General features: G+C 60.7%; 48 protein-coding genes and 1 tRNA gene (1 of these 49 running past the window's edge). 43 read left to right on the forward strand and 6 right to left on the reverse strand.

Annotated features, from left to right (window positions below):
* Window positions 1-1,371, forward strand: a 1,371-nt coding sequence (gene pafA, locus ACTFPK_RS00005; RefSeq protein WP_274734046.1) for a Pup--protein ligase, incomplete at its 5' end; no start/stop codon positions are given.
* Window positions 1,368-2,252: an FKBP-type peptidyl-prolyl cis-trans isomerase gene (locus tag ACTFPK_RS00010; protein ID WP_274736534.1), complete on the forward strand. Its 885-nt coding sequence runs from the start codon at window positions 1,368-1,370 to the stop codon at window positions 2,250-2,252. The genes pafA and ACTFPK_RS00010, both read left to right, overlap by 4 nt.
* On the opposite strand, the gene ACTFPK_RS00015 is transcribed toward ACTFPK_RS00010, so the two are convergent.
* Entirely contained in the window at window positions 2,249-2,842 is a 594-nt protein-coding gene (locus ACTFPK_RS00015) for a hypothetical protein (protein ID WP_274734411.1), read from the reverse strand. The two genes, ACTFPK_RS00010 and ACTFPK_RS00015, sit on opposite strands and share 4 nt — an antisense overlap.
* Before the next feature lie 98 nt (window positions 2,843-2,940).
* On the opposite strand from ACTFPK_RS00015, the gene ACTFPK_RS00020 reads away from it, so the two are divergent.
* The 12 genes from ACTFPK_RS00020 to ACTFPK_RS00075 all read left to right on the forward strand — a co-directional run bounded on the left by ACTFPK_RS00020 (window position 2,941) and on the right by ACTFPK_RS00075 (window position 18,825).
* A complete protein-coding gene (locus tag ACTFPK_RS00020; RefSeq protein WP_274734410.1) occupies window positions 2,941-3,837 on the forward strand; it encodes a hypothetical protein in 897 nt (298 codons plus the stop codon).
* Complete coding sequence (gene lgt, locus ACTFPK_RS00025; protein WP_274734409.1) at window positions 3,834-4,856, forward strand: prolipoprotein diacylglyceryl transferase; 1,023 nt, start codon at window positions 3,834-3,836, stop codon at window positions 4,854-4,856. Before ACTFPK_RS00020 ends, lgt begins: the two co-directional genes overlap by 4 nt.
* 130 nt (window positions 4,857-4,986) lie before the next feature.
* Window positions 4,987-6,417 carry a pyruvate kinase gene (gene pyk, locus ACTFPK_RS00030; RefSeq protein WP_126134945.1) on the forward strand — a complete coding sequence of 477 codons (1,431 nt, stop codon included), beginning with the start codon at window positions 4,987-4,989 and terminating at the stop codon, window positions 6,415-6,417.
* Between the two features lie 219 nt (window positions 6,418-6,636).
* Window positions 6,637-6,718: transfer RNA gene (locus tag ACTFPK_RS00035), tRNA-Leu, on the forward strand.
* A 211-nt stretch (window positions 6,719-6,929) separates the two neighbouring features.
* Window positions 6,930-7,547: an ANTAR domain-containing response regulator gene (locus tag ACTFPK_RS00040; protein ID WP_274734414.1), complete on the forward strand. Its 618-nt coding sequence runs from the start codon at window positions 6,930-6,932 to the stop codon at window positions 7,545-7,547.
* Between the two features lie 117 nt (window positions 7,548-7,664).
* The gene (gene polA / locus ACTFPK_RS00045; RefSeq protein ID WP_274734408.1) at window positions 7,665-10,343 is read left to right on the forward strand and encodes a DNA polymerase I; all 2,679 of its coding nucleotides are present in this window, start codon (window positions 7,665-7,667) and stop codon (window positions 10,341-10,343) included.
* A 193-nt stretch (window positions 10,344-10,536) separates the two neighbouring features.
* A complete protein-coding gene (rpsA, locus tag ACTFPK_RS00050; protein WP_126134943.1) occupies window positions 10,537-12,021 on the forward strand; it encodes a 30S ribosomal protein S1 in 1,485 nt (494 codons plus the stop codon).
* 103 nt (window positions 12,022-12,124) lie between these two features.
* Window positions 12,125-12,805 (forward strand): dephospho-CoA kinase, encoded by a 681-nt coding sequence (coaE, locus tag ACTFPK_RS00055; RefSeq protein WP_311373453.1) that lies wholly within the window; start codon window positions 12,125-12,127, stop codon window positions 12,803-12,805.
* Window positions 12,806-12,978: 173 nt separating this feature from the next.
* Entirely contained in the window at window positions 12,979-14,325 is a 1,347-nt protein-coding gene (locus ACTFPK_RS00060) for a gluconate:H+ symporter (protein WP_274734406.1), read from the forward strand.
* Window positions 14,326-14,400: 75 nt separating this feature from the next.
* A complete protein-coding gene (locus tag ACTFPK_RS00065; RefSeq protein WP_274734404.1) occupies window positions 14,401-15,276 on the forward strand; it encodes a D-hexose-6-phosphate mutarotase in 876 nt (291 codons plus the stop codon).
* A 154-nt stretch (window positions 15,277-15,430) separates the two neighbouring features.
* A complete protein-coding gene (uvrB, locus tag ACTFPK_RS00070; protein ID WP_274734403.1) occupies window positions 15,431-17,509 on the forward strand; it encodes an excinuclease ABC subunit UvrB in 2,079 nt (692 codons plus the stop codon).
* Window positions 17,510-17,769: 260 nt separating this feature from the next.
* Window positions 17,770-18,825: a TerC/Alx family metal homeostasis membrane protein gene (locus ACTFPK_RS00075; protein ID WP_284898536.1), complete on the forward strand. Its 1,056-nt coding sequence runs from the start codon at window positions 17,770-17,772 to the stop codon at window positions 18,823-18,825.
* 10 nt (window positions 18,826-18,835) lie between these two features.
* On the opposite strand, the gene ACTFPK_RS00080 is transcribed toward ACTFPK_RS00075, so the two are convergent.
* Window positions 18,836-19,858, reverse strand: coding sequence for a bile acid:sodium symporter family protein (locus ACTFPK_RS00080; protein WP_274734400.1), 1,023 nt, complete (start codon window positions 19,856-19,858; stop codon window positions 18,836-18,838).
* 72 nt (window positions 19,859-19,930) lie between these two features.
* Between ACTFPK_RS00080 and uvrA the strand changes: the two genes are divergently transcribed.
* The 9 genes from uvrA (at window position 19,931) to secG (ending at window position 31,495) form a co-directional block, all read left to right on the forward strand.
* Window positions 19,931-22,774, forward strand: coding sequence for an excinuclease ABC subunit UvrA (gene uvrA / locus ACTFPK_RS00085; RefSeq protein ID WP_274734399.1), 2,844 nt, complete (start codon window positions 19,931-19,933; stop codon window positions 22,772-22,774).
* Window positions 22,775-22,780: 6 nt separating this feature from the next.
* A complete protein-coding gene (gene uvrC, locus ACTFPK_RS00090) occupies window positions 22,781-24,778 on the forward strand; it encodes an excinuclease ABC subunit UvrC (RefSeq protein ID WP_274734398.1) in 1,998 nt (665 codons plus the stop codon).
* A gap of 29 nt (window positions 24,779-24,807) precedes the next feature.
* Window positions 24,808-25,755, forward strand: coding sequence for an RNase adapter RapZ (gene rapZ, locus ACTFPK_RS00095; protein WP_439910846.1), 948 nt, complete (start codon window positions 24,808-24,810; stop codon window positions 25,753-25,755).
* Entirely contained in the window at window positions 25,755-26,711 is a 957-nt protein-coding gene (locus ACTFPK_RS00100; RefSeq protein WP_274734396.1) for a gluconeogenesis factor YvcK family protein, read from the forward strand. The genes rapZ and ACTFPK_RS00100 overlap by 1 nt, the downstream gene beginning before the upstream one ends.
* A gap of 84 nt (window positions 26,712-26,795) precedes the next feature.
* Window positions 26,796-27,782, forward strand: coding sequence for a DNA-binding protein WhiA (gene whiA, locus ACTFPK_RS00105; RefSeq protein ID WP_274734394.1), 987 nt, complete (start codon window positions 26,796-26,798; stop codon window positions 27,780-27,782).
* A gap of 245 nt (window positions 27,783-28,027) precedes the next feature.
* The gene (gene gap / locus ACTFPK_RS00110) at window positions 28,028-29,035 is read left to right on the forward strand and encodes a type I glyceraldehyde-3-phosphate dehydrogenase (RefSeq protein ID WP_026429334.1); all 1,008 of its coding nucleotides are present in this window, start codon (window positions 28,028-28,030) and stop codon (window positions 29,033-29,035) included.
* Window positions 29,036-29,110: 75 nt separating this feature from the next.
* Complete coding sequence (locus tag ACTFPK_RS00115; RefSeq protein ID WP_274734393.1) at window positions 29,111-30,301, forward strand: phosphoglycerate kinase; 1,191 nt, start codon at window positions 29,111-29,113, stop codon at window positions 30,299-30,301.
* Window positions 30,301-31,077, forward strand: coding sequence for a triose-phosphate isomerase (gene tpiA / locus ACTFPK_RS00120; RefSeq protein WP_274734392.1), 777 nt, complete (start codon window positions 30,301-30,303; stop codon window positions 31,075-31,077). Before ACTFPK_RS00115 ends, tpiA begins: the two co-directional genes overlap by 1 nt.
* 172 nt (window positions 31,078-31,249) lie before the next feature.
* Window positions 31,250-31,495: a preprotein translocase subunit SecG gene (gene secG / locus ACTFPK_RS00125; RefSeq protein WP_026429337.1), complete on the forward strand. Its 246-nt coding sequence runs from the start codon at window positions 31,250-31,252 to the stop codon at window positions 31,493-31,495.
* Window positions 31,496-31,590: 95 nt separating this feature from the next.
* Here the strand turns inward: secG and ACTFPK_RS00130 are convergent, their stop codons facing one another.
* From ACTFPK_RS00130 to tkt, 3 genes are all read right to left on the reverse strand, one after another.
* Window positions 31,591-32,532, reverse strand: coding sequence for a glucose-6-phosphate dehydrogenase assembly protein OpcA (locus tag ACTFPK_RS00130; protein WP_274734199.1), 942 nt, complete (start codon window positions 32,530-32,532; stop codon window positions 31,591-31,593).
* A 41-nt stretch (window positions 32,533-32,573) separates the two neighbouring features.
* On the reverse strand, window positions 32,574-34,094 hold the full coding sequence (zwf, locus tag ACTFPK_RS00135; RefSeq protein WP_274734197.1) for a glucose-6-phosphate dehydrogenase: 1,521 nt from the start codon (window positions 34,092-34,094) through the stop codon (window positions 32,574-32,576).
* A 188-nt stretch (window positions 34,095-34,282) separates the two neighbouring features.
* Window positions 34,283-36,364, reverse strand: a complete 2,082-nt coding sequence (gene tkt / locus ACTFPK_RS00140; RefSeq protein WP_126134927.1) for a transketolase — start codon at window positions 36,362-36,364, stop codon at window positions 34,283-34,285.
* Between the two features lie 177 nt (window positions 36,365-36,541).
* On the opposite strand from tkt, the gene xerD reads away from it, so the two are divergent.
* The 8 genes from xerD to der all read left to right on the forward strand — a co-directional run bounded on the left by xerD (window position 36,542) and on the right by der (window position 43,868).
* Window positions 36,542-37,465 (forward strand): site-specific tyrosine recombinase XerD, encoded by a 924-nt coding sequence (gene xerD / locus ACTFPK_RS00145; RefSeq protein ID WP_394532987.1) that lies wholly within the window; start codon window positions 36,542-36,544, stop codon window positions 37,463-37,465.
* A gap of 86 nt (window positions 37,466-37,551) precedes the next feature.
* Complete coding sequence (locus ACTFPK_RS00150) at window positions 37,552-38,400, forward strand: ParA family protein (RefSeq protein ID WP_016442765.1); 849 nt, start codon at window positions 37,552-37,554, stop codon at window positions 38,398-38,400.
* 12 nt (window positions 38,401-38,412) lie between these two features.
* A complete protein-coding gene (locus tag ACTFPK_RS00155; protein WP_394532989.1) occupies window positions 38,413-39,246 on the forward strand; it encodes a segregation and condensation protein A in 834 nt (277 codons plus the stop codon).
* Window positions 39,247-39,310: 64 nt separating this feature from the next.
* Window positions 39,311-39,868 (forward strand): SMC-Scp complex subunit ScpB, encoded by a 558-nt coding sequence (scpB, locus tag ACTFPK_RS00160; protein ID WP_394532990.1) that lies wholly within the window; start codon window positions 39,311-39,313, stop codon window positions 39,866-39,868.
* Window positions 39,865-40,587 carry a pseudouridine synthase gene (locus tag ACTFPK_RS00165; protein WP_016442768.1) on the forward strand — a complete coding sequence of 241 codons (723 nt, stop codon included), beginning with the start codon at window positions 39,865-39,867 and terminating at the stop codon, window positions 40,585-40,587. The genes scpB and ACTFPK_RS00165 overlap by 4 nt, the downstream gene beginning before the upstream one ends.
* Window positions 40,587-41,690, forward strand: coding sequence for a prephenate dehydrogenase (locus ACTFPK_RS00170; RefSeq protein WP_394532991.1), 1,104 nt, complete (start codon window positions 40,587-40,589; stop codon window positions 41,688-41,690). Before ACTFPK_RS00165 ends, ACTFPK_RS00170 begins: the two co-directional genes overlap by 1 nt.
* Entirely contained in the window at window positions 41,683-42,402 is a 720-nt protein-coding gene (cmk, locus tag ACTFPK_RS00175; protein WP_394532992.1) for a (d)CMP kinase, read from the forward strand. Before ACTFPK_RS00170 ends, cmk begins: the two co-directional genes overlap by 8 nt.
* Window positions 42,399-43,868 (forward strand): ribosome biogenesis GTPase Der, encoded by a 1,470-nt coding sequence (gene der / locus ACTFPK_RS00180; RefSeq protein ID WP_439910847.1) that lies wholly within the window; start codon window positions 42,399-42,401, stop codon window positions 43,866-43,868. The genes cmk and der overlap by 4 nt, the downstream gene beginning before the upstream one ends.
* Window positions 43,869-43,974: 106 nt before the next feature.
* Here the strand turns inward: der and ACTFPK_RS00185 are convergent, their stop codons facing one another.
* Window positions 43,975-44,775: an IclR family transcriptional regulator gene (locus ACTFPK_RS00185; RefSeq protein ID WP_016442772.1), complete on the reverse strand. Its 801-nt coding sequence runs from the start codon at window positions 44,773-44,775 to the stop codon at window positions 43,975-43,977.
* A 411-nt stretch (window positions 44,776-45,186) separates the two neighbouring features.
* On the opposite strand from ACTFPK_RS00185, the gene ACTFPK_RS00190 reads away from it, so the two are divergent.
* The 12 genes from ACTFPK_RS00190 to ACTFPK_RS00245 all read left to right on the forward strand — a co-directional run.
* Entirely contained in the window at window positions 45,187-46,785 is a 1,599-nt protein-coding gene (locus tag ACTFPK_RS00190) for a mannitol dehydrogenase family protein (protein ID WP_039898995.1), read from the forward strand.
* Window positions 46,785-47,867 (forward strand): mannonate dehydratase, encoded by a 1,083-nt coding sequence (uxuA, locus tag ACTFPK_RS00195; protein WP_016442774.1) that lies wholly within the window; start codon window positions 46,785-46,787, stop codon window positions 47,865-47,867. Before ACTFPK_RS00190 ends, uxuA begins: the two co-directional genes overlap by 1 nt.
* Window positions 47,867-48,514: a bifunctional 4-hydroxy-2-oxoglutarate aldolase/2-dehydro-3-deoxy-phosphogluconate aldolase gene (locus ACTFPK_RS00200; protein WP_016442775.1), complete on the forward strand. Its 648-nt coding sequence runs from the start codon at window positions 47,867-47,869 to the stop codon at window positions 48,512-48,514. Before uxuA ends, ACTFPK_RS00200 begins: the two co-directional genes overlap by 1 nt.
* Window positions 48,511-49,617, forward strand: a complete 1,107-nt coding sequence (locus tag ACTFPK_RS00205; protein ID WP_394532994.1) for a sugar kinase — start codon at window positions 48,511-48,513, stop codon at window positions 49,615-49,617. Before ACTFPK_RS00200 ends, ACTFPK_RS00205 begins: the two co-directional genes overlap by 4 nt.
* Before the next feature lie 403 nt (window positions 49,618-50,020).
* On the forward strand, window positions 50,021-51,754 hold the full coding sequence (locus ACTFPK_RS00210) for a hypothetical protein (protein WP_274734102.1): 1,734 nt from the start codon (window positions 50,021-50,023) through the stop codon (window positions 51,752-51,754).
* Entirely contained in the window at window positions 51,754-52,770 is a 1,017-nt protein-coding gene (locus tag ACTFPK_RS00215) for an HAD-IIA family hydrolase (protein ID WP_274734100.1), read from the forward strand. The genes ACTFPK_RS00210 and ACTFPK_RS00215 overlap by 1 nt, the downstream gene beginning before the upstream one ends.
* The gene (locus tag ACTFPK_RS00220) at window positions 52,767-52,943 is read left to right on the forward strand and encodes a hypothetical protein (protein ID WP_164545944.1); all 177 of its coding nucleotides are present in this window, start codon (window positions 52,767-52,769) and stop codon (window positions 52,941-52,943) included. Before ACTFPK_RS00215 ends, ACTFPK_RS00220 begins: the two co-directional genes overlap by 4 nt.
* A 17-nt stretch (window positions 52,944-52,960) precedes the next feature.
* Window positions 52,961-53,797: a TlyA family RNA methyltransferase gene (locus ACTFPK_RS00225; RefSeq protein WP_274734098.1), complete on the forward strand. Its 837-nt coding sequence runs from the start codon at window positions 52,961-52,963 to the stop codon at window positions 53,795-53,797.
* 34 nt (window positions 53,798-53,831) lie between these two features.
* Window positions 53,832-54,677 carry an NAD kinase gene (locus ACTFPK_RS00230; protein WP_126135585.1) on the forward strand — a complete coding sequence of 282 codons (846 nt, stop codon included), beginning with the start codon at window positions 53,832-53,834 and terminating at the stop codon, window positions 54,675-54,677.
* Window positions 54,674-56,389, forward strand: coding sequence for a DNA repair protein RecN (recN, locus tag ACTFPK_RS00235; RefSeq protein ID WP_274734096.1), 1,716 nt, complete (start codon window positions 54,674-54,676; stop codon window positions 56,387-56,389). The genes ACTFPK_RS00230 and recN overlap by 4 nt, the downstream gene beginning before the upstream one ends.
* Window positions 56,390-56,394: 5 nt before the next feature.
* Window positions 56,395-57,570, forward strand: a complete 1,176-nt coding sequence (gene steA / locus ACTFPK_RS00240) for a putative cytokinetic ring protein SteA (RefSeq protein WP_274734095.1) — start codon at window positions 56,395-56,397, stop codon at window positions 57,568-57,570.
* Window positions 57,571-57,582: 12 nt separating this feature from the next.
* Window positions 57,583-57,671, forward strand: partial view of a copper transporter gene (locus tag ACTFPK_RS00245; protein WP_274734093.1) — the 5' portion only. It continues 958 nt past the right edge of the window; only the first 89 of its 1,047 coding nucleotides appear in the window; it begins with the start codon at window positions 57,583-57,585; its stop codon lies beyond the right edge, outside the window.

The raw sequence follows: 57,671 nt of genomic DNA on the forward strand, positions 1-57,671 counted from the left end.
ATGGGCATTGAGACCGAGTACGGGATCACCTGCGCGGCGCAGCGCGGTACACGCCCACCGCTGGACGCCGAAGAATCCGCACAGCGACTCTTCGCGCCGGTAGTTGCCGTGCATCGGTCCACGAACACTTTTCTAGAAAACGGGTCACGTCTCTACCTGGACGTGGGTGCACACCCGGAATATGCCACGGCCGAATGTGACAACATTGACGATCTCCTCGCGCATGACCGCGCCGGCGAACTCATTTTTGCGCGGCTCGCGAAACGCGCCAATGAAAAACTACAGGACGACGGCGTACCTGGGGCCATCCACCTCCTGAAAAACAATGTTGATTCAGAGGGGCATTCTTTCGGCTGCCACGAAAACTACATGGTGCACCGGCGCCCTGACTACCGCCAGCGCATTGCTCGGCTCATCCCCTTCTTCGTGACCAGGCAGATCGTAGCGGGAGCCGGTAGCCTGCACCGCGGGGAAGACGGGCAGGTTCGCTATGAGTTCTCCCAGCGCTCCCACCAAATGTGGGAGGCTATCTCTTCGGCGTCCACGCGGTCCCGACCCATGATCAACACCCGCGATGAACCCCACGCTGATGCGGAACTCTATCGGCGCATGCACGTCATCGTGGGGGATTCCAATATCTCCCAGGCAACAACCGGCCTCAAAGTTGCGGCCACCGAAGCTCTCCTCACCCTCGTGGAAGAAGGAGCTATCCTTCCGGACCTGGAGCTCGCCGACCCCATGCACGCCATCCGGATCACGGGCGCGGACCTATCGGGGCGGGCGAATCTGGAACTGGCCAGTGGTGGATTGACCGATCCGATTTCGGTACAGCAGCGGATGTACGAAGCCGCGCTGAACCACCTGGATCGGAAAGGATACCTGGCGGAGCTCGACCCCACCCGGCGCTATCTCCTCGAGCTGTGGGAGCGCGCCATTGACGCGGTGGAACGCCGTGATCCGAGCGCTATTGCCACCGAAATCGACTGGGCTGCCAAACTCGCCCTCCTCACCCGCTACCGGGAACGCACCGGGGCGAAACTCTGCGATACCCGCGTGGCACGCCTGGATTTGGCATATCACGATATTACCGAAGGAGGTCTGCGCGACCGGATGGAAGAATCCGGGCTTCTGCGCCGGGTTATCGCGCCCGCACGCGCCACCGCAGCGATGACGACCCCGCCGCACACCACCCGGGCCGCACTGCGGGGGCGTTTCCTGGCCGCTGCACGGCAAGCCCGGCGCGATGTGGCGGTGGACTGGTCCACCCTGCGCCTCATGGAGGCCAATGGGAATTCCAGTGCGGTCCTCAACGACCCACTCGCCACTGAAAACCCCGAGGTCGAGGCGCTTATCGAGGAGATCACCGCGTGAACTACCCCGTGCGATACCGAGCTATCTTGGCGGGCCTCGCGGTGGCCGCTACCGCGCTAGCGGGCTGTAGCGGCCACCGCGAGCCCGGCACCCCCGGAAGCGTGGATGTTACAGGTGCTTTCGGAGCTCCCGTGACCATCTCCGTGAGTGGAAATCTCCATGTTGACGGAGTGCGCCATGATGTCCTCATCCCGGGAGACGGGGTGGAACTGGCCGAAGGCAGCCCGGTCCTCGCTCGCATTACCTCCTTCGACTCGCGTACCGAAGCTCCGGTTGAAGGCTTTGCCACCGGCGGGATCACTCTCGCCACCGTGAGCCAAGCCGGAGTGGGGGAACTTGCCCCCTACATCAGCGGGCAGCGGGAAGGCAGCCGCCTGCTCATCCAGCGAGAAGAATTAGTTGCCGGAGATCCCGGTGCGATAGAAATCGTCATTGTCGATATTCTCTACACAAATGCACGCGGGGAGTCAGCGCCTCCACCGGCCACGCCGCCGGCCGGAATGCCGGGGCTAGCAAGCGGCGAAGGCGTGGCACCCGTGCTGACCGGGGGTGGCGGGCCCATTCCGGAATTCGCGGTGGTGCCGCTCGTGCTCGGGCGCGGTGAGCAGGTAGCCGCCTCGGACGAACTTGTGCTCAACTACTTCCTCGTGGATCCGAATGGGCAAACGGTTGATTCCAGCTGGACATCGGGGCCGGTGCGCGCGGCTATGGGCGATCTCATGGATGGAATGCGCAAAGGTTTAGTTGATCAGCGGGTAGGTTCGCGTGTCATGATTCTTATTCCAGCCAGCCAAGCCCGCGGAGATACCGACCTCGTTGCCATTGTTGATATTTTGGCCACGGGCCGGGCCCTCACCCAGATTCGTGCCGGGGCTGCCTAAGAGCCGCGTATCTGCACGTGTAGCTGCCCCGCATCCCAGCGCACCACCGCGTGTGCCAGGGCCGGGGCATCTCTTGTTGTGAGCAACGCACGCTCCTGGGTGGCCCACATATCCCACCAGCCACTCGGATCACCTTCGCGCTCCCGTACCCGAGCCAGCCGGAGAGAATCCTCACATTCCATCCAGATTGTTGCCGTGCATAGCGGGGCACAGGCCGCGGAAGCCGCCCCGCAACCTTCCAGCAGCAGCACCTCGGTGAACTGATCAGCCGGCACCGTTACCGGAGCATCGTAGCAGCTCATATACCAATTCCACGGTGTCACCCGCACGCTTTCCCCACTCAGAAAAGGCCCCAGAATCTCCCGGGCTACCCGCTCCACGCCACGGGCCAAGCCGTCCCATCCGGGTACGAAACGTTCCACCTCAAGAATCTCGACCGCCAGCCCGCTCTCCCGTAGTCGCGCCGCGAGGGCCCGCGATAGCTGGGTTTTCCCCGCCCCGCTGCGTCCGTCAATGGCGTAGATCCGCCTACCGTTCCCGCGAATCACCAGGGCTGCAAGGAGATCCAGGCCGTCCGCACCTTCTTTCATTGCTCCCGCCTATTCCTGCGTCATTTTTGTCATCCCGTGCGGGTACTCTATGTCATAACCGGCACGCGGAGCGAAGCTCACCGAGAGCGGGAGGCACAGTGGCATGGTTTATTGATGAGGTAGCACAGCGGGTGCGGGCCGCAGCTCGGCAGGTCCCGGACCAGGAGCGTGATGCGCTGCGGCGCGCCGTCCAGGCAGCTCCTGCACCGCGCGAGTTCTACCGTGCGCTCACGCCCAGTCCGCAGCGTCCCATCGGTGTTATCGGGGAAATCCGCAGCCTGGACGGAAACCCTGCCCCCGCCCCGGAATATATCGAAGCCTTTACGGAAGCGTTGAGCGGCGGGGGAGCGGCTGCTATCTCCGTGACCGCACCGGTTATCCCCGGAGGGCTTGGCCTGCCGGCGCTGCGCCGCGCCCGCGCCATCGGAGTGGGCCCGCTTCTCTACCGCGATGTCACTGTCTCCGCCGTGCAGCTTTTGCGGGCGCGCGCGGCGGGCGCGGATGCTGTGTCGCTTACCCCGCGCATCCTCTCCGATGTGGAACTCGAGGCACTGGTGGAACGCGCGCGATCCCTCGGCATGGAACCCTGCCTGGAAGTGGAATCCGAAAGTGACATAACTCGTGCGATTGGCTGCGCGGCGCGCGTCGTCGTCGCAGATTCGCGTTCCGTCACAGATTATCCGCAGCTTTTCGAGCAGTTGCCCTACACCTGCGTGCGGGTGGTGCGGCGCGGGGTGCGTAGTCCCCGAGATGTTTTCACCGCGGCGCGGCACGGTGCGGGGTGCGTTATCGTAGGGCGGGCCCTCCTCGAAACCGATGATCCGGTCGGGCTTGTGGCTCGCATGGCAACCGCGGGGCGGCATCCGGCCGCGCTGCTCATGGCCGAACGCATCGCGCACGTGAGCGACCATGCCGTTGACGCGACCGAATATACCGCCCAGGCACCCGGGCTCGGGCATCCGCCCCATGCCCACGCACAAGAAGGGACACGATGATACCAACAGCTATTCCGGCTCCCGAGCACTCCGAATGGGTGCTTTTCGAGACCTCCGCATTTTCCCTCTCTATCAAGTTCTACGCGATTGCTATCGTCATTGGGATTATCGTCGCGTATGCCCTGACGGAGCGGCGCTACGTTGCGAAGGGCGCGACCCGCGACGTCACGCTTTCCATCGCGCTATGGGCGGTTATTTTCGGGATTATCGGCGGGCGGCTCTACCACGTGATCACTGATTACCAGCTGTATTTCGGCCCGGGCCGTGATCCGTGGCGAGTCTTTGACCTGCGTGGCGGCGGCCTGGGCATCTGGGGTGCAGTTGCGCTGGGCGGCGTAGGTGCCTGGATCGGGTGCCGCCGCAACGGCGTCCGGCTCCTGCCTTTCGCGGATGCTCTTGCCCCGGGGCTTCTCATCGCCCAGGCCATCGGCCGCCTGGGTAACTACTTCAACCAAGAACTTTTTGGCGGCCCCACCGCACTACCGTGGGGTTTGGAAGTCGATGCCGCACACCGCCCGGCCGGTTTCCCACCCGACCAGCTCTTCCACCCCACCTTCCTCTATGAATCCCTGTGGTGCCTAGGTGGCGCCGTCGTACTCCTTCTCCTGGAAAAACGCTTCCACCTTGTGGCCGGGCAGCTTTTTGCCGCATATGTTATCGCTTACACTCTCGGCAGAGTGTGGATTGAAAACCTGCGTATCGATCCGGCGCACCTCGTTGCTGGTCTGCGTCTCAACGTTTGGACATCGCTTCTCGTTTTGCTCGGCGGGATCATCGCCCTCTTTATCCTGCGACGCGCCTACCTGCGTGATTCTTCTCGCGATCACGTGTGGTTGCGGGCCCGCCCCGAGCCGGAAACTGAGGGAACTGACATGTCGCAGAACGACGCCGCCGCTGCCGGCGCGGCCGCCGTCGTGCCCGAAAAAATGGAGACTCCCGGGGCCGCACGCGATAGTGATGCTGCCGCCGCGGCAAGCGAATCCGACGAGGGCGTGGGTAACCGCTCAGTGAACGGGTGACGCCGCTGCGCGAGCCGTGCGCTAGCGTAAAGATGAGCTCCGCTAGCGGGGCTTATAACGGTGCATATTTACCAGGACGAGTGCCTTGAGTCCCGATGGGGAAACAGGGCGCTCGGGTAAGATAGGAAACATGCGTAGAGCTAGAATTGTGTGTACGTTGGGTCCGGCTACGGATACCTACGATCAAATCCTTGAACTTGTTAAAGCCGGCATGAACGTGGCGCGTATTAACGCCTCCCACGGTTCGCATGAAGAACACGAAAAGCGCATTGATAATGTGCGCGCCGCCGCGAAGGAACTGGGTACCCCGGTTGCGGTACTCGTTGACTTGCAAGGCCCGAAGATCCGCCTCGGCCGTTTTGCCGAAGGCCCGGTCCAGCTGAACGTGGGCGATACCTTCACCATTACCACCCGCGATATCCCCGGCACGAAGGATATTTGCTCCACCACCTTCAAGGGCTTGGCGGGCGATTGCAACCCCGGTGATGTGCTCTTGATTGACGACGGCAAGGTTTCCGTGCGCGTTGTGGAAGTTGTGGACGGCACTGACGTGGTCACCCGCGTGGAGGTCCCCGGCCCTGTTTCCAATAACAAGGGTATTAATCTTCCCGGCGTGGCGGTGTCCGTTCCCGCCATGTCCGAAAAGGACGAAGAGGACCTGCGTTGGGGCCTCAACTACGGCGCGGATCTCATCGCACTTTCCTTCGTGCGTGATGCCAAGGATATTGACGATGTCCACCGCATCATGGACGAAGAGGGTATTCGCCTCCCCGTTATCGCCAAGATCGAAAAGCCGCAGGCGGTTGCCAACCTGGATGATATTGTCCAGGCCTTCGACGGCATTATGGTCGCCCGCGGTGACCTCGGCGTGGAACTGCCCCTTGAGCAGGTTCCGCTGGTGCAGAAGGAAGCCATTTCGCTGGCCCGCAAGCGCGCCAAGCCGGTCATTCTCGCCACCCAGGTTCTCGAATCCATGATCCAGAACCCGCGGCCTACCCGCGCTGAGGCCTCTGACTGCGCCAACGCCATTTTGGATGGTGCGGATGCCGTTATGCTTTCCGGGGAAACCTCGGTGGGTCTCTACCCGATCGAATGTGTGCGGACCATGGCCTCTATCGTTTCCTACACGGAGGAACACGGCCTGGAGCAGATCCCGCAGCTCTCTTCCCTGCATCGCACCCGCAACGGCGTTCTCACCCGCTCCGCGCTGGACATCGGTGAAGCGCTGGGCGTCAAGGCCGTTGTGGTCTTTACGGAAACCGGGCATACCGCCCGCCGCGTGGCCCGCAACCGTTCCCGCCTGCCCATTATCAACTTCACTCCCTCGGAGAAGGTGCGCAATCAGCTCGCCGTGCTGTGGGGTAGCGAAACCTACACGGTGGATCACTCCGCTGCCACCACGGATGAGATGGTGCAGCAGGTAGAAGACCGCCTTCTCGAACTGGGCCGCGCCCAGGTCGGTGACCGCGTGGTGATCGTGGCCGGGATGCCTTCGGGCGTAGCCGGCTCCACCAACACCCTGCGTGTTCACAAGATCGGTGAAGAAACGGGCGTTGCCTAAAACTCGCGAACTGCGCTAGGCGTGCCGGATGCGCGGCTAGCACAGGAAAGGCGAGCGGGTGCCTGCCGGCATAGGTCGGGCGGGCACCCGCTCCCATTCCAACTTTCTGCGTCACCTCATTTGAAATTTGGTGGCGGGTATGGTGAAATATTCTCTGCGTTTGCACAATCACCCGCGGTGATCCTGGTGATCCCGCTGGTAATGTCAGCACACGCGTAAGCTCCTGTGGTGGAATTGGTAGACACACTGCACTCAAAATGCAGCGCCGCAAGGCGTGAGGGTTCGAGTCCCTCCGGGAGCACCGCGGCGATAACCTTGAAGTTCGCTGGGAATCTCTGTCCCGGTGTTTGCTCTGCACCGCGCAGTCTGACAGCATGGTAAGGGGCGCGTGAATCCCGTTGCCGGTCATCATTCTCTCAAAGGTCAGAGAACACTTCAGTGTGGATGCAGGTGCAACATCGCACGCAGTACATTGGTTCAATCTATCCGGCATGCCGGTCGAAGGGGTCATGATGGCCAAGGACGCAGCGGCGCAATCCGCGGAGAACAAAGAAGCTATTCGGGTTCTTGTCGTTGAAGATGAAACTCTCATTCGCCTCGATATCGTTGAAACACTGGAAGATGCCGGGTATGAGGTTGTCGGGGAAGCTGGCGATGGCGAATCCGCTATTGAACTAGCCGGTGAACTCGAACCGGATCTTATTGTCATGGATGTGAAGATGCCGGGGATGGACGGCATTACCGCAGCGGATCGCATTCTGGAAGAACACCGCGTGGCCATCGTCATGCTCACCGCCTACTCGCAGCGTGACCTGGTGGAGCGCGCACGGGACGCCGGAGCGATGGCCTATGTGGTCAAGCCGTTCACGCCCGCTGATCTCATTCCCGCGGTAGAAATCGCGGTCTCGCGTAATCAGGAAATCGAAGCGCTCGAAAACGAAGTGTCCACCATGGCCGAGCAATTTGAAACCCGCAAGCGGGTGGATCGGGCTAAGGGCTTGCTGGAATCGCAGATGGGCCTGACCGAACCGGAAGCTTTCCGCTGGATTCAAAAGACCTCGATGGATCGGCGCCTCACTATGCGCGAAGTGGCCGATGCTGTGATTGAACAGGTAGGCGGGCGTAATTAGCCACCAGGTGCACGCATGGCGCGGCTGAGCTCGCGCTGATCATTCCATACTCGTGCAGCCAGGCGCTCACCGGATCTCCGGTGGGCGCCTGCTTGCTATCTCGCGTAGGCTAGAGGGGTGAGTGAAAAAAAATTCCTTCTTGTTGACGGCCATTCCATGGCGTTCCGCGCCTTCTATGCCCTGCGGGCAGAGAATTTCCTCACCGATCGCGGGCAGTACACCAATGCGGTTTACGGTTTCCTCTCCACCCTGCTTAAAATCATTGGTGATTACCACCCCGATTACATCGCCGTGGCCTTTGACCTGCCGGGAGGAACATTCCGCACCCGCGTCTATCCGGACTATAAGGGAGGCCGGGCCCCCACACCGGTAGAATTCGCCGGACAAATCGATGTTATTAAAAACGTTCTTGATGTCTGCGGCATTACCTGGCTTACCTATGAGGACTACGAAGCCGACGATATTATCGCCACCCTCTCGCGTCGCGCCGTAGAAGAGGGAGCGGATGTCTATATCGCCTCCGGTGACAAAGACTCTTACCAGCTCGTTGACGAGCACACCACCGTGCTCTATCCCATGCCGCGTTCGGCCATGCAGGCTCTCGACCCGGCCGGTATCGAAAAGAAAACCGGGGTGCGCCCCGAACGTTATGCTGACCTGGCTGCACTCGTGGGAGAGGGCGCCGATAATATTCCCGGAGTCCCCGGGGTCGGCCCGAAAACCGCGGCAAAATGGCTGGCCACCTACGGTGACCTCGATACTATTCTCAGCCGCGCGGATGATATCGGCGGAAAAGTTGGTACCTCTTTGCGCGAGCACCTGGATCAGGTTCGCCAGAATCGCTCCCTCAATACCCTCGTGCGTGACCTTCCTATCGGAGAGAACCTTGAGGAATTCCGCCCGCGCGGAGTGGAACGAGAAGCGTTACACGAGCTTTTTGACACTCTTGATTTTGACACTCTACGCGGGCGCGTCCTGGCAGAATTACCGGCACGTGACGGCACCACCGAAACCGATACGAGTGCCGGTTTTACCCTCACCGGCCTGGAGATCACCACATCCGGGGTACGCGAATGGCTCGCCCGGCACTCCGATGCGCCGGTGTACGGTCTTGAACTGGCGGGCCCGGCTAGTCCGGGTGCGGGGAGCGTGGAGGCACTGGCGATTGGAACGGCAACGGCCGCACTCCTGCTCGATACTCACACTATGAACGACGACGATACCGCCCAGGTGCGTGCCTGGCTGGAATCTGATGCCCCGAAGGTGGTGCACGGCGCCAAAGAAGCCTGGCATCGGGTGCGGGGGCAGGGCGTCGAATTGCGCGGCGTCGTACGTGATACCGTGCTGTGCGCCTACCTTCTCTATCCCGATCAGCGCAGTTATGACCTCGGCGATCTTGCGCTGCGGCACCTCGGCGTTGATTTGGGGGACGGGGGAGTGCTGCCCGGGCTGGACGGACAGGCCGATCCTTTGGCCGAGCGCGCCGCACTCCTCGGCCCGCTCTCCGATAAGTTGCTCGGGGAATTGAACATGCGCGGCGAGGATGGCGCTCTGCTCGACCTGGAAATGGACGTGGCTCGCACGCTCGCGCAGATGGAGGACACCGGTATTGCCGTGGATTCTCCCTACCTAGAAAAACTGCGAAAAGATTTCGATGGGCGCGTGGAAGCCGCGGCCCGGCTCGCTTATGATGCCATCGGCCACGAAGTCAATCTTTCCAGCCCCAAGCAATTACAGGGGGTGCTTTTCGAGGAACTCGGCTTGCCCACCACCCGGAAAACCAAATCTGGGTACACCACGAATGCGGAAGCGCTGGCCGATCTTGCGGTGCGCATCGCCGCGCGCGAGGACGATAAAGCCGTGGCCGGAACACAATTCCTCGGGGCGCTCCTCGAACACCGCGACGCCATTAAATTGCGGCAATCCGTCGAGGGCTTGCAGCGTAACACCCGGGCGGACGGAAAAATCCACACTACCTACCAGCAGGCGGTAGCTGCCACCGGGCGGCTTTCTTCTACCGACCCGAATCTTCAAAATATTCACGCGCGCACGGCCGAAGGTCTCCAGATCCGCTCTGCTTTTATTCCTTCCGAAGGCTATGCGGCGCTGATGACCGCGGATTACTCGCAGATCGAAATGCGGATCATGGCCTCGCTTTCCGGCGATGAAGCGCTGATCACCGCCTTTAACGAGGGCGAAGACCTGCATTCCTCGGTAGCATCCCTCGTCTTCGGGATTCCCGAAAGCGAGGTGAGTAGCGAACAACGTTCCCGTATTAAAGCGATGAGCTACGGGCTGGCCTACGGGCTTTCTGCTTACGGGCTTTCCCGTCAGCTCCATATTTCAGCCCATGATGCTCAAGAACTCATGGACGCCTACTTCGCGCGCTTTGGGAACGTACGTGATTACCTCGATTCCCTCGTGGCGAAAGCCCGCCAAGACGGCTATACCCAAACGCTGCTGGGGCGGCGGCGCTATCTTCCCGAGCTACGCTCCACGAACAGGCAGCTGCGCGAGGCCTCCGAACGCATGGCTCTTAACGCTCCCATCCAGGGCAGCGCGGCGGATATCATCAAGATCGCGATGGTGGCCGTGGTGGAAGCGCTGCGCGAGGCGGGGCTGCGCAGCCGAGTCCTCCTCCAAGTCCATGACGAACTTGTGCTGGAAGTGGCGCCCGGTGAGCACGAGGCAGCGGAGGAAATCGTGCGCCGAAAAATGGCCGGGGCAGCACAGCTGCGGGTGCCTCTCTCGGTGGGTGTGGGATACGGCCCAAATTGGCGCGAGGCCGCGCACTAGCCGCGCATTAAGTGCGCACCTAGCCGCGCACTAGATCGGGGCGCTCACACTCCGTAGCTTCAGGACCCGGATGCCTTGCATGAGCTAGGCTTTTCCGCGTAGTATGGAGAACTGGTGTGAGCACCCGCCACACTGGCCGATATCCATCGGTCCCAAGCAAATATTCACAATAGTGTCCGGAAGTTATCAGTTAATGACTAATACCACCCCCGAGTCTTCGACTCTCCCCGAGATTGCCGTCAACGATATCGGCTCCGAGGAAGAACTTATTGCCGCCGTCGATAAGACGATCAAGTACTTTAACGATGGTGACCTCGTCGAAGGAACCGTTGTCAAGGTCGACCATGACGAAGTGTTGCTCGACATTGGCTACAAAACCGAGGGTGTTATTCCCTCCAAGGAACTTTCGATCAAGCACGATGTCAACCCTGATGATGTCGTCGAAATTGGCGACCAGGTAGAAGCCCTTGTCCTCCAGAAGGAAGACAAGGAAGGCCGCCTCCTCCTCTCGAAGAAGCGCGCACAGTACGAACGCGCCTGGGCTGAAATCGAGAAGGTCAAGGAAGCTGATGGCGTCGTTACCGGCACTGTCATTGAAGTTGTCAAGGGCGGTCTGATTGTTGATATCGGGCTGCGCGGCTTCCTTCCCGCTTCGCTCGTTGAAATGCGCCGCGTGCGCGATCTGCAGCCCTACATCGGCCGCGAGCTTGAGGCGAAGATCATCGAACTCGATAAGAACCGCAATAACGTGGTTCTTTCCCGCCGCGCGTGGCTGGAAGCATCCCAGTCCCAGGCTCGTGGCGAATTCCTGCACCAGCTCCAGAAGGGCCAGGTGCGCGAAGGCTTCGTGTCCTCCATCGTCAACTTCGGTGCCTTTGTGGACCTCGGCGGTGTGGACGGCCTCGTCCACGTTTCCGAACTTTCCTGGAAGCACATTGACCACCCGTCCGAGGTTGTCGAAGTCGGCCAGCCCGTCACCGTGGAAGTTCTCGATGTTGATATGGACCGCGAGCGTGTCTCGCTTTCCCTCAAGGCCACCCAGGAAGATCCCTGGCAGTCCTTCGCTCGCACCCACGCGATCGGCCAGATCGTTCCGGGTCGCGTGACCAAGCTCGTTCCCTTCGGCGCTTTCGTGCGCGTGGAGGACGGCATCGAAGGCCTCGTCCACATCTCCGAACTGGCTTCGCGCCACATCGACACCCCGGAAGAGGTTGTCAAGGTGGGCGACGACGTCTTCGTCAAGGTCATCGATATCGATCTGGATCGCCGTCGTATTTCGCTTTCCCTCAAGCAGGCCAACGAAGGCGTGGATCCGAACTCCCAGGACTTCGATCCTTCGCTCTACGGCATGGCCGCTGATTACGACGAAAACGGCAATTACAAGTACCCCGAAGGCTTCGATCCCGAATCGAACGAATGGCTCGAAGGTTACGAAGCTCAGCGCGAGGCATGGGAGAACGAATACGCCCAGGCCCAGGCCCGTTGGGAAGCGCACAAGGCCCAGGTTGCTGCCGCGCTCGAAGCCGATGCTGCTGCCGGCGCCCAGGCTGCTGCCGCCGCAGAACCGGCCGCGGATATCCCGGCCAGCTACAGCTCCACTTCCGAACCGAGCGGCTCGCTCGACTCGGATGCGGATGAAGCTCTCGCGGCCCTGCGCGAGAAGCTGACCAACAACTAAGGCATACGCTACCGCTGGTAGCACCTAGTAACGCCGCCGGCGTGCCTCTTCGGGGGGAGCGCCGGCGGCGTTTTCTTTCCGCGGGACGCATTGTTAAGCTGGGATGGTGAAAGAATTAAGAGTTGGCGCAGCCAGCGCACAGCAGCTACGCACCTTCTCCTATCCCAGCGGGCGTGCCCTGCGGGTGGCCGTCTCCGGTGGAATCGGCGCCGGCAAATCCACGGTCACTCGCGTGCTGCGTGAGCGCGGCGCGCTTATTGCCGATGCGGACGCACTTGCCCGGGAGGTCACCGCCCCGGGTAGTTCAGTCCTCGCGCAACTCGCCACCGATTTCGGTTCGGGTATTTTAAACGACGACGGTGCCCTCAACCGCGCCGCCCTCGCCGCGCATATCTTCTCCAACCCGGCGGCCCGTCACCGGCTCGAAGTCCTCACCCATCCCGCTATCATCGCGCGGGCTCGGGAGATCCTCGCTAGCGCACACCCGGGCCAGCTGGCCGTTTACGATGTACCCCTCCTGGTAGAAACCCGCGGTGATCGCGAGGTCGATTGCGTGATGATCGTCTCCGCACCGGAAGAAAAGCGCCTGGAGCACCTGCGGGGCCGGGGAATGAGCGAAGCGGATGCACGGGCCAGGATGCACACCCAGGCTGATGATGAGGCCCGCCGGGCCCTCGCTCATATCTGGATTCATAATGCAGGAACACGTGAGGATCTGGAAAAGCTCGTTGCCGAGTGCGCGGATAGGTGGCTGGTGGCGCCGCAGGCGCCGGCGTCGTCGTAGAAAACTCAAGGTAAAAGCAAGTAAAAACGTGACCCGTTCCGTGTTTACTCTCAGCGTAAGAGGGAGTACCATTTACAAATAGTGAAATGACCGTTTCGCTATATGGTACGTCTCGTCGCCACGAAGCAACGATGCGCGGCGATGGGGCCTAAAAATTGAGAGGTTAAAAAGCTATGCCAATTGTTTGGCTGCTCGTGGGCATTGCGTTGATGCTGGTGCTCAACATCGTTTTCAAGGTGAATTCGATGCTTGCACTCTTGCTCGCCGCCGTTGTGGTGGCACTGTGCAATGGCATGGGCCCGATGGAAACCCTCAAGACCGTCACCACCGGTTTTGGTTCTACGCTGGGTTCGCTCGCCATTATCGTTGTTTTCGGTGCAGTTATCGGCCGCCTCATGGTGGACTCCGGTGCGTCTCACGTGCTGGCATCGGGGCTCATCCGCCGCTTTGGACTGCGCTTCGTGCGTATCGCGGTCATCATTATCGGTCTTATTTTCGGCCTGGCGATGTTCTACGAAGTCGCCTTCTTGATGATCGCTCCGCTCGTTATTTCCATTGCTCAAGAAGCGAAGGTTCCGTGGCTGCGCCTGGCTATTCCCGCCGTATGCGCCACCACGGTTGCTCACTCTATCTTCCCGCCGCAGCCCGGCCCGGTGGCGCTCATTGATCAGTACCACGCGGACGCCGGCATGGTTTACCTCCTCGGTATTCCCATGGCAATCCTCTGGGTGATCGTGGGCGGCGTGCTGCTTCCCAAGGTGCTCGGCAACCTCGAACGCCCGGTGCCGAAGTTCATGTCCGGCGATGCGGATGATAAGGAAGCCGCGGTCAATCCGCCGTCCTTCTTCGTTTCCCTCATCGTGCCGCTCAGCCCGGCCATCATCATGATCTCCGTGACCATCGCCAATATTTGGGTGGATAAAGAATCCCTGCTGGGCCAGTGGCTCAACTTCTTTGGTTCCTCCCCGGTTGCCATGTCCGTGGCGCTGGTGCTCGCCATGTTGCTCTTCGGTATTCAGCGTGGGCACAAGGGCGAATGGGTTATGGACAAGTTCAATAAGGCCGTGTCGATTATCGCCGGCGTTGTCATGATTATCGGTGCCGGTGGCGCCTTCAAACAGGTTGTTATTGACTCCGGCATCGGCGATTACATCGGTGGGTTCATGAGCGCGGGCGCGGTATCGCCGTACATCATGGCTTGGTTCATTACGGTTCTTATCCGTCTGGCCACCGGCCAGGGCGTGGTGTCCGCCATGACCGCCGCGTCCATTATCGGTGCGGCTGTTATCGACCCGGCCACCGGCGTCATGCAGGCGGGCGTGGATCCCACGCTGCTCGTACTCGCCACCGCCGCGGGCTCCAACTTCATGACCCACATTAATGACGCCTCCTTCTGGCTCTTCAAGGAATACTTCGACCTGTCCATCAAGGACACTCTGAAGACATGGGGCGGCCTGCTCGCCTCCGGTTCGCTGGTTTCGCTGGCGTACGTAATGTGCCTCTCGCCGTTCTTCGGCTAGAGCATGAGTAGGCGGGTGCGGGCGGCCGGTATGGTCGCCCGCATCGCACAATTACAAGAAAATCAAGGAGTACACATGACGCAGAGCATTCCCTTTGCCGAGCAAGCTATCGCCGGCGTCAGCCTCGTCACCCGTGGGGACCTGAGCGCGCTGGAGATTAACACGGATACCGTATCCGGTACCGTTTTCCCCTACGGCGCCCACGTTGCTTCCTGGAAACCGGCTGGCTTCGAGGACGTCCTCTACATGAGCGAGCTATCCGGCCTCACGCAGGGCACTCCTATCCGGGGCGGTATCCCGGTGGTAGCCCCGTGGTTCGGGCCTTCGGATAACGGCCTGCACGGCTGGGCTCGTATCCAGGACTGGACCCTCGAATCCGTGCGCGGCGATGCCACCGCGGTGGAGGCGAACTTCACCCTCGCGGGCAGTGCCCTGGGCGGTGAGCTGGCTGATTCTCTTCAGCTCAGCTACACCGTGCACCTGGGCAGTGATTTTTGGGTGCGGCTGAGCGCCACCAATACCGGCACCGAAACGATCACCCCGGAGCTGGCCCTCCACGCCTACTGGGCGGTGGATGCGCAGGCCCTTCGTATTGAAGGCATCGAGGAGGGCGGTATTGATCGCCTTGCCGATAACGCGCAGCTCCCGGCCGGCCCCTTTGAGGAACTCGCAGGCCAGACCGTTGATCGTTTCTACCCCTTCGCGGGCGATATCGTGCTCGTGGACGCGGGCGGACACCGCAAGATCACCCTGCGCTCGGAAGAATCCGATAAATCGGTGGTGTGGAACCCGGGTACGAAGGGCTCGGCCGCGAATGCGGATATGCCCGATGATGCCTGGAAGCATTTTGTGTGCGTGGAAGCAACTCGAGTGCGCGAAGGCGCCCCGCAGCTTGCCCCGGGGGAGAGCGCCACGCTCACCCTGCACGCCACCGTGGAGCACCTCGGCTAGTGTGTAGCTCAACGCCGGTTCTCGCCACGCTCAATACGTGGGATAACGACGGCGCCCAGCGGCCGGACAGCAACTCGACCATAACCTCGGGTACCTGTCCGGCCGCTGGCGTATTTCGTACCGCGAGCCGGGCGAGGCTAGTAAGCTCGCCACTATGGCTCTTGATTCTGAGATTGTGCGCAGCGATAAGCCTTTCGAGGTTATTTCCGAGTACCGCCCTTCGGGAGATCAGCCCGCCGCGATTGCCGAACTCACCCGCCGTATTAACGACGGTGAAAAAGACGTGGTGCTGCTGGGAGCCACCGGCACCGGAAAATCGGCCACCACCGCCTGGCTCATTGAACAGGTACAGCGCCCCACGCTTATTATGGAGCCGAATAAAACCTTGGCCGCGCAAATGGCAGCGGAATTCCGTGAGCTTATGCCGAATAACGCGGTGGAATACTTCGTCTCCTATTACGATTACTACCAGCCGGAAGCTTACGTTCCTCAAACCGATACCTTTATCGAAAAAGATTCTTCCATTAACGATGAGGTAGAGCGCCTGCGCCACTCAGCCACCAATTCACTCCTCACCCGGCGGGATACCGTGGTAGTGGCCTCCGTTTCCTGTATTTACGGCCTGGGTACCCCGCAGGAATATGTTGATCGTATGGTGCAACTCCACGTGGGTCAGCACCTGGATCGCGACGAGCTGCTGCGCACCTTCGTCTCCATGCAATACACCCGCAACGATATTGCCTTTACGCGCGGCACTTTCCGGGTGCGGGGCGATACCGTGGAAATCATCCCGGTGTATGAAGAATTGGCTATCCGCATTGAATTCTTCGGTGATGAGATTGACGGGATCTCGCTGCTCCACCCGCTCACCGGGAATGTTATTCAACGCACTGATACCGCGCATGTGTTCCCGGCCTCCCATTACGTGGCCGGGCCCGAGCGGATGGAACGCGCTATCCGTTCCATTGAGGAAGAACTAGCCGAACGCCTCGAATACTTGCGTGCGCATAACAAGCTCCTTGAGGCGCAGCGCCTGGAAATGCGCACCAGTTATGACATTGAGATGATGCGCAATATTGGAACAACCTCCGGTATTGAGAACTATTCGCGGCATATTGACGGGCGCGGGCCGGGTACCGCCCCCAATACGCTCCTCGATTACTTCCCCGATGATTTCCTCCTTATCCTTGATGAATCCCATGTGACGGTGCCCCAAATTGGGGCCATGTACGAGGGAGATATGTCGCGTAAACGCACCCTCGTGGAGTACGGCTTCCGACTGCCTTCCGCCATGGATAACCGCCCTCTCAAATGGGAGGAATTCCTTGATCGCATCGGCCAGACCGTGTACCTATCCGCGACACCTGGCAAATATGAACTTGAGCAAGCGGACGGCGTCGTCGAACAAATTATTCGACCCACCGGTTTGGTGGATCCGCTTATTAAAGTCAAGCCCACCGAAGGTCAGATCGATGACCTCCTCGAGGAAGTGCGGGTGCGGGCCGAACGTGATGAGCGAGTGCTCGTCACTACTCTCACGAAGAAAATGGCTGAGGATCTCACCGCGTACCTGGCGGATCGCGGGGTGCGGGTGGAGTATCTGCATTCGGATGTGGATACCCTGCGCCGCGTGGAGCTGCTGCGGGAATTGCGCCTCGGCAAATTCGATGTGCTCGTGGGTATTAACCTGCTGCGTGAGGGACTGGATCTTCCCGAAGTTTCCCTCGTGGCCATCCTCGATGCTGATAAGCAGGGCTTTTTGCGTTCGACCACCTCACTTATCCAGACCATCGGGCGCGCGGCCCGTAACGTCTCCGGGGAAGTGCATATGTACGGAGATAGCATTACCCCCAATATGCAGCAGGCTATTGATGAAACGAATCGGCGCCGGGAGAAGCAGCTTGCCTACAACCGCGAGCACGGGATCGATCCGCAACCGCTGCGCAAACGGATTGCGGACGTGACCGATATGCTCGCCCGGGAAGATGTGGATACCGAGCAGCTGCTCGCCGGCGGGTATCGCCAAGAGCCCGCGCATGCCCAGGCGCGGGCCTCGGAAGCGGAAATTGCCCGCGCGCAGGGCGGGAAAGAGCTGCGTGAGCTCATCACCGAGCTCACCGCGCAGATGCACGCGGCCGCAGAACAGCTCCAATTTGAGCTCGCGGCGCGTTACCGCGATGAAATCAAAGACCTAAAAAGCGAGTTGTGGCATTCCCAGCAGGCACAAAAGTAAAATGCCCGCGCGGGAAACGCGCCTGAGCCCCCGCACTAGCACCCGCAGGCGCCTCCGCTCGGCACGCGAGCCGCGCATGAAATGCGGCTCGGCGGTGCTTTCCATCGTGTAAAGTGTGCACTCGTGGAGGGGAGTATTCCCGTCAACCACCGATTCGTCAACACGAGACCCACCCGGGTCGTCCGGATCGGAGACCTGCCGCAGCTAGGCGCGTGGCGGGTGGGAAGAGACCTCCGGTCATTCCATCCGGAGGGTATTGCATGCTTTCATATGCCACGGGTTTGCTCCCGCTTACGAGCACACCCGAGCAGATGTCGGTCCATATGGCCGAGTGGATTCTGCTATTCGTCGTTGTTATCGGTATTTTTGCCTTTGATCTGCTATCCCACGTGCGTAAACCGCATGAACCCAGCATGAAAGAATCGGCAGGTTTCCTGCTCTTCTACATTTTCCTGGCCGTTTGCCTGGGCGGATACCTGTGGTGGCGCCACGGGGATACCTTCGGATTGCAATTCTTCAGCGTCTGGGGCGTGGAATATTCGCTCTCCGTCGATAATATCTTCGTCTTCATCATTATTATGGGTTCCTTCGCGGTGCCCCGTGCCCTCCAGCAGAAAGTGCTGTTCTGGGGCATTGTTATCGCGCTGTGCCTGCGTTTCCTCTTTATTCTGCTGGGTAAAGTCATTGTGGAATCCCTGGCCTGGTCCTTCTTCCTCTTCGGTGCATTCCTGCTGTGGACCGCGTTCTCCCAGGTCAAAGAAGGCCTCTCGAATAGCGAGCCGACGGGCGAGGAAGCCGATAATTTCTTCGTGCGCCTGGCGCGCCGTACCCTCCCGGTGGCCGAGGATTACCACGGCGATCACTACATCGTGAAGCGCGAGGGCAAACGCTATATCACCCCGCTGCTGCTATGCATTATTGCCATCGGCGGGATTGATCTTATGTTCGCCCTGGATTCCATCCCGGCTTCCTTCGGTTTCACCACCGAGCCCTTCATTATTTTCGCGGCTAATGCCTTCGCCCTCATGGGCCTGCGGCAGATGTTCTTCCTGGTGGATGGGCTGCTGGAGCGCCTCGTGTACCTGCACTTCGGCCTGGCAGCTATCCTCGCCTTCATCGGTTTCAAACTCATTTTCGAGGCGCTGCACCATTACGATATCGCCGCAGGCTTCTTCGAGTTCACGCCGCTGAGCTCACTGCTCGTTATCGTTGTCATTATCGTGGTGACGGTGGTGGCGTCCCTGCTCCGCTCGCGGTCCCTTGCGCGTAAAGAGAAGAACGACGACGACGGCGCAACTGGCAACAGCGCCCGCTAAGCACAACGCGCTAATCTGCGAGGCGCCGCGCCAGGCGGCGCGCCAGAATCGCGCACACAAAAATTTGTAACTGGTGGAAAATAACCACCGGGACGGACAACGGGGCAACCGTGGCCGGGGAAAACAGTGCCTTGGCCATCGGGAGCCCCGTTGCCAATGATTTCTTCGAACCGCACATGAGCACCACGATGCGGTCTTCCACACTCATCCGCGCCAAGCCTCCTAGCCACCAGGTCACGCATAGCATTGCTGCCAGGAGCACACAGCACAGGGCAAGGAGGCCGAGGATCGTCCAGAGCGTGACCCCGACCCAGGCGCCTTCCGCGGTGGCATTGAGCACGGAGGAGAGCACGATGAGGATAATGGAGCTGTTATCCACGGTACGCACCAGGCGCGGGTGAGCGCGGAACCACGTGCCGACCCAGGGCTGGAGGCACTGCCCAATAATAAAGGGGAGGAGCAGCTTGAGGAGCACCGAATTAATGGATCCGGCCGAAGCTCCCTCCACGTGCAGGAAAAGTAGGACGAGCAGCGGGGTGAGGAAAATTCCCGCGATATTGGAGACCGTAGCGGAGGTGACGGCAGCGGCAACATTTCCGCGGGCGATGGAGACCATCGTTACCGAGGACTGGATAGTGGAGGGGAGCAAAGCCAGGTAGAGGAAACCGAGGGCAAAAGCTGGCCCTAAGATCGGCGCAACCAGGTGGCCCAGGGCGAAACCGAGGAGCGGAAAAATCAGGTAGGTGCACAGGAACACCAGGCCCTGCAGTTTAATATTGCGCAGCCCGGCCAGTACATCCCGGGTACGCAGCCGCATCCCGTAGACCAGGAATACGCAGGCAACCGCGAGGTCCGAGACGGTTCCCAGATGCGCCCGCAGGGTACTGGGTGCCGGGATCAGCAGCCCGGCGATCATCGCCAGGATAATTCCGGCTACCAGGGGATCGGGCCGGTAGCGGAGGAGACGGGCGCCCCGGTGGATTCCCTTATGCTCTCGGTCATTCCCGCGATTGTGTGCTCGGTTAGTTGCCATGGGAACCAGCCTAGCGTGAACATTGCACCATCCGGTTATCGAACCTGTGTTCAACCGTGTAAGCTTGGCCGGGTGAGTGATGTTATCCATGTTCAGGGCGCACGGGAAAATAACCTCCGTAATATCACGGTGGATATTCCCCGCGATCAACTCGTTGTGTTTACCGGGCTCTCGGGCTCGGGTAAATCCTCCCTGGCTTTTGACACCATTTTTGCCGAGGGGCAACGCCGCTACGTGGAGTCGTTGAGCTCCTATGCCCGTATGTTCCTCGGTCAGATGGATAAACCGGATGTGGATCTTATTGAGGGCCTTTCCCCGGCGGTCTCCATCGATCAGAAATCCACCAACCGTAATCCGCGCTCCACGGTGGGCACGGTCACGGAAGTTTATGATTATCTACGTTTGCTCTACGCGCGCGCCGGGGTGCAGTACTGCCCGGAATGCGGGGCGAAAATCACCGCTCAAAGCGCCCAGCAAATCGTGGATACGCTTCTCACCTACCCGGAAGGCACCCGTTTCCAGATTCTCGCCCCGGTCGTGCGTGACCGCAAGGGCGAATACGCGGATGTTTTCACCGATCTCGCCCAGGCTGGCTACACCCGCGCTCGGGTGGATAGTGAAGATATCCGCTTGGATAACCCGCCCAGCCTCGATAAGAAGCTGCGCCACAATATCGACGTCGTCGTTGATCGCCTCGTGGTGCGCGAAGGTATCAGCAGCCGTCTCACCGATTCGGTGGAGCAGGCACTCGGGCTTTCTTCCGGGCTCATGGTGGTGGAATTCGTGGACGCGGCCGCAGGTGACGAACGCACGCGGCGTTTTTCCGAGCACCGCTCCTGCCCGAACGGGCACGCCCTCGCCCTGGAAGAAATCGAACCGCGCACCTTTTCCTTTAACGCTCCCTACGGGGCCTGCCCGGCTTGCGACGGGCTGGGATCCACCCTCGAAGTGGATCCGGATCTCGTGGTGCCACATCCGGAAAAAACCCTGCGCGAAGGCGCGATTGCTCCGTGGACCGGCCACCAGGATTTCTTCACTCGCCAGATGGAAGCCCTGGGGGAAGAACTCGGTTTCGATGTGGATACTCCCTGGCAGGATCTGCCCAAGAAGGCGCGCAAGGCCCTGCTGGAAGGGAATAATTACAAGGTCACCGTCAAGTACCGCAACCGCTGGGGGCGGGAAAAAACCTATGCCACCGGATTCGAGGGAGTCCTCGGCTACGTGAAACGTAAGCACGGGGAAACTGAATCCAGCTGGTCGAAGGAACGCTACGAAGGCTATATGCGGGAGATTGCCTGCTCGGCCTGCCACGGCGCGCGTCTCAAACCGGATGTGCTGGCCGTACGTATCGGAAACCTCAATATTTTCGAGCTGTGTTCCCTGGCCATCGATGATGCCAAAGCTTTTCTTGACTCGGTGGAACTCGATGCCCGCCAGGCCCAGATCGCCGCGCAGGTATTACGTGAAATCCAGGCGCGGATGGGTTTCCTCGTGGATGTGGGGCTGTCGTATCTCACCCTCGCGCGCGGAGCCTCCACACTTTCGGGTGGCGAAGCCCAGCGGATTCGCCTGGCCACCCAGATTGGTTCCGGGCTCGTGGGTGTGCTCTATGTTCTAGACGAACCCTCCATCGGCCTGCACCAGCGCGATAATGAAAAACTCATCGGCACTCTTGTCAAACTCCGCGATCTGGGGAATACCCTTATCGTCGTCGAACACGATGAAGAAACAATCCGCACCGCCGATTACGTTATCGATATCGGCCCGGGTGCCGGAGAATTTGGTGGGCACGTTGTCTACGCCGGGGATGTTGCGGGTCTCAGCGCATGCGAAGAATCCGTGACCGGTGCTTACCTTTCCGGAAAACGCAGTATTACGACGCCGCAGCAGCGCCGCCCCGTTGATCCGGAGCGGAAAATCACGGTGCGGGGCGCACGGGAAAATAACCTTAAAAACGTGGAGGTATCCTTCCCTCTTTCCACCTTTATCGCGGTAACCGGGGTTTCCGGTTCCGGGAAATCTACCCTCGTCAATCAGATTCTGTACCGCTCCTTGGCCAATCAGCTTAACGGTGCCCATACCGTGCCCGGGCGACACCGCGACGTCACCGGGGCCGCGGACCTGGATAAGGTTGTGCACGTGGATCAGTCGCCGATTGGGCGCACCCCGCGCTCGAATCCGGCCACCTACACCGGGGTATGGGATAAAGTGCGCCAGCTCTTCGCCCAAACCCAGGAGGCGAAGGTGCGCGGTTACGGGCCGGGCCGCTTCTCCTTTAACGTTAAAGGCGGGCGCTGCGAAGCTTGCAAGGGCGATGGCACCGTGAAAATTGAGATGAACTTCCTTCCCGACGTGTATGTTCCCTGCGAGGTCTGCCACGGTACCCGGTACAACCGGGAAACCCTGGAAGTGAAGTACCGCGGGAAGAATGTTTCCGAAGTTCTTAATATGACCATTCACGAAGCTGCGGAATTCTTTGATCCCATCACGAATATCACCCGCTATCTCACCACGTTGGAACGGGTGGGTCTCGGCTACGTACGTTTGGGGCAATCGGCTACCACGCTCTCCGGCGGGGAAGCGCAGCGCGTGAAACTCGCTTCGGAACTGCACCGGCGCTCCAGCGGCCGCACGGTTTATATCCTGGATGAGCCCACCACGGGCCTGCATTTTGAGGATATTCGCAAGCTTCTGTTGGTACTGCAATCTCTCGTGGATAAAGGCAATACCGTTATTGTTATCGAACACAATCTCGATGTCATTAAATGTGCGGATTGGGTTATTGACATGGGCCCGGAAGGTGGCGCCGGCGGGGGCACCGTCGTCGCCACCGGAACTCCGGAACAGATCGCCGCGGTGCAAGAATCCTATACCGGGCAGTTCCTCCGTCCGCTCCTGGAGGAGAAGTGGAGGTGACGAGCCGTGGCTGATCCGCGCAGCTATCGCCCGGCGCCGTCGTCTATCCCTACGGACCCGGGTGTCTACCGCTTTGTGGACGAGGAAGGGCGCATCCTGTACGTTGGGAAAGCGAAGAATCTGCGCAACCGACTCCAGAACTATTTTCAGCCGCCCGAACGCCTCATCCCGCGTATTCGCACCATGGTGCATACCGCTACCAATGTGGTGTGGGTGGTGGTGGGGAGCGAGATTGAGGCCCTCACCCTGGAATATTCCTGGATTAAGGAATTTGAACCGCCCTTCAATGTTATGTTTCGGGACAATAAGTCCTATCCCTACCTGGCGGTATCGCTGGGGGAGGAGTTTCCGCGGGCCTATATCACCCGGGAAAAACACCGCAAAGGCACCGTGTACTTCGGGCCGTATACGAAGGTGTGGGCGATCCGAAAAGTGCTCGATGCTCTGCTGCCCGTTTTTACCATGCGTTCGTGTTCCGATGCGGAATTCCGGCGGGGGCAGCGCACCGGCAAACCGTGTTTCAATACTCATATCGGGCTGTGTAACGGTGCCTGTGCCGGGCTGGTGAGTGCCGCGGAGAATCGCGCCGTCGCTGAAGAATTCGTAAAATTCATGGAATCAGATGGCAGTGATTTTATTCGTGCCCGCACCGCGGACATGAAAAAAGCGGCAGCGGTCGAAGATTTTGAACGTGCCGCGAAACTACGCGATGAAATCACGGCGATGACCACCGCCACCGAGCGTAATGTTGTGGTGTTCGATTCAAATCTTAACGCCGATATTATCGGCTTAGAATCCGATGAAATTGATGCTTCGGTCCAGATTTTTTATGTGCGGGGCGGAAGAATCCGCGGGCAGCGCGGCTGGGTAACGGAAACAGAAGGCACCGAACCAGCCGATATTATCAACGCCCTGCTCCTCCATATATACGGAAATCCCGAATACGACGCTTACCGTGGGGTAGGTACCCAGGGGGATCGCACCGTGCGGGCCGGAACCTCCGTGGATGATCGTGACCACGTGCCACCCGGGGCCATCCCGGGGGAGATCTGGGTACCGGTTTTCCCTTCGGATCGCGCGGGGCTGGAGCGCTGGCTTGCCGAACGCCGCGGCGGTCCGGTCCACCTCAAGCGCCCCCAGCGCGGGCCGAAAGCCCAGCTGGCGGATACCGTACACGCGAATGCGAAACAGGCTTTTGACCGCAATAAGCTGGCGCGCGCCGCCGATATTACGGTGCGTTCCCAAGCCCTGGAAGAGCTGCGCATCGGGCTGGATTTAGACCGCGCTCCGCTGCGCATCGAAGGCTACGATATTTCCCATACCCAGGGCCACCAGCAGGTCGGATCCATGGTGGTATTCGAGGACGGCCTCAAGAAAACCTCTGATTACCGGCATTTCATCGTGCGCGGGCCGGAGGGGCAGGGTGCTCGGGATGATACCGCCGCGATGGATGAAGTGTTGCGCCGGAGGCTGCGCCGTTTGAACGACGCCGCAGCGCACGCCGCCGATGCCGGGGGAGTGGAAGATGAGGGCGCCGCGCATACCGCCACCGCTGCCCCGCCCCGTTTTGCCTACCGCCCCGACCTCCTCGTGGTGGACGGCGGGCTTCCCCAGGTCAACGCCGCCCAGCGGGTGGTCGATGAGCTGGGTGCCGATGTGCGGGTGGTGGGCCTGGCAAAACGTCTGGAAGAAGTGTGGATCCCGGGCGAAGAATTCCCGGTTATCTTCCCGCGCACCTCACCGGCGTTGCGCCTCCTCCAGCAATTGCGCGATGAATCGCATCGCTTCGCCATTACTTTCCACCGCAAGAAACGGGGTCAGGCGATGACTCGCTCCGCGCTTGACGCCATTCCGGGGCTGGGGCCGGCTAAGCAAAAGAAACTACTGAGTGCTCTCGGCTCGGTTAAACGGATCCGGGAGGCTAGCCTCGATGAACTCACGGAAGTTGCGGGCATTGGCCCGGTGCTCGCCGCGGCGATTAAAAAAGCCCTCGGGGAGGAGTAGCTCGCGGGTCTTTGTGGCATGATGGAGATATGAGTGACACCCGCGACATTAACGATACGTCCCGTATCCCCGCCGTTGTTCCGGCAGCCGATTGTACAGCTGAGCTGGCACCGGCCGACGTTCCGGAAATCATTATTGTCACGGGAATGTCCGGGGCGGGCAGATCCCGCGCGGCTGCCACCCTGGAAGATCTGGGTTGGTACGTGGTGGATAATCTCCCGCCGCGCATGCTCAGCGCCTTGGCGGGGCTGCTCTCCGGTAATGGAAAAGTGACCCGCATGGCCGCGGTGGTGGACGTGCGCTCCCGGGAATTCTTCGCTGAGCTCCTGGAAGTTCTTGCGGATCTCACCGCGAGCGGTATTAACTATCGCATTATTTTCCTCGATGCCGATGATGCTTCCCTGGTGCGCCGCTATGAAAGCGTGCGCCGGCCCCACCCGCTCCAGGGCCACGGTCGGCTTTTCGACGGCATCACCGCGGAACGCAAACTCCTGGCGGCTCTGCGCAATCGTGCTGATTCCGTTATCGATACTTCGCGGCTGTCCGTGCACGATCTTTCCCGTAAAATTCGCCACCTCGTGGGGGAAACCTCCGGAACAGAAGCGACCCGGGTAACGGTCATGTCCTTCGGTTTCAAATACGGCCTGCCCCTGGATGCTGATAATGTGGCCGATGTGCGCTTCCTGCCCAATCCCTACTGGATTACCGAGCTGCGCCACCTGAGCGGCCACGATGAGCCCGTGGCCCATTTCGTACTGGAGCAGGAGGGTGCCGAGGCTTTCGTGCGGGAATACTCTCACCTCATCCACACCATCCTGGCCGGCTACGCCCGCGAACTCAAACCTTTCACCACGATCGCGATTGGCTGCACCGGTGGAAAACACCGGTCGGTGGCTATCGCGGAAGCGGTATCCGAGGCGCTACGCGCCGCCGGGTACTCGGTACGCACAATTCACCGTGATTTGGGGCGTGAATAATGGGCGGGCGCGGTAGTCGCGGCCCGCGAGTCGTCGCCCTCGGGGGCGGCCACGGCCTATACGCTTCGCTTTCGGCCCTGCGGCTCATCACCCAAAATATCACCGCCGTGGTTACTGTTGCGGACGACGGCGGCTCCTCGGGGCGCTTGCGTAATGAATTCAACGTGATTCCACCCGGAGATTTGCGCATGGCCCTTTCCGCGCTGTGTGACGACGGCGAATGGGGCCAGACCTGGCGCGACGTTCTCCAATACCGATTCTCTTCCGAAGGTCCCCTCAACGGGCACGCCATGGGTAATCTCCTCATTGTTTCCATGTGGGAGCAATTGGGGAGCACAGTTTCCGGTCTTGACTGGGTGGGGCAGCTGCTGCGCATTGACGGCCGCGTGCTGCCCATGTCTCCTATTCCCCTGGAGATTGAGGCACGGGTCATCGACGAGGAAGACGGCCCCCAGCTCTACCGCGGGCAGGTGGCGGTGGCAACGGCTCGCGGAAAAGTGGAACACGTCAGCCTTATTCCAGAGAATCCTCCCGCCCAACCCGAAGCGGTTGCCGCTATTGACGAGGCCGATTGGATCGTTTTTGGACCGGGATCCTGGTACACCTCTGTTATTCCCCACCTCATGGTTCCGGATTTACACGCGGCCCTCGTGCGTTCCCCGGCCCGCCGGGTTCTTGCCCTCAATCTTCGTAATGAGCGTGAAACATGGGGGATGAGCGCCGCGGACCATATTCGTTCTTTCGCTCGCCATGCCCCGGATCTGCGTATTGACGTGGTGGTGGCCGATCCGCGCAGCGTGGATGATATCGGTGAAGTCGCAGCGGAAGCCGAAGGTATCGGGGCCACGCTCATGCTGCGACAGGTTAGAATGGGCGATAATCGCGCACGTCACGATGCGCTACGTTTGGCCGCTGCCTATCGGGATGCCTTCGAAGGCGTCATAGGAGATTCCTAAACCGGGAACTCCCGCGCACGGAAGAATCCACAACCGGGATATTCCCTGCTGAGTAGCGGTCCCACCATAGAAGGAAGGGGAGTCGTGTCCGCGTTAACCCGTACGGTGAAAGATGAACTAGCCACCGTTACGCCGGCTTCGCTTTCCGCCGCCCTGGCTGAACTCACCGCGATGTTCCGGTACGGCGGGGGATTGGCCGTGCGTTCGCGTACCCTGGAACTGGTGGCCGAGGTGGGCCACCGGCCGACCGCGCAACGCCTGTGGGAGTTGGTGCGCCAGCTTTTCTCCGTGGAGCCGGAACTTCTTTCGGTTTCCTCGCAGATGCGCCAGGGGCAACGTTTCCTGGTGCGCTCTTCAGAGAACACCGAACGCATTGCGGTGAAACTCGGCCTCCTGGACGCACACGGGCGGCCGGTACGAGGGCTACCTCCCGCGGTGGTCGGTGGCTCAAAAGCCGATGCGGGAGCGGCCTGGCGCGGAGCTTTCCTCGCGCGCGGCACCCTCATGGAACCCGGGCGCAATGCTTCCCTTGAGATTATTTGCCCGCGCTTGGAGGCTGCCTATGCCCTGGGAGGGCTGGCCCGACGCCTCGATATTCCCTACCGGGTGCGCGAATCACGCGGAGCCCACCGTATCGACATCCGCGGGGGAGAAGCTATCTCCGATATGCTCACCCGGATGGGTGCCAATGATGCTGTGCTGCGCTGGGAAGAGCTACGCGTGGAACGGGAAGTACACGGCACGGTTAACCGGCTTGCTAATTTCGACGACGCAAATATGCGCCGCAGTGCCGATGCCGCTGTCATCGCGGTGATCCGGGTCAAGCGCGCTTTTGAAATTCTCGGCACGGATGTACCCGAGAATTTGCGGGCGGCCGGTGAAGCCCGCATCGCTCACCCGGAAGATTCCCTCAACTTGCTCGGGGAGCAGCTCACGCCGCGCGCCACCAAGGATGCCGTGGCCGGGCGGCTGCGTCGCTTGAATTCTATGGCGGATAAGCGGGCCAAGGAACTGGGCATTCCTGACACTATGGCCGCGGTGCGGGCGGCGGGGCACGGGGCAATGTCCTAACGCGCGGTAGCGCGTTCGCCGTCGTCGAAAAAAATAACAATCAAAAATGGGACTAAGGGCGTGTTATGCCGCTGTCGAGTTTCGCTCTGTGCCAAAGTTCGCAAGCTCCTTCCCACTGGCATTAGCCCCAGCCGAACGTGACCGGTAGAATAGTCAGTGGTTCCGAGAGAAGTTCTCGGACGGACTTCTCAAAGACAAGAAGTCGAGTTGGAAACGCGCTAGCTGGCGCGTGAGGAGGATAAAGAGTGACTGTACGCGTTGCTATTAACGGCTTCGGCCGTATTGGTCGTGCCGCTGTCCGCGCAGCCCTCGCCGAGGGTGCGGATTTCGAGATCGTCGCGGTCAATGACCTGACCGATATCAAGACTCTCGCCCACCTGCTGAAGTATGACACCGCCGGCGGCCGCCTCCCCGTGGAGATTGAAGCAACCGAAGATGGATTCGTGCTCGACGGCAAGAAGATCAAGGTTCTTGCTGAAAAGGATCCGGCCAACCTCCCGTGGAAGGAACTCGAGGTTGACATCGTTCTCGAGTGCACCGGCCGCTTCCGCACCGGTGAAGCTTGCCAGGCTCATATCGAAGCCGGCGCCAAGAAGGTTCTTATTTCCGCCCCGGCGAAGGGTGAAGATGCCACCTTCGTTATCGGCGTGAACTCCGATCAGTACGATCCGGCCAAGCACAATATTATTTCCAACGCTTCCTGCACCACGAACTGCCTCGCCCCGGTGGCGAAGGTTCTCGTGGACAAGTTCGGCGTCAAGAAGGGTCTGATGACCACGATCCACGCTTACACCGCGGATCAGAACCTGCAGGACGGCCCGCACAAGGATCTGCGTCGCGCCCGCGCGGCCGCGCAGAACATGGTCCCCACCACCACCGGTGCGGCCAAGGCCGTTGCCCTGGTTCTTCCCGAACTCAAGGGCAAGCTTGATGGTTACGCCGTGCGCGTCCCCACCATCACCGGCTCCCTGACGGACCTCACCTTCGAAGCTGAGAAGTCCGATGTCACCGTGGAAGAAATCAACGCCGCGATGAAGGAAGCCTCGGAAGGCGCCCTCAAGGGCACCCTCGCTTACACCGAGGATCCCATCGTCTCCTCGGACATCATCGGTGATCATCACCAGTCCATCTTCGATGCCGGCCTCACCAAGGTGATGGACGGCCAGGTCAAGATCGGCGCTTGGTATGACAACGAATACGGCTACGCTGCTTCCCTCGTGAAGCTTGCCAACCTCGTTGCGAGCAAGCTCTAAAGATCAAGCGATGAGCTGATGTGAAGCCCGTGCGTGCGCTAGCGCGCACGGGCTTCCCTACGCGAAAGGAAAAATATGAGGACTATTGAATCGCTCGGTGACCTCACCGGCAAGAAGGTTTTTGTTCGTTCCGATTTCAACGTTCCGCTGGACGGGGATCGCATTACCGATGACGGCCGTATCCGCGCCGCGCTGCCCACCATCAAGCGGCTTCTCGACGCCAAGGCGAAGGTTATCGTTTCCGCGCATCTGGGCCGCCCGAAGGGTGAGCCGAAACCGGAATTCTCCCTGGCTCCGGTAGCCAAGCGCCTCGGCGAACTCCTCGGCCGTGAGGTTCCCCTTGCGGAAGATACCGTAGGTCCGGATGCCAAGGCCAAGATTGACGCGCTGAATGACGGCGACATCGTGCTGCTTCAGAACGTGCGCTATGACAAGCGCGAAGACTCCAAGGTCGATGCTGACCGCGAAGCTCTCGCGAAGGAATACGCCGCGCTGGCAGATGTCTTCGTTTCCGATGGTTTCGGTGTTGTCCACCGCAAGCAGGCCTCGGTTTACGATATTGCGAAGCTGCTGCCTTCGGCTGCCGGTGAACTCGTTGCCAAGGAAATTAATTCGCTGTCCAAGGCCACCGCGGATCCGGAACGTCCCTACACCGTGGTGCTCGGCGGCTCCAAGGTTTCCGATAAGATCGGCGTGATTGAGAACCTCCTGGATAAGGCTGATGTTCTCCTCATCGGTGGCGGTATGGCCTTCACCTTCCTGCGCGCCAAGGGCTATGAGATCGGCTCCTCGCTGTGCGAAGATGACCAGATCGATAAGGCTCGCGAATACCTCGAAACCGCGTCCAATAAGGGTGTGGAGCTGCTCCTGCCGGTTGACGTTGTCGTCGCTGATAAGTTTGATAAGGACGCGGAATCCGAAATCGTTTCCGCTTCCGATATGCCCGCCAACGGCATGGGCCTGGACATCGGGCCGGAAACCGTATCCGAATACGCTGAGAAGATCGCCTCTTCGAAGACTATCGTCTGGAACGGCCCCATGGGCGTCTTCGAGTTCCCGGCCTTCGCTGAGGGCACGAAGGGCGTAGCCCAGGCCATGCAGGATGCTGAAGGCTTCACCATTGTTGGTGGCGGTGACTCCGCGGCTGCCGTGCGCATCCTCGGTTTCGACGAAGAGAAGTTCAACCATATTTCCACCGGCGGTGGCGCTTCCCTCGAATTCCTCGAGGGTAAGACCCTGCCCGGTATCGCTGTTCTGGAGGATTAATGGCACGCACCCCCCTGATGGCGGGTAACTGGAAGATGAATATGGATCATCTCGAGGCTACCCACCTTGTGCAAAAAGTCGCGTGGACCCTGGATGATGCAGGTTTCACCTACGGTGATGTAGATGTGGCGGTTTTTGCCCCCTACACCGATCTGCGGTCCATCCAGACCCTGTGCGAATCAGATGAGTTGCACATCGCCTACGGTGCCCAGGACGTCTCCGTGCATGACGAAGGCGCCTACACCGGTGAAATCTCCACCTCGATGCTCTCCAAGCTCGGGTGCAGCTACGTCATCGTGGGCCATTCGGAGCGGCGCGCTTACCATGGCGAAAGCAATGAACTCATCGGCAAGAAGGCACACAAGGTTCTGGGCGCTGGCATGACGCCTATCGTCTGCTGCGGTGAAGAACTCGAGGTGCGTAAGGAAGGCCGGCATGTCGAGTACGTCGTTTCCCAGATCGACGAACTCTTCGCCGATTTCCAGGCTGCCGATGTAGCCAAGCTTGTTATCGCCTATGAACCCATCTGGGCTATTGGCACCGGCGAAGTGGCCACCCCGGAAGACGCCCAGGAAGTCTGCGGCGCGATCCGGGCTCGCATCGAGGAAAACTTCGGTGCGGAAGCGGCTGCTGCGGTTCGCATCCAGTACGGCGGATCGGTCAAGGCTGCTAACGTCCAGGAGATCATGGCCCAGCCTGATGTTGACGGTGCCCTTGTGGGCGGCGCCAGTCTCAAGGCGGAGGAATTCGCGAAGATCGTGATGTTCCGCGGCTAAGAACGATAACGGCTAAGAGCGATCACCCAAGGAGTATCGCCCTGGCCCTCGCGTGCGGGGTGGGATTCTTCCCACCCCGCACGTTTTATTTCCCGCTGGCCGGCATCAGCAGGTACACTAACCAAGGACTCTATTACTCTCCGGGTGCACGAAGCATTCGAAAGGACTGGAAATGAAAGCTTTGCTCATTACCTGCGAAGTGCTTATGCTCATCACCAGCATCTTCCTCACGCTTTCCATCTTGCTGCATAAAGGCAAGGGTGGCGGAATCTCCGATATGTTCGGTGGTGGTATTTCCACGTCTATGCGTTCCTCCGGGGTAGCCGAACGTAACCTCAACCGCATCACCGTGGTGCTGGCCCTCATCTGGGGAATTTCTATTATCCTCATCGGCCTCATCGTCAAGGTGGGCGTCTAGAACTAGATAGTTAAGAAGCGGCGGGGCCGGTACGTGCGTATGCACGTACCGGCCCCGTTTCGCATGCCGCCTTCTAGACGCTACATCCGGGCTTTCTAGACGTCCACATCCGCGGGAGAATAATCCAGTAGGGGCAGTCCCTTGGTTAAAACATCACCGTAGGCGGTATCGGGATTGAGATCGCGCAGATCCTCAATGAGCATCGCCTCCAAGCTGCGCACTGGCAAAGCAACCTCCTGGGGAGCTCGGCCCGGGCGGAGCATGATGCCGTGGTCATTGCCCGGGGTGCGATGCAGGCTGAGAGCTGCGCCGTCGTCCAAGAATAGTTCCACGCCGGTAATCGGAGCACCCTCCTGCGGCTCTATCTCCACCGGGACATCTAGGCGCAGGCGCAGCCACGCGGCGAGTAAGAAAAGCGAGGAGCGGTGCGGGCGCCCCCAGACCTTCGCGCCGGTAACGGTTCGGCTCGGGAATTCGTCCACCATGGAGGCGATGTAATTGCGCCACAGGGTAGTGCCGGCCCAGCCCAGATCAGTATCCCCGGGAACATAATTAGCGGAAAGGTGCTGAAGGGCCAGGGCTGGGTGATCTGCGGTGCGGGTGGTGGTAATACGGCGCTGCGCGATGCGTCCGGCCGCGGTAGCCGCGGGGTTTTCCGGCATATTTTGAATCCACCACGTCACCACCGGGGTATCGGGGAGCAGCAGTGGAGTGACCAAGGTATCCACGTTCTCCGCGGCGCCCCCGTGCGCGCGCAAAATAACGATCTCGGAAGCGCCGGCTTCCGATCCGGTACGGATTTCCGCATCGAGCCGCGCGGTTTCGCCAGCCACCGGCAGCACTGCGATAATCCGGGAAGGGTGCGCGCGGGACGCTCCAGCTGCGGCCTCAAGCGCATCACGCACCCCACCCTCGGTATGCGCCACGATAATGAGCGTGAGGACCCTCCCGAGGGCTCCTACCCCAGAAGTTCCGCGCAATTGATCAAGCTGCTGGCCCACCTGGGCAGACGTGGTATCGGCAATATGGTTAATCATGAAGTTTCCTCGGATCTTTGTCAGGCACGGAACAGGTGCGGCTAGGGGCGGCGCCAGGCATGGCCGTGGGCGGCGAGCATGGCATCGGCACCGGCCGGACCCCAAGACCCAGGCGCGTACGTTTCCAGGGACTCCGGGTGGGCATCCCAATAGTTTTCCACCTGGTCGATAATCCGCCAGGACTCCTCAACTTCCCGGGTTTGCGGGAAAAGCGGCGGATCTCCCAGCAGCACGTCAAGAATGAGACGTTCATAAGCTTCCGGGGTGTACTCGGTAAAAGCGTGACCGTAGGCGAAGTCCATAGTGACGTCGCGCAGCCGCATTTCCGAGCCGGGCACCTTGGAACCAAATTTAAAGGTGATGCCTTCATTGGGTTGCACCCGGATAACCAGGGTGTTTTGCCCTAGCCCGGCCACATCTGGGAAGGGGAGGAAAGGCGGATTACGGAAGACCACCGCAATTTCTGACACGCGCCGCCCGAGTCGCTTACCGGTTCTCAGGTAGAAAGGCACTCCCGACCAGCGCCGCGTCTCAATTCCCAGGGCGATTGCCCCGTAAGTATCGGTCACGGAGTCGGCTGGGATACCGTTCTCTTCCCGGTAACCGCGCACCCACTGGCCGCCCTGCCATCCGCTCGAATACTGTGCCCGCACCGACGCTTCGGCCGGGCTCCCGAACAGATGGGTAGCCTCGAGGACTTTCTCCTTTTCCGCGCGCAGGGCATCGGCGTGGAACGAGGTCGGCTCCTCCATCGCGGTGAGGGCCAGCAGCTGGAGCAGGTGGTTTTGAATCACGTCGCGAGTGGCTCCGATACCGTCGTAATATCCGGCGCGCGAGCCAATCCCAATATCCTCCGCCATGGTGATTTGCACGTGGTCCACGTGGGAAGAATTCCACAGCGGCTCATACAGTTCGTTGGCGAAACGCAGCGCGAGGATATTCTGCACGGTTTCTTTACCGAGATAGTGGTCGATGCGGAAAACCGAATCGTGGGGGAATACCCCGCTGACCGAAGCATTGAGTTCGCGCGCGGAGGCCATATCGTGCCCGAACGGTTTTTCGATAACCACGCGGCGCCAGCTGCCCGGCGCCCCGCGATTGAGTCCCGCGGTAGCGAGGCCCTGGGTCACCACCGGGAAAAGGCTAGGCGGAATGGAAAGATAAAAAGCAAAATTACCGCCGGTACCGCGGGTGGCATCCACATCCGCCATGGTCGCCCCGAGAGCGCGATAGAGCTCCGGGTCGTTGTACTGGCCTTCGACCATCCGCAACCCGTCAAGAATCTGGGCCAGAGTGGTGGAGATAACCGGGGTTTGGGCGCCTTGACGGATGGCCGCTTCGACGCTGCGGGCCGCGTCTACGGGACGGCGCGCCACTCCGATGATGGAGAACGACGGCGGCAGCAGCCCCCGATTCGCGAGGTCGTAGAGGGCAGGAAGAATTTTGCGGTTCGCCAGGTCACCGGTGATGCCAAAAAGAACGATGCCGCAGGGGCCGGCCACGCGCTGGAGGCGGCGGTCGGTGACGGCACGGAGCGGATTACCTGAAGTAGGAGCAACCATAAAATTCCTGTCGTGAAAAAGAGGGCGAGAATATGCGCCTGTCTTATGGTAGACGCTTGAGCCGTCGAGCGTAACGAAAGTCCGCTGTGGGGCAATAAGGTCGCGCGGCCGGGACATCCGACCGCGCGACCGTCACTGATATGCGCCCGCGAAAAGACACTACTGCCAGCGGGCGAGGCGCCTGCGTTTTAGGCGCGCGCCGCTTCGATAGATTCGAGAGCAGCGGAGACCACATGCTCGGCGGTCATCCCATATTCCTTCATGAGTGCACCACCGGGCCCGGACTCCCCGTAGGTATTGATACCCACGCTGCGCCCGGCATCCCCGACGTAGCCGGCCCAACCGAAGGTGGCACCGGCTTCCACCGAGACTCGTGCCTTGACGTTGGGGAGGATGACCGCATCACGGTAGGCCTGGTCCTGAGCTTCGAACCACTCCAGGCAGGGCAGCGAAATAACGCGCGCACCCACTCCCTGCTCCGCGAGGCTCTGCTGGGCGGCCACTGCCAGCTGCACTTCGGAACCGGTGGCGAGCAGCTGCACGTCAACGGTCCCGGTGGGGGAGTCTGCCAGCACGTAGCCGCCCTTGAGGACGCCTTCGGTGGAGGTCCCTTCCAGAACCGGCACGCCCTGCCGGGTAAGGATGAGGCCGGTAGGCCCGCCGTCGACCTTCTCCAATGCCCCGCGCCACGCGGCCGCGGTTTCGTTCGCATCAGCCGGCCGCACAATATTGAGGCGCGGGATGGCGCGGTAGGCCCACAGGTGTTCAATGGGCTGGTGGGTGGGGCCGTCCTCGCCCACGCCCACCGAATCATGCGTCCATACAAAAATCGAGGGGATATTCATAATGGCCGCGAGGCGGGCCGCACCGCGCATGTAATCGGAGAACACAAAGAAGGTGCCGCCGTAGGCACGGGTAAGCCCATCGAGGGTAATTCCGTTAATGATCGCGCCCATGGCGAATTCCCGGATACCGAAGTGGAGGGTGCGTCCGTAAATATCACCGGAGAACATCGTCGAAGAGCGATGCGCGGGCAGGAAGGACGGTTCCCCCTTCATCGTGGTGTTATTCGACCCCGCCAGATCGGCCGAACCGCCCCACAATTCGGGCAGCACCGGAGCGAGGGCATTGAGCACCACGCCGGAGGCCGCGCGGGTGGCGATACCCTTGGGATCCGGCTCCCAGCTCGGCAGCTTCTTTTCCCAACCCTCGGGGAATTTCTTTGCGCGGATACGATCGTACAGCGCGGCCTCTTCCGGATGGGAAGCACGCCACGCTTCGAAACGCGCATCCCAATCCTTACGGGCCGCGGCCGCCCGCGCCGCCGCATTCTTGCGGGTATGGGCGAGCACGTCATCTTCCAGCGGGAAGTCAATATCCGGATCGAAGCCCAGGATTTCCTTGGTGGCGCGAATTTCCTCCACTCCCAGGGCAGAACCGTGCGAGGCACCGGTATTCTGCTTGGTGGGCGCCGGCCAGGCAATAATGGTGGAGAGCTTAATAATGGAAGGCTTATCGGTCACCTGCTGAGCAGCCAGAATCGCATCGTAGAGCGCCTGGACATCCTCCTGGTAGGAACCATCCTCCTTAATCCAATTCACGTGCTGGGTGTGCCATCCGTAGGCTTCGTAGCGGGCCAGCACATCTTCACTGAAAGCAATGGAGGTATTGTCTTCAATGGAAATGCGGTTGTCATCGTAAATGAGAATAAGATTTCCGAGCTCCTGGGTGCCGGCCAGCGAGCAGGCTTCACTGGTCACGCCTTCCTGGAGGCAGCCGTCACCGGCGATAACGTACACAAAATGATCGAATACGGACTCACCGAGCGGGGTATCCCGGTCAAAAAGCCCGTGGGCGCGCCGAGAGGCCATCGCGAATCCCACCGCGGAGGCCAGGCCCTGCCCCAGCGGCCCGGTGGTCATCTCCACACCGTTGGTATAGCCGTATTCGGGATGGCCGGGAGTCTTGGAGTGGAGGGTACGCAGCGCCTTAATATCATCGAGTTCGAGGCCGTAGCCGGCTAGCAAAAGCTGATTGTATTGGGTAAGGGAGGAATGCCCGGCCGAGAGAATGAAACGGTCACGACCCACCCACGCAGAATCCGCCGGATCGTGGTTCATGACCCGCTGGTAGAGCAAATATGCCGCCGGAGCCAGGGACATGGCCGTTCCAGGATGCCCATTCCCGGTTTTTTGCACCGCATCTGCGGCTAGCAGCCGAGTCGTGTCCACGGCGCGCTGATCGAGCTGCGACCATTCGAGCTTCGCCATTGAATTCTCCTAACGTAAGGTTGTGGTTACATGAGATGTGCCACGCACTAGTCTACTGGTCACGCGGGTTTCGCGCGCCCGGGGTGCACCTCCGTTCGCGCCCGGCGCGAGACCCTGCGCGCCTAGCTATCGCGCGTCACTACCGCGCGGCTACCGCGCACCCGCGAAGGAGAATAAATGGCTGAACCCGGCACCCCACCCTTGCAGCGCGCTGTTGCGCAGTTCCTCGCCCATATCGGTGTCGAACGTGCCTTATCGCGCAATACCGTGGCCGCTTATCGGCGCGATTTGCGTAAATATCTTGCGCACCTCGATTCCCGCGGGGTCACCAACCCCGCTGAGGTACGCGAGGAGGACGTCGCCTCCTTTTCCGAAACGCTCACCGGTATGGCCCCGGCTTCTATTGCGCGGGCCGTGACCGCGGTGCGGGCTTTTCATACTTTTTTATACGACGACGGCGCTAGCCCGGCTAATCCGGCTAGCCGGGTGCGCCCCCCGAAACTTCCCACGCGCCTACCCGAAGCCCTGACAATTGCCGAAGTAACCGCCATGATCGAGGAAGCTGGGACCACCCCGCCTCCTCTGGGCCTGCGCGACCGTGCCCTCCTGGAGGTTCTCTACGGAACTGGAGCGCGGATCTCCGAAGCACTCGGGCTTAGCGCAGATGATATCGATACCGATACCGCCACGATTCGACTCTTCGGTAAGGGCCGCAAAGAACGCGTCGTGCCGCTGGGGCGCTACGCCCTGGAAGCACTGGATGCCTACATCACCCGAGCCCGCCCGGAGCTTGCCGCCCGCGGGAATGGAGTGACCAAGCTCTTCCTCAATACCCGCGGGCGGGTACTTTCCCGCCAGAGCGCCTGGCTCATTATTCGCCTGGCTGCCGAGCGTGCCGGTCTTACCGCGCATGTTTCCCCACATTCGCTGCGGCATTCTTTTGCTACTCACCTTCTCCAGGGCGGCGCGGATGTGCGGGTGGTTCAGGAGCTGCTCGGGCATTCCTCGGTGACCACCACCCAGATTTATACCCAGGTTTCCCCCGACGTGCTCAAAGAGGTGTATGCCACCTCGCACCCGCGGGCGCTGCGCAGCGAGTAGGAAGCGGGGTAGGCGCGGCGGCGTCGTTCTACGCTCTTCGCCAGAAATGGCACCGCAAGTCCTCCGAGTTTAGGTACCCTAGAGATGTGACCGAACAGAACGCGCTTTTTGAAACTGAGAACGTGGATTTTCCCGAACCGGAGCCCTTGAAAGAACACGGCCCGGCGCGCATTATTGCGATGTCGAACCAAAAAGGTGGCGTGGGGAAAACAACAACGTCGATTAACCTCGCCGCGGCGCTGGCCGGGTATGGACGGCGCGTTCTCATTGTGGATTTTGATCCGCAGGGCGCCGCCTCTGCCGGTCTTGGTATTAATGCCCGCGCGCTGGATCGCACCATTTATAACGAACTTATTGCCGCGAAACCGGATGTGCGGGGAATTATTCAGCATTCGAAAGTGGAGGGCCTAGATGTGGTCCCGGCCAATATTGACCTTTCCGCTGCCGAAATTGTGCTCATTAATGAAGTGGCACGCGAACAGGCTCTCAGCCGGGTGCTGCGCCCGGTTCTCGATGACTATGACGTCATCATTATTGACTGCCAGCCCTCCCTGGGCCTCCTCACTGTCAATGCCCTCACTGCCGCACACGGAGTTATTATCCCGTTAGAGGCGGAATATTTTGCCATGCGCGGGGTAGCACTGCTGACCGAACAGATCGGCCGGGTGCAAGATCGCCTTAATCCGCGGCTCACCATTGACGGAGTCCTCCTCACCATGGTGGATATGCGTACCCTCCACTCGCGCGATGTGATGAGATCCGTGCACGAAGGATTCGGGGACAAGGTCTACCACACCTATATTGCCCGTACCGTGAAGTTCCCCGATGCCTCGGTGGCCGGAGAACCTATCACCCAATACGCGCCCTCGCACCCGGGTGCGGTAGCTTATCGGAAGTTGGCGCGCGAAGTGATTGCCCGCGGTCAGAGTGCCTAAGCGGGAGTGGGCGTGACCACCCTTTTTGATGTCTCCTCCGATTTTGACGTTGATCTCGACGTGTATTCGGGGCCATTTTCGGTACTACTCTCCATGATTTCCAAGAAAAACTTGGATATTACCGAGGTGGCCTTGGCGGAAGTGACGGATGAGTTCATCGCCTGGATTCGGTCTCGGCCGGAGGTAGATCTATCTACCACCTCAGAATTTTTGGTCGTGGCCGCCACCCTCCTCGATATGAAACTAGCGCGCTTGCTGCCACGCCACGAAAGCGAAGAAGAGGATTGGGAGCTCCTTGAACAGCGCGATCTTCTCTTCGCCAAGCTGCTCCAGTACCGAGCTTTTAAAGAAGTAGCTCGGGATTTCGGGGCACGCCTGGAGGAAACCGGGCGGCGGGTGGGCCGCGATGTTCCCCTCGAGGAAATGTACGCGAAAGCGCTTCCGGAGGTGCGCCTCCCGCTCGGTGTCATGGATCTGGCCCTGCTGGCTGCCCGTGCTTTCACCCGTGATACTTCCGAGCCGGTGGTTCGCCTGGAGCATTTGCACTCCCCGGTTGTTCCGGTTGCCAGTCAAATTTCCTACCTAGAAGAACGTTTTCGGGGTGGCGAGTCTTTCACTTTTGCGCAGCTCTGCTCCGACGCTAGATCGGTGCAGGTAGTCGTGGCCCGTTTCTTGGCGGTCTTGGAATTGTTACGTCGGGGCGCGATAGCCGCCGAACAGGATGAGCCTTTGGGCGCGCTGGTGCTGCGTCCCACGCCGGCTGATGATCGCGGGGCGGCCGGTGCGGGCGACGTTGCCGCGGAATACGGCGAAGTGTCGCCAACCAGCGCGCTGAGCAGCGACTAGACTGGGCATCAGGGCGAGCACTGTGCGCGTGCCGCTCCGGATCCGGAAGCTTAAAGGAGAATCTGTGGCTGATCTTTGCCCCGCCACCGCACTTGAGGCGGTGCTTTTTGTGGCGGCCGCTCCGGTTCCTCTCGGTACTCTTGCCGAGGCGGTGGGTCTGAACGAAGCCGATACCCGCACCGAATTAGAAAATCTCGCGCGGGAGTACCGCAGTGGGCGCCCGCGCGGATTCGAATTGCGCGAAGCGGGAGGGGGGTGGCGTTTCTACACCAATCCGTTAGTATCGGACGTTGTTCTTGCCCACGTGACCCGCGGACAATCGGGTAAACTATCCACGCCGGCTTTGGAAACGCTGGCGGTGATCGCTTATCGGCAGCCTGTTACCCGCGCCCAGATCGCGGCCATTCGCGGTGTGAACGTTGATGGAGTTGTTCGTACGCTCGCCACTCGCGGCCTCATTGAAGAAGCGGGCACTACACCGTCCACCGGTGCAGTGCTGTATGTGACCACCCCGTATTTCCTCGAAGCCATGGGTATGAATTCCCTGGATGACCTGCCTCCGCTGGCGCCCTATCTGCCCGAAGCAACCGACCTTGATGATGTGGAAAGAGAAATAAGATGAGAGAACGCTTGCAAAAGATCCTGGCCCACGCGGGGGTGGGTTCCCGGCGCGCTTGCGAAGCGCTCATTGCCGAGGGGCGGGTGGCTGTGAACGGCGCCGTCGTGACCGAAATGGGAACGCGTGCAGATGCCGAACGTGACACCATCCACGTGGATGGTATGCCAATCGCCGTGAAACCCGATCTGCTGACCGTCGCGCTTTACAAGCCGCCGGGGGTTGTTTCTACCATGGATGATGATATGGGCCGCCCGAGCCTCGCCCAGTACGTGGAGAAATACGAGCAACGGCTCTACCACGTCGGGCGCCTGGACGAAGATACCGAGGGCCTTATTCTGCTCTCGAACGATGGCGAACTCACCCACCGGCTCACCCACCCCTCGTACGAGGTTCCCAAAACCTACGTGGCGCGAGTGGAAGGCCAGGTGACGCGTGGCCTCGCGCGAGTGTTGGAAAAGGGCATCACCCTGGAGGACGGCCCCATCCGGGTGGATAAATTCGTACTGCGGGAATCGCAGCCGCGCAATTCCATCGTGGAACTCACGTTGCATTCGGGCCGCAATCGGATTGTGCGTCGCATTATGGAAGAAGTGGGACACCCCGTTATGGAACTGGTGCGCACCCGTTTCGCCACTATTGATGCCGGGAGGTTGCGCCCCGGTAAAAGCAGGGTTATCGCAGGAAGTGAGCTCTCGGCCCTCATGCATTCGGTAGGGATGTGATGCGCGCCGGTCCGGTCCTTATTATCGGTTCGGGGTTGCTGGGCGCTTCCCTCGGACTGCGGCTACGGCTGCGCGATATCCCGGTGTATCTGGAGGATGCTTCTCCGCTCGCGGCGGCCCTCGCCCGTGATCTGGGGGCGGGGGAGGAGCCGCCGGAAGATGCCTGGGAGCCGAGCCTCGTGGTGGTTGCGGTTCCCCCGGATGTGACGGCGCAGGTGGTGAGCACGGCCCTGGATCGTTTCCCCACCGCGCTTGTCACCGATGTTGCCTCCGTGAAGGCTGTGGTGGCGGATCGCCTTACCGCGCATCCCGAACGAGCCCGCTACGTGGGTTGCCATCCCATGGCAGGTCGGGAACGTTCCGGGGCGATCGCCGCGGATGCCGATCTTTTTGAGGGCCGCCCGTGGGTGATCTGCCCGCGCCCGGAGACCCGCGAAGAAGATATTGTGCGTTTGCGCACCCTGGCTTTGGATTGCGGAGCCATGCCGATTCTTGTGGAGGCAAACGCGCATGATCGTGCCGTTGCCCTTGTCAGTCACGTTCCACAATTGGTGTCGTCCCTGCTGGCGGGCACGTTGAACGACGCCGCAGCTACCGAGCTGAGCCTCGCCGGCCAAGGTTTACGCGATATGACTCGGTTGGCCCATTCGGATCCGCAGCTATGGACCGCGATTATCGCCTGTAATTGCGCGGCGGTTGCTCCCGTTCTTCGCGATGTTGCCGAGCGTACCGGGCGCTTGGCGAGTGCTCTCGAAGCGGCCGCGGGTGCGGCGCGGGCACCCGGGCTGGCCCGGGCGGTTGCCGCGGTGGTCGCTGCAGGTGGGCGCGGGGTAGCGCGTATCCCCGGCAAACATGGGGGAGCTCCCCAGCGCTACACCGAAGTAACCGTCCTGGTTCCGGACCGCCCTGGTGAATTGGGCCGCCTCTTCACCGAGGTGGGTGAAATCGGCGTGAATATTGAAGATTTTTCTCTTGAACATTCCGTGTCCCAAAAAGTAGGGCGGGCACGGTTATCTGTAGCTCCGGCCGCTGCCCGGGATCTCACCGGAGCTCTCGCCGCGCGCCAGTGGCAAGCTTTTATTGAAGGAGGAGAGCATGAGTGAGATGGGCACATTGGGCATCCCACGCCCCGAGGCTGCGGGGTATCCCATTGCTATTGACGGACCCTCCGGCTCGGGTAAATCCACAGTGTCCCGCCAGGTTGCCCGGGAACTTGGGCTGCGCTACTTGGATACCGGGGCAATGTACCGCGCCGCGGCCTGGGCCGCGCAGCGTGCCGGCGTGGAGCTCACTAATGAGCCGGCCGTGACCGCCGTGGTGCGGGCAATGAAACTTGAGATGCCCCTCGATCCCGATCAACAGGTGATTAGCTGCGAAGGTGAAGATATAACCGCCGCTATTCGTGCTCCGGAGCTTTCCCGGGTAGTTTCCCAGGTGGCCGTGAATCTTGAGGTGCGAGCCGAACTCATTGCCCGGCAGCGGGCCATTATTGCAGCGCACCCGGACATTGTGGTGGAGGGGCGCGATATCACCAGCGTCGTCGCCCCCGATGCGCCCACAAAAATTCTTCTCACCGCATCGGAAGCAACACGTTTGGCACGGCGGGCCCGGGAGGTACGCGGAAGCGTAGCGCCCGCTGCCCTAGCAGCTACCCGCGCGGAAGTGAGCGAGCGGGACGCGAAGGACTCGACGGTCGCTTCTTTCCTGGAAGATCGCGATGGAGTCGTTACAATTGATTCTTCTCAGATGAGTATTGCGGACGTGGTAGCCGCGGTGCGAGCGCTGGCACAGGGCTCTCGAAAGGAACAGGAATGACTGAGGAATACCGTGATATGAGCACGGAGGGGACCACCCCGGACGATGCCGAACGCGTACTCCGGGCCGGTCTGGACGCCTACGATCTGGACGAAGCCGATCTGGCGCTCCTGGCCGGTGAGGAACCCCAGGAGCAGGTGGCTGCCCGCGCGCTACCCGTGGTGGCAGTTATTGGGCGCCCGAATGTGGGCAAGTCCTCCCTGGTGAATCGCATTGTTGGTAAGCGGGTGGCCGTGGTGCAGGACGTTCCGGGCGTCACCCGTGACCGGGTATCTTACGAAGCCGAGTGGGCGGATCGCCGCTTCCTCCTCATGGATACCGGCGGTTGGGAACGTGACGTTGCCGGTCTGGATCGCGATGTTGCCCTGCAGGCCGAAATTGCCATTGACCAGGCCGATGCCGTTATTTTCGTCGTGGATGCCACCGTGGGTATGACGGATACCGATGAAGCTCTGGTCCGGGTACTGCGCCGCTCGCGCAAGCCCGTGATTGTTGCGGCCAATAAAGTAGATTCGCCCCAGCAGGAACCGGATGCTGCTTATCTGTGGTCTTTAGGGCTGGGGGAGCCGTACCCGGTATCCGCCCTGCACGGGCGTGGCTCGGGGGATCTTCTCGACGTGGTCATCGGTGCGCTTCCCGCGGAACGCGAGGTACCGGCACGTCCCGTTCACCGCGGCCCGCGCCGGGTCGCGATTGTGGGGCGCCCGAATGTGGGCAAGTCCTCACTGCTCAACCAGTTAGCTGGGGAAACCCGCGCCGTGGTGAGTGATATTGCCGGAACCACTCGCGATCCTGTTGACGAAGTCATTGAGCTAGACGGTACCCCGTGGACTTTTGTTGATACCGCTGGAATTCGCCGACGGGTTCACCAAACTCGCGGGGCGGATTATTACGCGAATCTGCGCACCCAGCGCGCGCTGGCGGAAGCCGAACTGGCCCTCGCCCTCATCGATGCCTCAGAGCCGCTCACCGAACAGGATATTCGGGTGATTCAGCAGGTGATTGACGCTGGGCGCGCCCTGGTCATCGTCTGCAATAAATGGGACGAAGTGGATGACGAACGTCGCTTCGAACTTGACCGCGAATTCGAGCGGGAGCTGGTTCAGATCCAGTGGGCCGCGCGCGTCAATCTTTCGGCAAAAACCGGATGGCATACCAATCGGCTCTCCAACGCCATGACCACTGCGCTGCGATCCTGGGACCAGCGTATTCCCACTGGCAAACTCAATGCTTTCCTCAGCGAATTGGCGGCCGCGCACCCGCATCCGGTGCGCGGAGGCAAGCAGCCGCGTATCCTCTACGGCACCCAGGCTTCCACCCGTCCGCCGCGTTTCGTGCTTTTCGCCACCGGCTTCATCGAAGCAGGCTACCGGCGTTTCTTGGAAAATCGCTTGCGGGCCACTTTCGGTTTCGAAGGCTCCCCGCTTCAAATTTCGGTTCGGGTGCGCGAACGGCGCAAGAAGTAGCGGAGATGGGTACGACGGCGCAGCTAGCGGCGTCGTCGTACTTCCACCACCGGCAGGGACCGCGGCAGGAAAGCTCCCATCGCTGTCCCTGCCTACGGCGCTCCGGCTAGCGCGCCGAGCGCGGCAGTAGAACCTCCGGAACGCTCACGCCGGTGGAGCCGGCGATAGCGCTGATTTCTTCCGCGATGCCGTAAGCCACCGCTTCACGTGTTGCCGCACCCAGGCGTTCGGCGGGTGCGGTGACGGATACCGCTACCCGCTCGCCATTTTTCAAATCCACGGGAACCGCCACGCAAGCAATCCCCGCTTCGTTTTCTTCCACTTCCATACCCCAGCCGTAGCGGTGCACATGCTCGATACATTCTTCGATAGCGGCGCGGGTAGGGGGAGTGTCGGTGGGGACACTCAGGTACCAGTCAATTTCCGCGCCCGTTACGTTATTCGCGCCCAGGAGGGCACGCCCGAGCGCGGTGGTGACGGCCGGCGCATTACGCCCGATATAAGAAACCACTCGAATGGGCCGGTCTGGCTCCACCTTATCTAGGTAGGTGACAACTTGACCGGATAGCTTGCCCAGGTGCACCAACTCGTTAAAGCGGTGGCAAATAGCAACCAGGGCCGGGTGGAGTTGGTCCACCACGAATTGGGTGCGCGTAGTGTAGCGAATGATCGGATCGACGCCGTCCCCGAGGAAGTAGTAACCGTTGTCGGGATCCTGGTTCACCCAATCCCGGTAGCGCAGCGAACGCAGAGTGTGGTGGACCGTGGCCTTATTGGACTCTACCGCGGCTGCGATATCGGAGAGGGGGGCACCTTCCGGTCCGCGGCGTGCTAAAAACTCGACAACGAGCAATGCACGATCAATGGAGGAGAGCGGAGCGCGCTCCTCAGGGGAAGTACCGGACACCTCAAGCTCCTTTACTCAACGAGGGTATAACTGCAGGCCGGGAAAATTATACCGCGGGATTTCAATATGTGAAACATGGAAATGAGAGCATCAGACAGTCAGTGTTGAATAAGAAAAGGCCCGAAATCCGAATACTTCACACGTCGCTCAGGGGTGCCGTCCGGAATGAAAATGAGGTACAATCATTTCATACGTGCGAACGGGCGTTTCACGTAAAGAAACATACGGGTGCGGGGGTGCCTGGCCGGTTCGTCGTCTTATAAAGGAATACTGGGTGGTGACATCGGGAGCGGTGTTCACTCACCGGGTGACCTCACGGTAGGAACGCGGCGCATGCCGGCGATCCTGCGGGGCGGCCGCCGGTGGATCGCACGTGGAGCCGTCCCGATCCAACTATCAAAGGTGATGTATATGAAACTCAATCTCAGCTCGCTTTCCCACGCGAGTGATTACGAAGCGGCCGGTATTCAAGTTCCGGCTTTTGATGTGGCCGCCACGCAGGAGCGCGCGCGCACCAACCCGCGCTGGTTGCATATCGGCCCGGGTAATATTTTCCGGATTTTCTTGGCTCGCATTGCGGATGACATGCTTGCAGACGGCAAGTACTGGCCGATTACCGGTGTGGTTCCCATGGATCCCGCTGAAATGGAAAAGCAGCTCGAAGCTTTTGATCTGCTGACCCTGGGCGTTATTCTTTCCGGGGACAAGCGCGATACCCGCGTTATCGCCGGCTTGGCTGATGGCCTGGCCACCCGCCGCGACGGCGATTTTGACCGGCTCGTCTCGATTTTCACCAAGCCGGAGATGACCACGGTAACTCTCACCATTACCGAAAAAGGCTATGTTATTCAGGATTCCCAGGGTGAACTCTCCGAAGCTACCCGCGCGGATATCGCTTCGGATCCTTACGCTAACCATGAAAACACCATGGCACTGCTGGCCGGGCTCCTCGCGCATCGCTACCAGGCGGGCGGAGCACCCATTAACTTCATCTCTGCGGATAACTTCTCCCACAACGGCGATAAGCTGCGCGATTCGATATTGCAAATTGCCCGCGGGTGGGTGGAGCGCGGCGCACTCAGCCAGGAATTCCTGGACTGGGTCAGTGATGACACCAAGGTTGCTTTCCCGATTTCCGTGATCGATAAGATCACCCCGCGGCCCTCGGAAGAAGTTTCGGAATACCTCACCGGTCTTGGCTTTACCGACATGGGTATTGACCACCTCGGGCGCACCCCGATTGCCGGGTTTGTCAACGCCGAACCCACCGAATACCTCATTATCGAAGATAAGTTCGCGGCCGAACGCCCGCCTTTTGAGGACTACGGCGTGTACATCACCGATCGTGAAACCTGCGATAAGTTCGAGCGGATGAAGGTCACCACCTGTCTCAATCCGCTCCACACCGCACTGGCAGTGTCCGGTACGGTTATGCGCTTCCCGACCATTGATTCGGAAATGCGCGATCCCGATTTGGCGAAGATGGTCAATATCCTCGCCTATGATGAAGCGATGCCGGTAGTAACCGATCCGGGGATCATCGATCCGAAGGACTTCGTGCGCGAAGTCCTCGAAGAGCGTTTCCCCAACAGCGCGCTGCCGGACAATCCGGCCCGTATCGCCATGGATACCTCGCAGAAGATTCCGATCCGTTTCGGTGTCACGCTGCAGGAGTATCAGCGCCGCGGTCTGGATATGGACAAGTTGCGCGTGATCCCGCTCGTATTCGCGGTGTGGGCACGGTACCTGCTCGGTATCGCGGACGATGGCGAAGAATTCACGCCGTCTTCCGATCCGCTGCTGGAAGAACTCCAGGGGCACCTCAAGGGAATTAAGCTCGGTGAAAGCGTTGACGCTCACGCCGTGCTCAAGCCCATTCTGTCCAATGCCAATATCTTCGGCCTCGACCTGTATACCACTCCGCTGGCGGAGAAGGTCGAAGCTCTGTTTACCAAGCTCATTGCCGGTCCCGGCGCTGTGCGTGCCACTATTCACGAGGAGATCAACTAATGAAAATGACATTCCGCTGGTACGGCGAAGGTCACGACCCGATTCCGCTGCAGTACATCAAGCAGATTCCGGGCGTGTCCGGAATTATGGGAACCCTGTCCTACAAGGCGGCGGGGGAGAACTGGGAAAAGGACGAAATCAAGGTCCTCATCGACCAGGTCCACGAAGCCGGGCTTGAATGCGAGATCATCGAATCCGTCAACGTCCACGAGGACATCAAGCTCGGGCTTCCGAGCCGTGACGAGTACATCAAGAACTACTGCACCACGCTGGAAAACCTCGCGGAATTCGGCGTCAAGGTAGTTGTGTACAACTTCATGCCGGTCTTTGACTGGCTGCGCACCGAGCTCGCTCACGTGAACGAGGATGGCTCCACCTGCCTGTACTACGATCACTCCGAAATCGAAGGCATGACCCCGCAGGATATCGTCAATAAGACGGCCGAAGAGTCCGGCGGCCTCACCCTGCCCGGGTGGGAACCCGAACGCTTGGCCAAGTTGGATGAAGTCATGGCGCTTTACCAGAATATGACGGTGGAGAAACTGCGCGAAAACTGGAAGTACTTCCTGGACGGCATCATCCCCACCTGTGAAAAGGTCGGCATTAAGATGGCCTGCCATCCGGATGATCCGGCCTGGGATCTCTTCGGTATTCCGCGTGCCTACAAGAGCCTGGATGACATCAAGGAAATCCTGGCTCTCAATGATTCCCCGATGCACTCCCTGTGCGTGTGCATCGGCTCGCTCGGCTCCAACCCGTCCAATAACGTTGCTGAGATCCTGCGCTACGTGGGCGAACGTGGCCGTATCGCCGCTTCCCACCTGCGTAACGTCAAGTACCTCGGGGAGAAGACGTTCAAGGAAGCGGCCCACTGGTCCGCGGACGGCGACCTCGATATGCAGGCCGCGGTGGAAGCCATTTACGATACCTGCCCCGATATTTACGTGCGTCCCGATCACGGCCGCATGATTTGGGGCGAAGAAGGCCGCCCCGGCTACCCGCTGTATGACCGGGCACTGGGCACCCAGTACCTCCTCGGGCTGTGGGACGGCATCGACAAGATGAAGAAGGCGGCAAAGTAGTGTCTCAGCAACTTCCAGACGTTCGTCCGTTCCTGGAAACCCACCCCATTGTTCCCGTTGTGGTGATCGATGATGCCGCGCAGGCACCCGAGGCGGCCCGCGCGCTCGTCGCCGGCGGTATCCATTGCGCCGAAGTGACGTTCCGTACCGCTGCCGGTGGGGAAGCCATTAAAGCCATGCGCGATATCGAGGGAATGACGGTGGGTGCCGGAACGGTGCTCACCCGGGCCCAGGCGGAAACCGCCGCGGACCTGGGCGCGAAGTTCTTCGTGTCCCCGGGCTGGAGCGCCGGTGTTGCCGATGTGGCAGCCGAACGCCAAATTCCCTACCTTCCGGGTGTGCAGACCGCTACGGAAATCATGATGGCCCTGGAGTACGGTGCCACCGCGGTAAAGTTCTTCCCCGGTGGGGAAGCGGGTGGGCTGCCCATGGTCAAGGCCCTGCGCGGTCCCTTCCCGAATACCTACTTCGTGCCTTCGGGCGGTGTGAAGCTCGCGAATATGGCCGAGTGGCTGTCCGATCCGGCGATCCTGTCCGTATCGGGTTCGTGGATGATCAAGCGCGACCTGATTTCCTCCGGGAACTTTGCGGAGATCACCCGTCTGTCCCAAGAAGCATCCGATCTAGCTAAGGAGATTCGCAAGTGAGCGACGCCCTGACGATTAAAACCGCCGAGGAAACCACCTACGATATTGTCTCCCTGGGTGAAGTTATGCTTCGCCTAGATCCGGGTGCCGGGCGTATCCGCACCACGCGTCAGTTTGCTGCCTCCGAAGGTGGCGGCGAATACAACGTGGCTCGCGGCCTGCGGCGCGCTTTCCAGAAGCGCGGTGCGATCCTCACTTCCCTGGTACGTAACGAAGTGGGCTTGCTGCTCGAGGATCTGATCCTCACCGGCGGTCTGGACACCCGTTTTATTCATTGGGTCGACGACGACGGCATCGGCCAGTCGGCTCGTAACGGTCTCAATTTCACCGAACGCGGTTTCGGCGTGCGCGGAGCGGTCGGCTGTTCCGACCGGGCCCACACTGCGATTTCGCAGCTCACCCCGGAGGATATCGATCTCGATTACCTCTTTGGCGAGCTTGGGGTGCGCTGGCTGCACACCGGCGGGATTTACGCGGCCCTCTCGGAGCAAGCTTCGGAAACGGCGCTGGCGGTTATTAAGAAGGCCAAGGAATACGGCACCGTCGTGTCCTATGACCTCAACTACCGTCCCTCGCTGTGGAATCTGCACGGTGGAAAGGCCCGCGCGCAGGAAGTGAATAAGTCCCTGGCACCCTTCGTGGATGTCATGATCGGTAACGAAGAGGACTTCACCGCCTGCCTCGGCCTGGAAATCGAAGGTGCAAATGAGAACCTCGATAACCTCCAGGTGGAATCCTTCCACAAGATGATTGAGAAGGCGGCAGAAACCTTCCCGAACTTCAAGGCCATCGGTACCACGATGCGCCAGGTCCGTTCGGCAACCATCAATGACTGGGGTGCAGTGGCATGGAAGCGTGACCAGGGCTTCGTGCAGGCCACCCAGCGTGATGGCCTAGAGATATTTGACCGCGTGGGTGGGGGAGACTCCTTCGCCTCCGGGCTTATCTTCGGGCTCATGGAATACGGTGATGTCCAGAAGGCAGTGGAACTCGGGGCCGCCCACGGCGCCCTCGCCATGACCACGCCGGGTGATACCACCATGGCTACCCGCGCCGAGGTAGAGAACCTCGCCCGCGGTGGCTCGGCGCGCGTCAAGCGCTAGAGCCGCGCACACTGCACAGCGTAACTAGTGGGGGGGGGGTGGGGGGGGCCGGGCGGTGGGCCCCCCCCCCGTTTACGCCCGCCCGGAACCACCCCCGCCCCAAAAAATTTAGGGCCCGGCCCAACACGTAAAACCCCCCCCCCAAAAAAATTTTTTAATAGCTAAGGTTGTTTGCGCTGATGGTACTGCACTCGGTGGGGTGTGGGAGAGTAGGTTGCTGCCGCCATGTTTCTTATTGTGTGTGGGGTGTGTTTATGTCTTTTTAGATAGGGCATAGAACACACCCCACACTTTTATTAATCTCTGCGCGCCAAAATTGGCTGCTCAGCGCGCGGCCGAGCTGAAGTCGGCCTAAAATAAGCACAGCATCGTGATTCTTTACAATCGAACTGCGAGGAATAAAATGTCTGACCACGAAGAGTGGAGCGACGCACGCTCCGAAGACGACCGTCCGAGAGGACAATGGCGCTCGGCACGGCAACCGCGCGAATCCTCGCAGCGTGAATCTGGGGGAAACGGTGGGGAACGCGATTGGAGCGATCCTCGCGATGCCTGGAATGATCACCGTGGCGGATCACGGCGGCGGGATAACCGTGAATCCCGGTGGAACCGGCATCAAGGTGATCGGCGCGGAGGCCGCAGTGATGATCGGCGCCAGGATCGCGAGTCATGGGAATCGCGAGATTCCTATGGTGGGCGCGATAGTGGCAACCGGCGCTCGTCGTGGAACCGTCGAGGCGAATTCCAAGATGGTCACGGTGAACACGGGCAGAAGAGCGGATTCCATAACCGCCGTGACCGTGAGGACCATCGTGGATACCGGCGCGATTGGAACGACCGGGATTCAAACGAATCACGCGAGTCGCGAGGTTCCTGGGATCGGAGCGGCGAAGGCCGCAATGATCGTCGCGACCGGCGCGCAGGCCGCGGCGGCCAATGGCGTGAAGACCGCCGGAGCCAGGATAAGCGATTCAGTGGGCGCCGCGATGATCGTTACAATGACCGCTCTGGACGCGAAGATCGTCGTCGTACCAACGAAGATGAACCACGCGATAACAACAACTACGGGGGCCGCGACCAGGGCGATGCCAGGCGCCGTTTTGAGCGTGACGATCATTGGCGTGGCGACGGGCGCCGCCATGAGCGCCGTCGCGATAACTATCGCCGGGATGATCGGCGCCGCGAGGACCGTGGCGGGCATCGCGAGGACGATAAGAAGCGGCGGGATGATCGGCGCAGTCGCGGTGGAGCGAAGGATCCCTTCGTTCCCGAAACCGTCAATGCGCAGGATCTTGCAGCGGAGTCGCGGCGTAAGCTTAAAGTTCTCGCGCCGGCGGTGTCCGAGAATGTGGCACGGCACCTGGTTTATGCCGGATCGATGATGGACCAGAACCCGGAACTCGCCTACGAGCACGCCAAAGCGGCCTATCGGCACGCGGCGCGCATCGATATTGTGCGCGAGGCGCTGGGATTGACGTCCTACTTGACCGGCCGATATTCCGAAGCGTTGCGTGAGCTGCGCACGTATCGGCGTATGACCGATGATTACTCGCATGTGGCCCTCGAGGCTGATTCCGAGCGTGGCTTGGGACGGCCCGAAAAGGCTCTCGCCTTTATTGCCGAAATTCCGCTCAAGCGGCTCAATACCGCCACCACGCTGGAATTGGCACTGGTGACGTCCGGCGCCCGCGCGGACGCGGGAGATTCTGAGGCGGGACTCGCTGTTTTGGAGAAAATCAAGGTCGAGAACCTCGATGAAGAATTGCGCGCGCGCGTTGAGCTCATTAAAGCAGATCGCCTCGAAGAGCTAGGACGCGTGGAAGAGGCTGACGAGCTGCGGGCCCGCTGGAACCCGGTCTACAACGCCGAAGGTGAAGTCGAGCTGTTCACCGCGGAGGACCCTGAGTCCGACGCAGCGGACGCGTCCGAATTAGAAACCGATACGAACGTAGCCGGGGAAACGGAAGCGGAACAGGTAGCGGAAGCAGAGCCTGAGGCCGGAGCGCTAGCTGAGTCTGATACGGAATCCGAGACGGAACCGGCGTATGTAACCGCAGCTGAACCTGAACTGGCGCACGAAGCTGAGGTCGAGACGCAGGCCATTTCGGAACCGGAGCCGGAGTCAGAAGAAGAGTAATGGTGAGTCTGGTATCTCATTTTGACGGCGTGATTTTCGATCTGGACGGTGTCGTTTATCTGGGCACCGATCCGGCCCCCAACGCTGCCGATGCCTACGGGCGCGCCATCGCGGCCGGAATGCGCCCGCTTTTCCTTACCAATAACGCCTCGCGTACCCAGGAAGAAGTCGCCGCGCACCTCGCGACAGTGGGAATTTCAGCCCCGGCAACAACGGTGCTCACCTCCGCGATGGCGAGCACACGGCTCGCCGCGTCACGGGTGCCGGCCGGAGCAAAAGCCCTCGTTATCGGGGGTAACGGTCTGCATCGTGCGGTGAGTGAAACCAGCCTTGTTCCGGTTATATCCGCGGATGATAATCCGGACGTGGTCATTATGGGGTTTTACCCGACGATTGACTGGGCAGCGCTCTCGGAAGTGGCCCTGGCTATTCGCCGCGGTGCCCTTTTCGTTGCTACGAATCTCGATGCGACTCTCCCCATGGAGCGGGGCTTTATGGTCGGCTGCGGCTCACTCGTGGCTGCAGTAGTTAACGCCACCGGGGTGAAACCGCTCTCCGCGGGCAAACCCGATCCCGCGATTTTTGCCATCGGGATGGAGATGCTCGGAGCCAGCCGTCCCCTCGCTATCGGTGACCGGCTCAATACCGATATTCGCGGCGCGCGTGCCGCAGGTATCGCCAGCCTCCACGTGCTTACCGGAGTAAGTTCCGCCCGCGATATTATGCTGGCTGCGCAGGAAGAACGCCCCGATTATCTCGGTGATGATCTGCGGGTCCTCAACGAGGACTACCCGGAGATCTATCGGGAAGGTGAACGCTGGGTTGCGGGCACATCCTGGGCACAGGTTGATCATAGTAACGACGGCGCAGCGGCCCGCCTGGTCACCTCCGATGGATGTGGGCCCCACCTGGGGCTGGACACCTACCGGGCCGCGGTGCACGCGGTATGGGAGGCCCGTGATCGTGGGCTTAGCGAAAATGTCACGCTCGAGGACATCATCGTGGAGCGGCGATGACGGATCAGGAAAGAGCCGCGGCACCTGGAGGAACGGTACCGCGCCCGAGCGCTCCGCTCAATATTGAGGCGGCCTTAGAGAATCTCAACGAGCTTGATCTGCCCGAACAGATTGAACAGCTGGAGGCGATTCACACCGAACTCGGCCGGCGCCTATCCCGGGCGCGGGTCTAAATCAGAAAGGCGAGCCTATGGGGCGTTTACGGCGCGTTGACGCGGAACTCGTGCGGCGTGGGCTCGCGCGCTCCCGCCAGGATGCCGCGGTGCTCATTCGTGAAGGTCAGGTATTCCTTGACGGAGCTGAGGTAACGAAACCCGCCCGGCAGATGGATCCGGCCCAGGCACTTCTGGTCAAAGAAGCGGCTCAGGATCGCTACGTCTCCCGCGGAGCATATAAACTCCTGGGCGCCCTCGAGTATCTCGGGGATGCCGGCCCGCGTGTGGAGGGAGTCCGTGCCCTGGATGCGGGTGCTTCCACGGGCGGATTCACCGATGTGCTGCTGCGGCGCGGTGCCGCCCACGTGGTTGCCGTGGATGTTGGCTATGGCCAACTAGCCTGGAAGCTGCGTGAAGACCCCCGCGTCACCGTGCTGGAACGCACGAATGTGCGTACCCTGGAGCCCGCGGTGGTCGCGCCTGCTCCCGATCTGGTTGTCGGGGACCTATCTTTTATTTCTTTGCGACTCCTCGTTGCCCCGCTCGCTGCGGCGAGTTCGCCAACGGCCGATTTTTTGCTTATGGTTAAGCCTCAATTCGAGGTAGGCCGGGAGAAAATCGGTGCGCACGGGGTGGTACGAAATCCGGAGTACCACGTGGAGGCAGTGTGCGACGTCGCCCTTTCTGCCCGTGCCGCGGGGCTGGCGCTGCAAGCGATCGCGCCGTCGCCCCTGCCCGGACCGGCGGGGAACGTTGAATACTTTCTTTATATGAAGAAAAATGCTACCGATCAGCTAGGCGAGAACCTCGAAGAAAGTGTGCGGGCCGCGGTGAAAGCCGGGCCTGCGGGTCAAGGACGGCCAGCACGGTAGCGCGGTAGGATACCTGGGAGAGGGGAGGCATTCGATGGCAGAACCAAAAGTCGCCCTGGTCGTCAATCGCACGTTACCACCGCAGATGGAACGCGCCGCTCACGATGCGATTGTCGCCCTAGAAGACCGCGGCGTGCGGGTGGACACCAGTGAAACCCTGGCGGGTGCCCGCGATGCGGATCTTATCCTCGTCATGGGTGGGGACGGCACGATTTTGCGCGGCGCTGAGTTAGGTCGCAGCACCGGGGTGCCTATCCTCGGTATCAACTACGGGCATATGGGTTTTCTTTCCGAAGCGCAACCCGATGAGCTCCCTGCCGTCGTGGAAAGAATCGCCGCGCGCGATTGGGTTATTTCCGAACGCATGACCATTGACGTGCATGTGCAGCGCCCGGATGGCTCCTGTAACGTCCAGTGGGCCCTCAACGAAGTCTCGGTGGAAAAGGCTTTTAACTCGCGTCTCATAGAAACGTCCATCGGGGTGGACGGGCGCGAAATCTCCGCTTTCAAAGCTGATGCGGTGTTACTCTCAACGCCCACCGGCTCCACGGCATACAACTTCTCAGCTGGCGGACCGGTGGTATGGCCGAGCGTGGAGGCACTCCTTCTCACTCCGGTAGCAGCCCACGCGCTTTTTACCCGTCCGCTTGTGGTCAGCCCTTACTCAACCTTGGAAGTACGGGTTTTGCGCGATGAGGCTATGGTTTCTTGTGATTCGCGGCGTCGGCTTGTAGCACCCGAAGGAACCGTGATTACCGCGGTGCGTGGGGAACGTCCGGTCAAGCTCGCCCGTCTGAATGAAACACCTTTCTCCGGGCGTTTGGTGGCACGTTTCCACCTACCGGTGCGCGGCTGGCGCGAGCGTGAGGTACGGGAATGATCGAACAGGTACGCATCCGCAATCTCGGTGTTATTGCGGAAGCTGAACTTAATCTGTCTCGCGGGCTCACCGCGCTGACCGGGGAAACCGGGGCGGGAAAAACCATGGCGGTAACCTCCCTGACATTGCTTCTGGGAGCGAAAGCAAATCCGGCGCGTGTGCGGGCCGGGGCCGCCCAAGCGGAAGTGGAAGGAACGTTTCTCGTGGACGCCGCTTCTCCGCTTCTGGAACGCATCACCGAGGCCGGGGGGCGGTACGACGTGGACGGCGATACCGCCGCCGTGATTATTGCCCGGCATATTCCCGCGAAAGGGCGTTCCCGTGCCTTCGTCGGAGGGCGCTCGGTTCCCACTGCGGTACTCACCGATATCGCGGCCGAACTTGTGACCGTGCACGGCCAATCCGATCAGATTCGGCTGGGGAACCCCAGCCAGCAGCGCGCGGCGGTCGATGAATTCGGAGGGGAAGCCGTTACGCGGGCGAAAAAAGCGTGGGAGCAGGCATGGAAAAACTACGGGGAAGCCCGGGAAGCTCGCGATGCCTTTCGGGCCGGGGCGCAGCGTGCTGCGCAACAGCGTTTAGCCTACCGAGCCTTGCTTGACAAAGTTGAGGCGGTCGATCCCCAGCCCGGTGAGGAAGAAGCCCTGCGGGCGCGCGCCCGGGTGCTCGAAAATGCGGTGGAAATGTACGGGGCCTACTCCGCGGCTGCTGAAGCCCTGAGCGGGAGCGATACCGAAAACGGAGCTATATCCGCGCTGGGAAGTGCGGGTGCACAACTCGAACGCGTCCTTGAGCTCAGCGGCCCGGATGTGCCGAATACCAAGCTCGGGGAGCTCCGGGAACGCCTGGAAAGCGCCGAAGCCGATATCACGGATATCCACACCGAGATTGCGGAACTGGCACGTTGCACCCAAGCCCAACCCGAGGAGCTCTCCACCATTTATTCGCGTCGCTCCGAACTGGCCGGACTGCGCAAACAGCTGGGAATGAGCGGCGAAGAAATCCTGCGGGCTGCCGCTGAGGCCCGAGAGGGCCTAGAAAACCTCGATGACCCGGCAGCTACCCTGGAACGTCTTGAAAAAGAGCTTTCGCAAGCTCATGCTGCCCTGGAACAAGCCGGAGCAGCCCTGCGGGCGGCGCGTACCGCTGCCGGGGAAGAACTCGCCCGCGCGGTGGAAACGGAACTTCCCGAACTCTCTTTGCCCGATGCCCGTTTCACCGTGGCAGTGAGCGCCGCGGATCCCGGTCCAAGCGGTGCGGATTCCGTCACTTTTTTGCTTGCCGCTCACCGCGGTGCTCCGCTCTCTTCGCTCGCATCGGGCGCTTCTGGTGGTGAACTCTCGCGCGTTATGCTCGCCCTCGAAGTGGGATTGGCGGCGCGGCGCGCTCAGCGCGGCCACACCTTCCTTTTCGACGAAGTTGATGCCGGGATTGGGGGCCGTGCCGCCACCGCGGTCGGGAAAAGACTGGCAAAACTGGCCGGCAGCGCCCAGGTTATTGTTGTTACCCACCTCGCCCAGGTCGCGGCCTGTGCCGAGCACCAACTCGTCGTCGTGAAACAACTTGAAGAAAGTGCCGCACGCACGGAGCTGCGTGACGTCACCGGGCCGCAACGCGAAGCGGAACTGGCGCGCATGCTTTCGGGCAGCGATACCGATGTGGCACGCGCGCACGCCGCTGAGCTACTTAAGGCCGCGAGTGTGGCACTATAAAGCTTGTGGCATCGAAGTTATGGCGAAAAAAGAAGGTCGTTGCGGAAGGAACCCTGGCCGGTCCGGCCCGGGTGGACGCGCGCACCAAAAATCTCACTCGTCGTCTCCAAGTCGGCGATGTAGCGATTATTAACCACACAGATCTGGATAGGGTGGCGGCGGAAAACCTCGTGGCCGCGCAGCCCGTTGCCGTGCTCAATGCCGCGAAGTCTATCTCGGGGCGCTACCCGAATCTTGGCCCGGCGATTCTGGAAGAAGCCGGTATTCCGCTTATCGATGACCTCGGCCCAGAAATTATGGATATCTCCGAGGGCCAGTGGGTCGATATTGACGGGGCGCGCGTGGTGGCAGGCGGGCGCGTTATTGCGGAGGGCACCTTGCAAACCGCGCAGAGCATCGCTCGCGATAGCGAGGCCGCCCGCGCGGGCATGACCGTGCAACTGCGTGCTTTTGCCGCCAATACCCTCGAATATCTCAACGAGGAACAGGGTCTTATCCTCGACGGGGTGGGAATTCCCGATATCCGTACGTCCATGGAGCACCGCCACGTGCTCGTGGTGGTGCGCGGCTACGACTACCGTGAAGACCTGCGCGCCCTGCGCCCCTATATCCGGGAAAATCGCCCGCTTATGATCGGGGTGGACGGCGGGGCCGATGCGCTTCTGGAACTTGGCTACACCCCGGATATTATCGTGGGCGATATGGATTCGGTTTCCGATAAAGCCTTGCGCTGCGGTGCTGAGGTAGTGGTGCACGCCTATCGCGATGGGCGCGCACCAGGTAAGAAACGGGTGGAGGATCTGGGAGTGGATCACGTGGTCTTCCCGGCTACCGGAACCTCCGAAGATGTTGCCATGCTGCTGGCTGATTCCAAAGGTGCCAAGCTCATTGTGGCGGTGGGCACGCACAATACGATTCTTGAATTCCTCGATAAAGGCCGGGCGGGAATGGCATCCACTTTCCTTACCCGTCTGGTGGTGGGGGGCAAGCTCATTGACGCGAAAGGAGTTTCGCGCCTCTACCGCTCCTCGATCTCGAATTGGATGCTCGTCGCCCTCATTCTTGCGGGAGTCTTTGCGCTCTTCGCTGCCCTGGCCGTCACCGGTGCGGGCCAAACCTTCCTGTCCGTGCTCACCACTCGCCTCGGGGATCTTGCCGAGTGGTTCCGTAATCTCTTCTAGGAAAGTTAGCTGATGGTTGATTTTAGGTATCATCTCGTTTCCCTGGTTTCGGTGTTTTTGGCGCTTGCCATCGGAGTGATTCTCGGGGCCGGACCGCTGCA

Source organism: Actinotignum sp. UMB0459 (assembly GCF_051905915.1).
Lineage (GTDB): Bacteria > Actinomycetota > Actinomycetes > Actinomycetales > Actinomycetaceae > Actinotignum > Actinotignum sanguinis.

Excerpts from the sequence above, each read along its gene's own strand:
- ACTFPK_RS00015 (WP_274734411.1), bottom strand. The coding sequence starts at position 2,842 with ATGAAAGAAGGTGCGGACGGCCTGGATCTCCTTGCAGCCCTGGTGATT.
- lgt (WP_274734409.1), top strand. The coding sequence starts at position 3,834 with ATGATACCAACAGCTATTCCGGCTCCCGAGCACTCCGAATGGGTGCTT.
- pyk (WP_126134945.1), top strand. The coding sequence starts at position 4,987 with ATGCGTAGAGCTAGAATTGTGTGTACGTTGGGTCCGGCTACGGATACC.
- ACTFPK_RS00040 (WP_274734414.1), top strand. The coding sequence starts at position 6,930 with ATGGCCAAGGACGCAGCGGCGCAATCCGCGGAGAACAAAGAAGCTATT.
- rpsA (WP_126134943.1), top strand. The coding sequence starts at position 10,537 with ATGACTAATACCACCCCCGAGTCTTCGACTCTCCCCGAGATTGCCGTC.
- coaE (WP_311373453.1), top strand. The coding sequence starts at position 12,125 with ATGGTGAAAGAATTAAGAGTTGGCGCAGCCAGCGCACAGCAGCTACGC.
- ACTFPK_RS00060 (WP_274734406.1), top strand. The coding sequence starts at position 12,979 with ATGCCAATTGTTTGGCTGCTCGTGGGCATTGCGTTGATGCTGGTGCTC.
- ACTFPK_RS00065 (WP_274734404.1), top strand. The coding sequence starts at position 14,401 with ATGACGCAGAGCATTCCCTTTGCCGAGCAAGCTATCGCCGGCGTCAGC.
- uvrB (WP_274734403.1), top strand. The coding sequence starts at position 15,431 with ATGGCTCTTGATTCTGAGATTGTGCGCAGCGATAAGCCTTTCGAGGTT.
- ACTFPK_RS00075 (WP_284898536.1), top strand. The coding sequence starts at position 17,770 with ATGCTTTCATATGCCACGGGTTTGCTCCCGCTTACGAGCACACCCGAG.
- ACTFPK_RS00080 (WP_274734400.1), bottom strand. The coding sequence starts at position 19,858 with ATGGCAACTAACCGAGCACACAATCGCGGGAATGACCGAGAGCATAAG.
- rapZ (WP_439910846.1), top strand. The coding sequence starts at position 24,808 with ATGAGTGACACCCGCGACATTAACGATACGTCCCGTATCCCCGCCGTT.
- ACTFPK_RS00100 (WP_274734396.1), top strand. The coding sequence starts at position 25,755 with ATGGGCGGGCGCGGTAGTCGCGGCCCGCGAGTCGTCGCCCTCGGGGGC.
- ACTFPK_RS00115 (WP_274734393.1), top strand. The coding sequence starts at position 29,111 with ATGAGGACTATTGAATCGCTCGGTGACCTCACCGGCAAGAAGGTTTTT.
- tpiA (WP_274734392.1), top strand. The coding sequence starts at position 30,301 with ATGGCACGCACCCCCCTGATGGCGGGTAACTGGAAGATGAATATGGAT.
- secG (WP_026429337.1), top strand. The coding sequence starts at position 31,250 with ATGAAAGCTTTGCTCATTACCTGCGAAGTGCTTATGCTCATCACCAGC.
- ACTFPK_RS00130 (WP_274734199.1), bottom strand. The coding sequence starts at position 32,532 with ATGATTAACCATATTGCCGATACCACGTCTGCCCAGGTGGGCCAGCAG.
- zwf (WP_274734197.1), bottom strand. The coding sequence starts at position 34,094 with ATGGTTGCTCCTACTTCAGGTAATCCGCTCCGTGCCGTCACCGACCGC.
- tkt (WP_126134927.1), bottom strand. The coding sequence starts at position 36,364 with ATGGCGAAGCTCGAATGGTCGCAGCTCGATCAGCGCGCCGTGGACACG.
- xerD (WP_394532987.1), top strand. The coding sequence starts at position 36,542 with ATGGCTGAACCCGGCACCCCACCCTTGCAGCGCGCTGTTGCGCAGTTC.
- ACTFPK_RS00165 (WP_016442768.1), top strand. The coding sequence starts at position 39,865 with ATGAGAGAACGCTTGCAAAAGATCCTGGCCCACGCGGGGGTGGGTTCC.
- ACTFPK_RS00170 (WP_394532991.1), top strand. The coding sequence starts at position 40,587 with ATGCGCGCCGGTCCGGTCCTTATTATCGGTTCGGGGTTGCTGGGCGCT.
- cmk (WP_394532992.1), top strand. The coding sequence starts at position 41,683 with ATGAGTGAGATGGGCACATTGGGCATCCCACGCCCCGAGGCTGCGGGG.
- der (WP_439910847.1), top strand. The coding sequence starts at position 42,399 with ATGACTGAGGAATACCGTGATATGAGCACGGAGGGGACCACCCCGGAC.
- ACTFPK_RS00190 (WP_039898995.1), top strand. The coding sequence starts at position 45,187 with ATGAAACTCAATCTCAGCTCGCTTTCCCACGCGAGTGATTACGAAGCG.
- uxuA (WP_016442774.1), top strand. The coding sequence starts at position 46,785 with ATGAAAATGACATTCCGCTGGTACGGCGAAGGTCACGACCCGATTCCG.
- ACTFPK_RS00210 (WP_274734102.1), top strand. The coding sequence starts at position 50,021 with ATGTCTGACCACGAAGAGTGGAGCGACGCACGCTCCGAAGACGACCGT.
- ACTFPK_RS00215 (WP_274734100.1), top strand. The coding sequence starts at position 51,754 with ATGGTGAGTCTGGTATCTCATTTTGACGGCGTGATTTTCGATCTGGAC.
- ACTFPK_RS00220 (WP_164545944.1), top strand. The coding sequence starts at position 52,767 with ATGACGGATCAGGAAAGAGCCGCGGCACCTGGAGGAACGGTACCGCGC.
- ACTFPK_RS00225 (WP_274734098.1), top strand. The coding sequence starts at position 52,961 with ATGGGGCGTTTACGGCGCGTTGACGCGGAACTCGTGCGGCGTGGGCTC.
- ACTFPK_RS00230 (WP_126135585.1), top strand. The coding sequence starts at position 53,832 with ATGGCAGAACCAAAAGTCGCCCTGGTCGTCAATCGCACGTTACCACCG.
- recN (WP_274734096.1), top strand. The coding sequence starts at position 54,674 with ATGATCGAACAGGTACGCATCCGCAATCTCGGTGTTATTGCGGAAGCT.